The 51,646-nt window shown below is 69.4% G+C and carries 17 protein-coding genes, 1 tRNA gene and 1 pseudogene (1 of these 19 only partly in view); 13 read left to right on the top strand and 6 right to left on the bottom strand.

The genetic code is table 11. The annotated features are described in order from the left end of the window. Positions 1–54 precede the first annotated feature (54 nt). A complete protein-coding gene (locus NS4_RS14160) occupies positions 55–870 on the top strand; it encodes an isoprenyl transferase (RefSeq protein ID WP_063059999.1) in 816 nt (271 codons plus the stop codon). Continuing rightward, positions 867–1,292, top strand: coding sequence for a CesT family type III secretion system chaperone (locus tag NS4_RS14155; protein WP_157106036.1), 426 nt, complete (start codon positions 867–869; stop codon positions 1,290–1,292). The genes NS4_RS14160 and NS4_RS14155 overlap by 4 nt, the downstream gene beginning before the upstream one ends. Before the next feature lie 5 nt (positions 1,293–1,297). Here NS4_RS14155 and NS4_RS14150 read toward each other — a convergent pair whose 3' ends face one another. After that, complete coding sequence (locus NS4_RS14150) at positions 1,298–1,951, bottom strand: TetR/AcrR family transcriptional regulator (protein WP_063059957.1); 654 nt, start codon at positions 1,949–1,951, stop codon at positions 1,298–1,300. A gap of 104 nt (positions 1,952–2,055) precedes the next feature. Here NS4_RS14150 and NS4_RS14145 point away from each other — a divergent pair, with 104 nt between their 5' ends. Beyond that, the gene (locus tag NS4_RS14145; RefSeq protein WP_063059956.1) at positions 2,056–3,036 is read left to right on the top strand and encodes a hypothetical protein; all 981 of its coding nucleotides are present in this window, start codon (positions 2,056–2,058) and stop codon (positions 3,034–3,036) included. A gap of 80 nt (positions 3,037–3,116) precedes the next feature. Here the strand turns inward: NS4_RS14145 and NS4_RS14140 are convergent, their stop codons facing one another. Then, a complete protein-coding gene (locus tag NS4_RS14140) occupies positions 3,117–3,560 on the bottom strand; it encodes a Fur family transcriptional regulator (RefSeq protein ID WP_174552093.1) in 444 nt (147 codons plus the stop codon). A gap of 3 nt (positions 3,561–3,563) precedes the next feature. Then, a complete protein-coding gene (locus NS4_RS14135; protein WP_030523140.1) occupies positions 3,564–3,917 on the bottom strand; it encodes an ArsR/SmtB family transcription factor in 354 nt (117 codons plus the stop codon). 257 nt (positions 3,918–4,174) lie between these two features. Here NS4_RS14135 and NS4_RS14130 point away from each other — a divergent pair, with 257 nt between their 5' ends. Beyond that, positions 4,175–5,575, top strand: a complete 1,401-nt coding sequence (locus NS4_RS14130; RefSeq protein ID WP_174552092.1) for a glycine--tRNA ligase — start codon at positions 4,175–4,177, stop codon at positions 5,573–5,575. Between the two features lie 98 nt (positions 5,576–5,673). On the opposite strand, the gene NS4_RS14125 is transcribed toward NS4_RS14130, so the two are convergent. After that, complete coding sequence (locus NS4_RS14125; RefSeq protein ID WP_084487237.1) at positions 5,674–5,940, bottom strand: WGxxGxxG family protein; 267 nt, start codon at positions 5,938–5,940, stop codon at positions 5,674–5,676. A gap of 310 nt (positions 5,941–6,250) precedes the next feature. Between NS4_RS14125 and NS4_RS14120 the strand changes: the two genes are divergently transcribed. After that, positions 6,251–6,925, top strand: a complete 675-nt coding sequence (locus tag NS4_RS14120) for an MBL fold metallo-hydrolase (protein WP_439955788.1) — start codon at positions 6,251–6,253, stop codon at positions 6,923–6,925. 543 nt (positions 6,926–7,468) lie between these two features. Here NS4_RS14120 and NS4_RS14115 read toward each other — a convergent pair. Beyond that, complete coding sequence (locus NS4_RS14115) at positions 7,469–8,371, bottom strand: cutinase family protein (protein ID WP_084487233.1); 903 nt, start codon at positions 8,369–8,371, stop codon at positions 7,469–7,471. Positions 8,372–9,323: 952 nt separating this feature from the next. Here NS4_RS14115 and NS4_RS14110 point away from each other — a divergent pair. From NS4_RS14110 to dnaG, 3 genes are all read left to right on the top strand, one after another. After that, positions 9,324–9,896, top strand: a complete 573-nt coding sequence (locus NS4_RS14110; protein WP_245665392.1) for a YdcF family protein — start codon at positions 9,324–9,326, stop codon at positions 9,894–9,896. Between the two features lie 69 nt (positions 9,897–9,965). After that, positions 9,966–11,210 (top strand): deoxyguanosinetriphosphate triphosphohydrolase, encoded by a 1,245-nt coding sequence (locus NS4_RS14105; protein WP_439955787.1) that lies wholly within the window; start codon positions 9,966–9,968, stop codon positions 11,208–11,210. A gap of 145 nt (positions 11,211–11,355) precedes the next feature. Next, positions 11,356–13,281, top strand: coding sequence for a DNA primase (dnaG, locus tag NS4_RS14100; protein ID WP_063059953.1), 1,926 nt, complete (start codon positions 11,356–11,358; stop codon positions 13,279–13,281). 12 nt (positions 13,282–13,293) lie between these two features. Here dnaG and NS4_RS14095 read toward each other — a convergent pair whose 3' ends face one another. After that, on the bottom strand, positions 13,294–13,542 hold the full coding sequence (locus NS4_RS14095; RefSeq protein ID WP_030523130.1) for a hypothetical protein: 249 nt from the start codon (positions 13,540–13,542) through the stop codon (positions 13,294–13,296). Between the two features lie 199 nt (positions 13,543–13,741). Here NS4_RS14095 and NS4_RS14090 point away from each other — a divergent pair. The 5 genes and pseudogenes from NS4_RS14090 to NS4_RS14070 all read left to right on the top strand — a co-directional run. After that, a tRNA-Asn gene (locus tag NS4_RS14090) sits at positions 13,742–13,814 on the top strand. Between the two features lie 357 nt (positions 13,815–14,171). Next, positions 14,172–15,461 (top strand): Fic family protein, encoded by a 1,290-nt coding sequence (locus NS4_RS14085; RefSeq protein ID WP_245665380.1) that lies wholly within the window; start codon positions 14,172–14,174, stop codon positions 15,459–15,461. 969 nt (positions 15,462–16,430) lie between these two features. Next, complete coding sequence (locus NS4_RS14080) at positions 16,431–33,104, top strand: type I polyketide synthase (RefSeq protein ID WP_063059952.1); 16,674 nt, start codon at positions 16,431–16,433, stop codon at positions 33,102–33,104. A gap of 114 nt (positions 33,105–33,218) precedes the next feature. Further along, entirely contained in the window at positions 33,219–49,760 is a 16,542-nt protein-coding gene (locus NS4_RS32955; protein WP_063059951.1) for a type I polyketide synthase, read from the top strand. Between the two features lie 36 nt (positions 49,761–49,796). After that, positions 49,797–51,646: pseudogene (locus NS4_RS14070) on the top strand (type I polyketide synthase); its annotated part runs 9,061 nt beyond the window's last position; the annotation flags it as partial.

Below are 51,646 nucleotides of genomic sequence, written 5' to 3'. Positions count from 1 at the left end.
ACAGCCTCAACCCCGCGCGCGTCGGCGCGCCATGAACACAGCTAGTCTTTGGACGTGATCCTGCGTCGTGACACCACCGGTTCGGACGTGCCCGCGTCCGATACCGCCCGTACCATCCGACCACCGTCACCGCACCCTTCCGGGGCCCGCCCGCCGGAGATTCCCGCGGAACTGGTCCCCAGGCATGTCGCGCTGGTGATGGACGGCAACGGGCGCTGGGCGCAGGAGCGCGGGCTGCCGCGCACCGCGGGCCACGAAAAGGGCGAAGCCGTGCTCATGGACACCGTCGAGGGTTGTATCGAGATCGGTGTGAAGTGGTTGTCGGCATACGCGTTCTCCACCGAGAACTGGCGGCGCAGCCCGGACGAGGTGCGGTTCCTCATGGGATTCAACCGGGATGTGATCCGGCGGCGGCGCGACGAGATGCACGAGATGGGGGTGCGGGTGCGCTGGGCGGGACGGCGGCCGCGACTGTGGCGCAGTGTGATCCGGGAGTTGGAGACCGCGCAGGAGTTGACCAAGGACAACTCCGTGATGACCTTGACCATGTGTGTCAACTACGGCGGCCGTGCCGAGATCGCCGATGCGGCACGGGAGATCGCGCGCCGGGTGGCGGCGGGGGAGATCGATCCGGAGAAGGTCGGTGAGGATACGATCGCCCGGTTCCTGGACGAGCCCGATATGCCGGATGTGGATCTGTTCCTGCGGCCCTCGGGGGAGTTCCGTAGCTCGAATTTCCTGATCTGGCAGTCGGCGTACGCCGAGTTCGTCTATCAGTCGACATTGTTCCCGGATTTCGATCGGCGCAATCTGTGGGAAGCCTGTCTCGAGTACGCGCGGCGGGATCGCCGGTTCGGGGGTACCAAATGAGTGGCGAGGCCGAATCGGGTGCGCTGGCACCGGATCTGGAGTTGCAGGCCCGGGCCGGCGCCGGGCTGGGGCTCTACGATATCGACGTCCGGGTCGACAACGACGGTTCGCTGCGTTTCGATTTTCAGGGCGCGCTGTGTTCGTTGAGCGCGTTCACATTGACTCCTGGGCTGGATGTGCTGTCGCTGACGTGCGTGCTGGCCTGGGATCGGCCGCTCAAACCGCAGTTGCACAAGCGGGTGGCCGAACGGAATGCGTCGCTGCAGTTCGGTTCGATCGCGGTGATCGCGCATGACAAACTCGCCGATGTGATCATGCGCTATACCTTCCCGGCGGCCGGCCTGGACGATATGGCGTTGACCACGATGCTGTTGCTGGTGCTCGGTGGCGCCGGTGAGGCGCGCAAGGGTCTGGTGCCCTGACCTGATCAGGCCGGGTCGGTGGCTGCTGTGGAACCGGTCGCCGACCGGGTGCGGCGGCTTTCCGGGTCGCCGTACGGGAACAGGATGTCCACACCGCGCAGGTACTGATCGCGGACCGGATCGCCGAGCAACAGATGCTGGAGCACATATCCGGGGAGCAGCCCGAAGAGCGCGGCGGCGACCGCGTCCACGTCGGCATCGGGCGGTAGCCATCCGGCCGCGTGCATCCGTTCGGCGTATTCGTGCCACATTCCCCGGATGCCCGCCAGCGTGCGGCGTACGGGTTCGGCCGCCTCTTCGTCGACGAGGGCCAGTGACCATGCCTGCGGCGCCAGCCGTATCCGGCCCTCGGGGCCGCTCTGGGCGTCGATCCATTTCGTCATCCGCCCTAGCAATTCGGCCGGGGTGGGGAGCGGGTCGCTGTGGATGGCGGCCGTCATCTGCGCTCGGATATCCCCGGCGGCGGTCGAGGCGAGCGCGATGACCAGTTCGTCCTTGCTCTTGAAATAGCGGTAGACAGCGCCCGCGGACAGGCCCGATTCGGTGAAGACGTCCTGCATGGAGGTCTGGTGGAAGCCCTTGCGGACGAAGCAGATACGGGCGGCGTCCAGGATCTGTCGCCGACGGCGTTCCAGGTGTTCGTCACTGACTCGGGGCATGTCTCCAAACTAAAACGAATGTTCGTTCTTGACAAGGTTCGGGGGTGGTGGGACGGTGAGTACACCTAAAAAGAACGAGCCTTCGATTTTCTGGGGAGAACGTCATGAACGTCATCCAGCGCGCCGTGGCACTCGGGGTGGGCGCGGCCCTGCTGCAAGCGTTGATGCTGATCGCTTTCGCGTGGCCGGCGACGAATATCGCGCCCCGGGATCTACCGCTCGCCGTCGCCGGTCCGCAGGCCGCGATGGTCGAGGCCCGGCTGACCGGCCAGAATCCCGGCGCCTTCGACCTGACGGTCGTGCCCGACGAAGCGGCGGCGCGCGCGGCCATCGGCGACCGTGAGGTCTACGGTGCGATCGTGACCGGGGGTGGCGCGCCCCGGGTGCTGGTCGCCTCCGGCGCGGCCCCCGCGGTCGCCCAGCAACTCACCCAGATCGGCCAGCAGATGTCCGGCGCGCCGACCGCGCCGGTGGAGGATGTCGTCCCCGCCGACCCAGACGATCCGCGCGGAGCGGGCTTCGGTGCCATGGCGCTTCCGCTGGTCATGGCCGGTATCGCGGGCGGTGTGCTGCTGACCCTGCTGGTTCCCTCCGCCGGTGGTCGGGCGCTCGGGGCGTTCGTGTTCGGTATGGCCGGTGGTCTGCTGAGCATGCTCGTCGCCCAGACATGGCTGTCCATCGTCCCCGGTAGCTACCTCGCACTGTCGGTGGTGGCCGGACTGGTCTCCTTCGCGGTCGCCGGCACGGTCGCCGGTCTGGCCACTGTGATCGGCCGGGCCGGTATCGGCATCGCCGCGCTGACCATGCTGCTCATCGGCAATCCGTTCTCCGCCGCCACCGCCGCTCCCGAACTGCTGCCGCAGCCGTGGGGCACGATCGGGCAGTTGCTGCCCCCGGGTGCCGCGGCGTCGCTGCTGCGCTCGGTGGCGTTCTTCGACGGCGCGGGCGCGCAGCGTCCGGTGCTGGTCCTGCTGGCGTGGGCGGGATTCGCACTCGTCCTGTTCGGCATAGGGGCGATCCGCGATCGTGCCCGTGCCGAGTCGGTGCCGCCCGCCGAGCCGGCTCCGGTACCGGTCACCGCGTGAGACGCGGACGGAATACGGCGAAGGCCGCTACCACCGGGTGGTAGCGGCCTTCGCCGTGGTTCGGTGGTTGCTCCGGGTTGCTAGCCCCGGCCGACCGCGGAGCAGGAGTGGCAGGTTCCGAAGATCTCCAGCGTATGGCTGACCTCGGTGAACCCGTGGCTGGAGGCGGTGCTGGCCGCCCACGCCTCCACGGTCGGCCCGGCGACCTCGACCGTGCGGCCGCAATGGCGGCACACCAGGTGGTGATGATGGCCGGTCGAGCACTGCCGGTAGACCGATTCGCCGTTGTCGGTGCGCAGGACATCGACCATCCCGGCGTCGGCCAGTGATTGAAGTGTGCGGTAGACGGTGGTGAGTCCGATCCCCTCGCCGCGCCGGCGTAGCTCGTCGTGTAACTCCTGAGCCGACCGGAACCTGTCGATATCCTCCAGTAGCGCGGCGATCGCATTGCGTTGCCGCGTGGTGCGAATACCGACTGCTCTCTGTGTGGCGGTCCCTTTGCCGGTGACCAGGTTCTCGGACACGAATTACCCTTCTTCTTCGGCGTGCGCTACTGCGTCGACCACGATATGCGCCAGATGGTCGTCGACGAGTTCGTAGAGGACCTCCCGGCCCGATCGCTCACCGTGTACCACCCCGGCCGATTTGAGAATCCGCAGATGCTGGCTGACCAGCGGTTGTGTAACGCCGAGGGCATCCACCAGCTCGTGCACACAGCGCGGCGACTCCCGCAGTTGTAGCACGATGGCGATGCGAACGGGTGCCGCGAGTGCGCGCAGCAGTTCACCGGCGTTCTCCAGTACGGTCCGGGTGGGTATGGGGACCGGTGCCGGGGAGCGGTAGGGATTGTGCTGCCCGGCGGCGGCGGTGTCGGTTGTCATGGTCCACTCCTTATTGGAAACCGGTCCCATTTTGATATGCATGGGTATGCATGTCAAATATCCATGCCGGTGCCGGCGAATCGCGCTCGCGTGGATACGCCGGCGGTGCTCCGGGCACGCGGGGCTGCGGATGGGCCCGGCCCGCGGCCACCTACTAGGCTGTACCCGATCAGCCGCGCACGGCAGAGCAGCTACCGTGGGCAACTGCGATCACGTCGCCCGGTCCGGGCAGCGTAACTACTGGCGATTCGTAGTGGATGGAGAAATCTCGCGTGGCACCCAAGTCGAAGGTGGACACCGTTGCCAACCTCGCCAAGCGCCGGGGCCTGGTGTACCCGTGTGGTGAGATCTACGGCGGTACCAAATCGGCGTGGGACTACGGTCCGCTGGGCGTCGAACTCAAGGAGAACATCAAGAAGCAGTGGTGGCGCTCCATGGTCACCAGTCGCGAGGATGTGGTCGGCCTCGACTCGTCGGTGATCCTGCCGCGCCAGGTCTGGGTGGCCTCCGGCCATGTCGAGACCTTCTCCGATCCGCTCGTCGAATCCCTGCACACCCACAAGCGTTACCGGGCCGACCATCTGCTCGAGGCCTACGAAGCCAAACACGGCCACCCTCCGGCCAACGGACTCGCCGATATCAACGACCCGGAAACCGGCCAGCCCGGCAGCTGGACCGAGCCGAAGAACTTCTCCGGCCTGCTGAAGACGTTCCTGGGCCCGGTGGACGACGAAGAGGGCCTGCACTACCTGCGGCCGGAGACCGCCCAGGGTATCTTCGTGAACTTCGCGAATGTGATGACCACCGCGCGCAAGAAGCCGCCGTTCGGTATCGCCCAGATCGGCAAGAGCTTTCGCAACGAGATCACCCCCGGCAACTTCATCTTCCGCACCCGCGAGTTCGAGCAGATGGAGATGGAGTTCTTCGTCAAGCCCGGCGGAGACGCCGAATGGCACAAGTACTGGATCGACACCCGTTTCTCCTGGTACACCGATCTGGGTATCGACCCGGAGAACCTGCGCCTGTACGAGCACCCGAAAGAGAAGCTCTCGCACTACTCGGCCGGTACCACCGATATCGAGTACCGCTTCGGTTTCCAGGGCGGTGAATGGGGCGAGCTGGAAGGCATCGCCAACCGCACCGATTACGACCTGTCCACTCACGCGAAGCATTCCGGCGCGGAACTGAGCTACTACGACCAGACCACCGAGGAACGCTACGTCCCGTACGTGATCGAGCCGGCCGCCGGTCTCACCCGGTCGCTGATGGCCTTCCTGGTCGACGCCTACGCCGAGGATCAGGCCCCGAACGCGAAGGGCGGCGTGGACACCCGTACGGTGCTTCGCCTGGATCGTCGCCTCTCGCCGGTCAAGGCCGCGGTGCTGCCGCTGTCGCGCAACGCCGAGCTCACCCCCAAGGCCAAAGACCTCGCCGCCCGGCTGCGCAAGAACTGGAACGTCGAGTTCGACGACGCCGGCGCCATCGGCCGCCGCTACCGCCGCCAGGACGAGATCGGTACCCCGTTCTGCATCACCGTCGATTTCGACACCCTCGACGACCAGGCGGTCACGGTGCGCGAACGCGACACCATGACCCAGGAGCGGATCGCCCTGGACCAGGTCGAGGGATATCTGGCGCAGCGGCTGATCGGCTGTTGATTCCGGGGTCCGGCGCTGAGAGCACGAGAACGCCGGCGCGAGACGCGGACCGTGTTACGGTCGCTCCCGCGCCGGCATCCGTGCTCGAGCAGGGCGGATCAGGTCGGGCGCCGTGGGGTTGTGGTGCTGTCGTAGCGCGTCGTGTCCTTGTTACGCTTCGCCAGCCCCCCGAGCCCGAGTAGACCGAGCAGGCCCAGCAGGCCCCACAGGCCGGTCTTGTCGCTTTCCTTCTCGTGATCGACGTCCACGTCGTTCTGCGCGATCACCGTCGGCTGCGGCTGTTCCAGTGGCTCGGCGGCGGCAACGCCGACTCCGCCGAAAGTCAAAACGAGGGACGACAGAGCAACTGCAATGGTCTTGCGCATGTACGTCTCCTTTTCCTCGTTGGGCGAGTCGGCAGTACCCGGGCCCGATCGCACCAAACCGCACGCGGAACAATGAGCTGCCGACCTGGCCTCACGCCGGTAGGACGGCCGGGCATTCTGGTTCGGGGTGCGAGCCTGCCGCATTTCGAGCACTGCCGTGGTCCCGGCGCGGCCCACCGGAGCCGTCGACGATTTTCGCCTCCGTCCCACCGGCCCGGTTGGCCGCACCCGGCTGCCGGATCGGGCAGGCCCCGCCGGCCGGGCCGGTTCCCCGACGGCTGCCGCGCACATCGCTAGCATCGGGGGCGTGATCACCATCGAAACCTCCTACACCGGCCATGTCTCAGCGGGTTCGGCGCCGCAGCGCCGCGAGGTCCCGGGCGCCCGGGTGACCAAGATGTCGGTCGGCCCGATGGACAACAACACCTACCTCGTCCAGTGCGCCGCCACCGGAGCCGCCCTGCTCATCGACGCCGCCAACGACGCCGACCGGATCATCGAGCTGATCGAGCAGGAGACCACCGACGGGGTCGGCCTGATCGTTACCACCCACCAGCACGGCGACCACTGGCAGGCCCTGGAAGCCGTAGCCGCCGCCACCGGCGCCCCGACGGCGGCCCACGCACTCGACGCCGACCCGCTTCCGGTGACCCCGCGGCGCATCCTGGCCGAAGGGGACACGGTCACCGTGGGCGACCTTTCCCTCGAAGTGATCCACCTGGTCGGGCACACCCCGGGGTCGGTCGCCCTGGCCCTCACCGACGGCTCCGGCCGAACCCACCTCTTCACCGGCGATTGCCTGTTTCCGGGGGGCGTGGGGAAAACGTGGCGCTCCGAGGATTTCACCACGCTGCTCGACGGCGTGACGACCAAGCTTTTCGGTCGCTACGGTGACGATACGGTCGTATATCCGGGACATGGCGACGACACCACTCTCGGTGCCGAGCGGCCGCGGCTGGCGGAATGGAAGAGCCGGGGCTGGTGATCCCGGCGTGAGGCCGCCCCGGCGCCGGGGGCGCGGAGTGTCGGCCGCGAAACTGTCCAGAAGGGGCCGGTCGGCGCCGGTATGTCAGGGGCCGAGGCCGAACTCCGCCGGTGGATCGATCGCGGGATTGCCGACGGTGAAGGACTTTCCTGAGGGCACTGCCAACGAGCTGTGCCGGCGGTCGCAGGGTGAGGTGATCGAGCTGCTCGGCCGAAGGCTCTGCGGCCCTTTACCGCACCGTGGACGTGGTTTCGAATCGCGCCGATCAAGCGGCGCATACGTTTCGAGTCGCCGAAGAACGCGGCACGCCGCGATTACCGGCGGGGCCGCGTGATTCGGATCGGTCACTGCCGATTCCCGGGGAAGGCCCGCAACACGCCCTGCGCCCGCACCACCTCCGCTGGAAAAGGAAACTTCCTCGCCGGAGTGATAGAAGCGCCATCAGCCGCTGGGGAACGCCCCCGTAGGGTCGTGTTCGGGCATTCGACGTACGCCTGCTCCAGGCGGCCGTTACCGGAGCAACGGCGCCGCGTGCGGTGCGTTTCAGGACAGTTCGACGAGTTTCTGTCGGAGCCAGCTCAGGGCGGTGGCGCCGCCGGCTACCCGGTAGCTCGGGTAGCTCTGGTGGATACCGGACTGCACGAAATCGTCGACCTGCTTCTTACGTTCCTCGTAGGCGTTGTTGTTGAGCTGGTCGTGCAGCAGACCGAGCCCGCCCGCCGCCAAGGCGTCGTTGAGCAGCTGCATCCCGAGGGTCTGGTAGTTGCCGAACTGGGTGGGGTCGGCATTGGAGACCTGGGCGAAGAATCCGGCGATCCGGGCGGCGAAATCACCGTCGGGGGTCGAGCAGTACAGGTCGCCGACAGCGCAGAACGTGTAGGTGCGGTTGCTCAACCAGCCGAAACCGGTCAACCGGGGGCCGCCGGCGCCGGCGCCCTGTACCGGTGGGCCGACGAGGTTGTCGAGGGGGGAGCGGCGGGGGTCGGCGATCAGACCGACCAGGCCCACCCGATCCGGGGGGATCACGCCGAGGCCGGTGCCGATCTCGGAGGCGAGGTCCCCGGCGGCGTCGGCGCCCTGGCTGTAGCCGAGGAGCGCGAATCGGGTGTTGCCGCAGCGTCGTGCCACATCGGAGATCAGTCCGCGCGCACCGGAGACCGCCTCGTTCTTGGAACGGCCGTAGACCTCGCCCTCCCACGGGAAGGCGGTGGCGGTGTAGGCGACGTAATCGGTGTGGGCGCTGCCCGGCAGATCGTCGGCGGCCAGGGCGAGCATTCCCTTGCCGGGCTCGGACTTCGACGTCTCCCAGGTGCCCGGGATCGCGACCACATACAGGTCGGGGCAGTTCGCGGGCGCCGCATGTGCGGTCGTGGCCACGGCGGGCGCGAGGACCGACGCGAGGGTTACCGCCATACCGGCGGTGGCGCTCTTCCATCGAGAAAACATCGTGTGCTCCATGTGCTCACCGAGACGGCCACCGGCCGTTCGCCTGTTCCCAGAATTCCCAAAACAGTCGACGGGCATGCCACGCCTTTGTGGTGTGACGTGTGGTGCGAGGTCGTGGTACCCGATGGATGGATCGGAGGCACTTCAGATCTCGCCGGGGGATAGCCAAGCACATCGGCGCCCGTTCCGAAAGTCGAATCTACCGGTGTTCGGCCCTGATCAACGGGATATTCACCGTCCGGCGCGCTGTGCCGTGAAAAGCGCCCGCTCACTGCGGTTTCGGTAACCGATCGGTGTGCCGCGCGCACTCCGTACCCGGGGCGTGCTCGAGGGAGCGGGTGGGGTCCGGCGTTCACGCACCAGCGGCTCGGTCCTCACCCGATCGGGGGGCGGCGGTGGCGACCCGTTCGCGGCCGTGTCGGGTGAGGTGCGCGGCGAAGCTGCGGTCGGGGTGCGGAACGCCGGCGAGTCGCGCGGCCGGCTCACCGAGTGGACCGGGACGCCGGTGACGCGGCCGGGGCGCGTGAAGCGAGATGCTCGACTACGGTTTCCCGGCCGTGGCGGGGTCGCTGCGCGGTGGGAGCAGCCGGCGAGCGGGGTTTCTTCCCTCCGCGGGAGGGTCGCTGATAACGATTCGGGACCCAAGAAGCGCCCCCGTCTGGCCGGGGGACCGGTGCCCGGGCCGCTCGGTCCACGTCCCGCCCGACGCCGCCGGCCGTTCCGTCTCCACATGACCAGCGCAAATATCGAATCCTCGCGTTACGGCGGTGTGCGGCACCTGTGCTCGCGCGGTGTCAGCGGCCCGGAACCTGCCTGGCAGACTTGTGGCGTGACTTGGACACCAGTGCCTACACGACCGGATTCGCGTGCCGATTCCGGGTCTGCGCGCGGGATCGGTGCCGAGATCCTGCGCTGGGCCGGGCGGCTGCTGGGTGGCGCCCTGGTGGTGGGGATGATCCTGGTCGGCGGTACCGCCGTGCGGGTGTGGCAGGTGGCGCGGATCGAGGACTACACACCTGCCGACGCCATCGTGGTGCTGGGCGCCGCGCAGTACTCCGGAACACCGTCGTCGGTGTTCGAGGCGCGCCTGTATCAGGCAGCGAGCCTGTACGAGCAGGGAGTGTCCGACCTGGTCATCACGGTCGGTGGCAAACAGGAGGGCGATCTGTACACCGAGGCCGCCTCGGGAAAGATGTACCTGATGGACGCGGGCGTCCCGGAGGACGCCATCCTCGCCGTCGAGACCGGCTCCGACACGCTGCGCAGTGTGGAGGCCGTGGCCGCCGCGATGCAGGAGCGCGGACTCGGTTCCGCGGTGCTGGTCAGCGATCCGTGGCATTCGCTGCGGACCCGCACCATGGTCCGCGACGCCGGACTCGACGCCTGGACCGCGCCCACCCGCACCGGTCCCGCGGTGTACACCCGGGAATCGCAGGCGCACGGTATCGCCCGGGAGACCGCCGCTCTGCTCTGGTATCAGCTCACCCACTTCTCGGCGGATTTCAACTACACCGCCGGGCAGTGAAACCTGCACCCGCCGGTGCCGGCGGGACCTCCCGGCCGGTCACTGCCCGATGGCAGACTGGGTGCGGTGATCTACACCGAGCACGACCGCGAACGCCTGGTCGGTGAGGCGCCCAAAACGGCCGGCCTCGCCGGTGCCGGAGCCCACGGAAACGGGCACCGCACCGAATTCGCGCGCGACCGTGCGCGCGTACTGCATTCGGCCGCGCTGCGCCGCCTCGCCGACAAGACCCAGGTGATGGGTCCGCGCGACGGGGACACGCCGCGTACCCGGCTCACGCATTCGCTGGAGGTCGCCCAGATCGGCCGCGGTATCGCCGACGGCCTCGGCTGCGACCCCGATCTGGCCGAACTCGCGGGTCTGGCGCACGATATCGGGCACCCGCCCTACGGTCACAACGGCGAGAAAGCGCTGGATATCTTCGCCACCGATTTCGGCGGGTTCGAGGGCAACGCGCAGAACCTGCGGATCCTCACCCGGCTCGAACCGAAGGTCCTCGATTCCTACGGTGGCAGCGTCGGGCTCAACCTCACCCGCGCCGCGCTCGACGCCGCGATCAAATATCCGTGGCATCGCACCGAGGCGGGCGGCAAATTCGGCGCCTACGAGGCAGACGCCGACCGGTTGTCCTGGGTCCGCAAGGGGGCCCCGGATCGGCGGCCGGCGCTGGAATGCCAGGTGATGGACTGGTCCGATGATGTGGCCTACTCGGTGCACGACGTGGAGGACGGCATCATCGCCGGCCGGATCGATCTGCGCGCCCTGGCCGATCCGGTGGAGCGGGTCGCGCTGGCCGAGCTGGGGCATGTGCAGCATCGCGGCCTCTCGGTCGACGATCTGGTGGCCGCCGCGCAGCGACTCTCCGAACTGCCCGTCGTCGGGGAGGTGTTCGTCTACGACGGCACCCTCACCAGTTCGGTCGCCTTGAAACGGCTCACCAGCGAACTCGTCGGCCGGTTCGCCAACGCGGCGGTCGTGGCGACGCGTGCGGCCCATTCCGGTCCGCTCGCCCGCTACTCCGCCGACCTGGTGGTGCCGCCGGTGGCCGCCGCCGAGGTCGCCGTCCTGAAGACCGTCGCGCTGCGCTACGTCATGTCCGATCCCGACCACAAGCTGCGCCAGGCCGAGCAGCGCGCCCGCCTCACCGCCGTCGCCGAACACCTGCTCGCCACCGGCCCCGCCGAGCTCGATCCGCTGCTGCTGCCCTGGTGGGAGACCGCCGCCGACGACAGCGCCCGGGTCCGGGTGATCGTCGACCAGATCGCTTCCTACACCGAGAGCCGCCTGGAGCGGATCGCCGCCACCCTGGATTGAGACGGTGCTCACCGCTGTCGGGCCCCGGGCCTTCGCCGGCCGGTGGCTACGGCTCCTCCTCCTCCCGGCCGCTCCGAAGCCGGGGCGTACGCGCGGTCGGGGTGCTCGGGTTCCGGCGTGTACCCGCTCGCTTAGACTCGACTCCGTGACCGGACGAATACCTGCTCGCGATATCACCGCCATTCGGGAGCGCGTCCGGATCGAGGATGTGGTGGGCGAGTACGTGGCGCTCAAACGGGGCGGCGCGGACTCGATGAAGGGGCTGTGCCCGTTCCACGACGAGAAGTCCCCGTCCTTCCACGTGCGGCCCAACCACGGCCTCTTCCACTGTTTCGGATGCAACGAGGGCGGCGATGTGTACGCCTTCCTGCAGAAGATCGAGCACATCGGTTTCGTGGAGGCCGTCGAGCAGATGGCCGACCGGATCGGCTACCGGATCAACTACGAGGGCGGCGGGACATCGGTCCAGCGCGACCGCGGCACCCGGTCCCGGCTGGTGGCCGCCAACGCCGCCGCCCACGAGTTCTATATGGAACGGTTGCGCGGCCCCGATGCCACGGTCGCCCGTAAGTACCTCACCGACCGCAACTTCGACGAGGCCGCCTGGACCCAGTTCGGCTGCGGCTACGCCCCCGACGGCTGGGACACCCTCACCAAGCACCTGCTGAACCGGGGTTTCGATTTCAAGGAACTCGAGGCGGCCGGTCTGTCCCGGCAGGGCCGGCGCGGCCCGATCGACAGGTTCCATCGGCGGCTGCTGTGGCCGATCCGCAATCTCGGCGGCGATGTGATCGGTTTCGGCGCCCGAAAACTCTTCGAAGACGACACCATGCCGGGCAAATACGTCAACACCCCGGACACCCTGCTGTACAAGAAATCCCAGGTACTGTTCGGCCTCGAACACGCCAAACGCGAGATCGCCAAGGGGCACCAGGCCGTGGTCGTCGAGGGCTACACCGATGTGATGGCCATGCATCTGGCCGGGGTGAAAACCGCCGTCGCCGCCTGCGGTACCGCCTTCGGTGACGACCACCTGGCGATCCTGCGCCGGCTGCTCATGGACGACAACTTCTGGCGCGGTGAGATCATCTTCACCTTCGACGGCGACGCCGCCGGTCAGGCCGCCGCGCTCAAGGCCTTCCTCGGTGATCAGAAGGTCGCCGGGCAGACCTATGTCGTGGTCTCGCCCGACGGCCAGGACCCCTGCGAGATGCGCCAGCAGTCCGGTGACGCCGCGCTGCGCGATATGGTCGCCCGCCGCGAACCGCTGTTCGATTTCGCGTTGCGCCAGGAGATCGCCAAACGCGAGGACAGTCGCACCCGGGCTCTCACCTACGACAGCCAGGTCGAGGTGATGCGCTGGGCGGTTCCCATCGTCGCCCAGATCAAGGACCACGGCCTGCGCAAACGCTACGCGACCCAGCTCGCCGAATGGACCGGTTGGCAGGATCCGCAGCTGGTGTACCGCCGGGTCGACGAGGAGGCCCGCAAGTTGCGCGGCGCGGCGGCCGCCCCACCCACTCGTACCCCCCGCAGCGAGCAGTCCGGTCCCACGCCGCCCGCCGCCCGTCCCGACCCCCGGGACCCGGTACTGCGTTCCCAGCGTCAGGCCCTCGCCGCCGGTCTGCAGTACCCGGAGATCGCCGGTCCGGCGTTCGACGCCCTCGAGGTCGACGCCTTCACCCACCCCGCCTATATCGCCGTCCGCACGCTCATGGCCGACGCCGGGGGAGTGGCGGCGGGCCTGTCGGGTGCGGACTGGGTAAGCGCGATCAGCGACCGCACCGACGACCTCACGCTGCGTGCCCTGGTCTCCGAGCTCGCCAGTGAACCGCTGCCGGTGAAGACCACCGGCGATATTCCCCGGTTCATCACCGGAGTCCTCGCCAACGCCCAGGCCGCGCTGGTCGGCCGGCAGATCGCCGAACTCAAGTCACGGCTGCACCGTGTCTCCTCCGTGGACGAACCGGAGACCTATATGGCGCTGTTCGCCGACCTCGTCGCTCTCGAGCAGTATCGCAAGAGCCTGCTGGAACAGGCCATGGGCACCAGCGAATTCGGCGCGGCCTGAGCCCGCGGTGGGCTATCGCCGCCGCAGTTGATCGTGCGGGACCATCACGGTGGTGCGCTCGTCGAGCGGCTCCATCGGCTCCAGCTTCGGCTGGGTACTCAACTTGTCCGACAGCTTCTGTCTGCTCACCTGCACCAGCTTGCGCGTCACCGGGCTCCCCGCGACCGCTCGGGCACTCGCGCTGATCTGCTCATAGCGTGCCCGCCCGGCCTTACTGCCCAGCACATAACCGGCAGCGATACCGATGATCAACCGCAACATTGTGGGTGGAGCTCCTCCCAGTAGTCCGTGCCGACCCATCCTGCCCGACGGCACCGACACCTGTCGATCCGGTCCCCACGGCCGGTCGGACCCCGTTTCGGCCTCCCACCTCGGCTCGACCCGGCGATTTGGGCGCGCACCGACCCATACGCTAGAGTTTCCTCTCGGTCGGCCCGGTACGGGCGCGGCCACCGAGCAATCCCCTATAGCTCAATTGGCAGAGCAGCCGACTGTTAATCGGCAGGTTACTGGTTCGAGTCCAGTTGGGGGAGCATAAACAGCAGGCAGGCCCGATAGTAAGGCTTGACCTGCTGTTCTTTTTGGCCGATCACCAAAAGCACCAAAGGTTCCACGCCGAACTTCCATTCAGTCGAACGATATGGCGATCGTCGCGGCCCGATGAGGGGGCAGTTTCACGGTCGAGGTCGCCATGAAACGGGTCCACCCCGGAAACCGGCCGAGTACGACGACGCCGTGTCGCTGCGCACCGATGTGCGGGAGCATTGACCGAGTGGAGACGCTGTGCACGGCCGGTTCTCCACAGCTGGAGATTCCGCGATCTCATTAAATTAACTTTAGGTACTCTAGAGTTAGGTTTCCGACGCGATGCTTAACCTCTAGGAGTCTCCGTGGCGAGGTGCGAGGAACGGGTGTGGCAGCCGTCGGACGAGGGCATGCTCGCCCGCCGTGACCGGCAGACCGGAATCTATCGGGCCTACATCCCCGATCCGCTGGGGGTGGACCTGCCGCGGATCGGCCCTCGGGCCCAGCAGGCAGCTGAGGACGCGCTGGCGGTGCTGGCCAGGGCTGATGAACGTATCGGGTCCCGGGGTAGCTACCTCAATCACTTGCTGATCCGGTCCGAGTCGATCTCCTCGTCCTGGATCGAAGGTAACCGGATCACCCCCAAGGAACTTGCCATCGCCGAAACCCTGGAATCGGGTACTCGCACCGCGCTGGACGTGGTTGCCACTGTGCACGCCACCGAACAGGCCATCGATTCGCTGGCCGACCGATCCAGGTCGATCACGACACAAGACATCGTGGGCCTGCAGCACACCATCGAACCCCGCTTACCGGCCGGTCTGCGTACCGAACAGAACTGGGTGGGCGGACCCGGGTGGAGCCCATTGCGGGCCGATTTCGTACCCCCGCCCGAGTCCGAGGTTCCCGAGTTGGTCGCGGATTTGGCTTCGTTCCTGACCGCCACTCACGGCAACCCGGTCGTGCGGGCAGCGATCGCCCACGCGCAGTTCGAGACGATCCACCCGTTCATCGACGGCAACGGGCGTACCGGCCGCGCACTGATCCACACCGTGCTGCGGCGCTGTGATGCCCTGCGGCACACGCTGGTCCCGATCAGCACCGTGTTCGCCGCGCGCACCGACGTCTACCTGGCAGGCCTGACCTCCTACCGCGATCCGGAACCGCACACCGACGAGTGGGTCATCGGGTTCGCCCAGGCCGCCGAGCAGGCAGCGCAGACCGGAGTGCGGCTGGCCCGAGACGCTGCCGCACTTGATGATCAGCTCCTGCAACGTCTGGTCGAGCACCGTCGCCGACGGGGTACCAGGCCCGCCCTACCCCGTCGTGATGCGGTCGTCATGAAGATCCTCGCGGACCTGTCCACCCACCCCGTACTCACCACAGAATCGGCCGCCACTCGGTATGGCGTCTCGGCTGTCGCCGCCCACCGTGCCCTCAACGAGTTGGCCGACGCCGGAATACTCGGCCGCTCGAAGAATCACAAGGGCAAAATTGTGTGCTACACAGCCGATGCCCACTTGGGCCTTACTGCCCTGGCTGAGCGCGCCAACCGGGTCGGGGCCGGCGATACCGACCATCGGCGACCCGATCAGGGACCACCGGCGCCGGTGGTGGCCCGTTTCGGCCGACTGCATACCGATTCACCGAAATAACTCCGGGCTCGGTCAGCGACTACATCTGCCAGCGGCCCGGTCATGGACCACTCGGGTGCTCGATCAACGCACCTTTTGGGCTCGGTACCGCTGTTGACCGGCAACTGCTCGGCACTGGCGAAAGGGATAAGCCGGTGTTCGTCAGCGTCACGGTGACGACGAGGGAGTAGGCCGCCGCGGGGTGATCCTGGACGATGGAGAACTTCCATTATGAATGCGATACCTGTCGGCTATCGGTATCCAGAGTTGGGGTGGCAGGCACGGGGCCGGTCTTGCCGCGGGCAGATAGTTGTGATCCGGGCGGTCGGAGCGACCTCGCGCCGGATCCTCCGGCCTTCCGGGAGAGCTCAGGGGTCGAGGATTTCATCCGAGTTCATCTGTGCGGCAGTTGACTCTGTTGTTCCTCCGTGCGGGCAGGCTCGGGAGTGTAGGTTTTCCCCGGGGCGACCACCGGCCGTCGAAGGGCGAGACCGTCGGGATTTCGAGTGCGGCGGAGGTTCCCGCTCTGCGCAGCGCTTCGATCTCCAGGGCGCGTCGGCGGTGACTCCGATTGAAAAATACCGGTCGGTTGCATGAATGTGATTGAGCTGGCAAGCTGCTGGAAAGCAGGCGAGTCAGATCAGCTACCGCCGGCGTAGGTGAGGGATTGTGAATGAGCGTCGATCAGCCCCCGGTTTCGAATCCGGTGATACCTGTGCCCGAGCTTGATCGGTTGTCAGAGCGAAGAACTCGTTGAATCGAGTCGTTGATCGCTACTGATTCGGCTGCCTGACGCCGTCGAAACAGTCGGACGGCCCGATTTCCCACAGCTGAAAAACCTGCTGATCAGTGGGATAACGTTCCGCCAATCCGGCCCTCGGAACCATCGGTCAGTCGCCGATCCCTCTCGTAACCGACTTACTTACCGAACCCGGCGTGATTACGTCCCCCGGGTTTCTTTGCCGACCCTGAAAAACCGGGATGTGACACGTGGACAACAACAGCAGCGCTTCGTCGGACCGCACACTGGAGTACCTCAAGAAGGTCACGGTCGAATTGCTCACCACCCGAGACGATCTGTCTCGGCTGCGGGAAAAACTCGACGAACCGATCGCGATCGTCGGCATGGCGTGCCGCTACCCGGGTGGTGTGGAGTCGCCCGAAAAGCTGTGGGACCTTGTCCGCTCCGGGGGCGATACCGTCACCGAGTTTCCCCGTGACCGTGGCTGGGACGCGGACCAGCTGTACGACCCGGATCCGGATCGGTTCGGCAAGACCTACACCCGGTCCGGCAGTTTCCTGGACGGCGTCGCCGATTTCGACGCCGGCTTCTTCGAGATCGGCCCGCGTGAGGCGGCCGCCATGGATCCGCAGCAGCGGTTGCTGCTGGAAGCGGCGTGGGAGGCGTTGGAGGACGCCGGGATCGACCCGGTCTCCCTGCGGGGCTCCGACACGGGTGTCTACACCGGTGTCATGTATCAGGACTATGACCACACCGCGCGAGCCGCCGGTCCGGCCGCCGAAGGCTACGGCGGTGTAGGTACTTCCGGCAGTGTGGTGTCCGGTCGGGTCGCCTACACACTCGGTCTGGAAGGACCGGCCATCACGGTGGATACCGCGTGTTCGTCCTCGCTGGTGGCGATCCACCTGGCGTGCCAGGCACTGCGCCGGGGCGAGACATCGATGGTGCTGGCCGGCGGCGTGACGGTCATGTCGACACCCCAGCTGTTCATCGAGTTCGCCCGGCAGCGGGGATTGGCACCGGACGGCCGGTGCAAGGCGTTCTCGGCGGCCGCGGACGGGGCCGGTTGGTCCGAGGGCGTCGGGCTGCTGGTGCTGGAGCGGCTTTCGGATGCCCGGCGGCTGGGTCACGACGTACTGGCGGTGGTCCGCGGTTCGGCGGTGAACCAGGACGGTGCGTCGAACGGGTTGACCGCGCCCAACGGGCCTTCTCAGGAGCGGGTGATCGCCGCGGCGCTGACGGCGGCCGGACTGGGACCGACTGATGTGGACGCGGTGGAAGCGCACGGGACCGGCACGGCGCTGGGCGATCCGATCGAGGCGCAGGCGCTTATCGCGACCTACGGGCAGGACCGCCCGGAGCCCCTGCGGATCGGGACGCTGAAGTCGAATATCGGGCACAGTCAGGCGGCCGCCGGGGTGGGCGGGATGATCAAGATGGTGCAGGCGTTGCGGCACGAGGAACTGCCCGCGACGCTGCACGTCGACGAATTGTCGCCCCATGTGGACTGGTCGGCGGGTACGGTTCGCGTGCTGACGCAGGCGGAGCCGTGGCCGGCCGGCGCGCGGGTGCGACGCGCGGGGGTGTCTTCGTTCGGGATCAGCGGCACCAACGCCCATGTGATCGTGGAGGAGGCGCCTGCTCGCGCCGAACCGGTCGCGGACGAGACCACAGCCACCGGTGATTCGCCGGCCGTCGTGTCCGCCGAGGTGACTCCGCTGATGGTGTCGGCCAAATCCGATGCCGCCCTGCGGGCTCAGGCCGAGCGGCTGCGGCACTGGTTGTCCGACCATCCGGACGCCGACGTCTGGAGTGTGGCGTCGACTCTGCTGGAACATCGGACCCGGTTCGCGCGACGGGCCACCGTGGTGGGCCGGGACCGGGCCGAATTACTGGCGGGGCTGGCGGATCTGGCATCGGGCTCGGCGTCACCGGCGGTGGTGACCGGCTCGGCGGGTTCCGGTGACACGGCCTTCCTGTTCACCGGTCAGGGGGCGCAACGGGTCGGGATGGGTGCCGGTTTGTACGCGGCGTTCCCGGTTTTCGCACAGGCACTGGACGAAGTGTGCGGACAATTCGATGCGCTGCTGGGCGGATCGCTGCGGGAGGTGATGTTCGCCGACCCGCAGGGTGTACTGGAGCGGACGGAGTGGACGCAGCCGGCCCTGTTCGCGTTCGAGGTGGCCATGTACCGCCTGGTCGAGTCGTTCGGTCTCGCGCCCGACGTGGTGGCGGGGCATTCGATCGGGGAACTGGTCGCGGCGTACGTGGCGGGCGTCTGGTCTTTGGCGGACGCGTGTGCGCTGGTGGCGGCTCGGGGCCGATTGATGGGTGCGTTGCCCGAGGGCGGGGCGATGCTGGCCGCCGCCGTTACCGAGGATCGCGCGCTGGAGATCGTGGCGGCTTTCGGGGATCGGCTCGCGCTTGCCGCTGTCAACGGCCCCGCCTCGGTGGTGCTCTCCGGTGACGTCGACGCCGTCGAGGAAGCGGAGCGCCGGCTTTCCGGGGAAGGGGTACGTACCTCGCGGCTGCGGGTCAGTCATGCGTTCCATTCGGCGCGAATGGACCCGATGCTGGCCGAGTTCCGCGCTGTCGCCGAGCGGTTGACCTACCGGCAGCCGGCGTTGGCACTGGTGTCGAATGTGTCCGCCGGTGTCGCCGCGACAGCGTTGACCGACCCCGGCTACTGGGTCGAACAGGTCCGCGGTTGCGTCCGGTTCGCACCCGGGGTGGACGCGTTGGTGGCTGCCGGGGTACGACGATTCGTCGAGGTGGGCCCGGACGCGGTGCTCTCGGCGATGTCGCGCGAATGCCTGGCCGAGCATCCGGGGGTGGACGCCGAGTCGATGGTGGTGGCCGCGTCCCGGCGGTCGGCCGATGAGGTGGGCCAGTTCGTCGCCATGCTGGCGCAGGCCGCCGCCGTCGGCCTGGAGGTGGACTGGCGCCCCTTGTTCGCCGGCCGGGAGATCAACCGGGTAACGCTGCCCACCTATGCATTCCAGCGGCAGCGGTACTGGCTGGAGCCGCTCGGCCGGGGGGCGGTGCCGGGATCTTCCGATCACCCGATCCTCACCGGTGTGGTTCCGCTGGCGGGCAAGGACGAATGGCTGTTCACCGGCCGGATCTCCACGGCCGATCAGCCCTGGCTGGCCGACCACAGTGTATTCGGTTCGGTCATGGTGCCGGGGACCGCGTTCGTGGAGCTGGCGCTCACCGCGGGGGCGCGGCTGGACGCCGGTTCCGTCGAAGAGCTGCTGCTGGAGAGTCCGCTGGTGTTGATCGGCGATGCGCCGATGGATATCCAGGTGGGTGTGGAACCCGCCGACGAAGCGGGCCGGCGCCGGTTCTCCGTGCACTCCCGCATGGCCGGGGACAGTGAGGTCACCGGTGGTGTGTGGGTCACGCACGCCAGTGGGGTGCTGGTCCCCGATTCCGAGGCCGTACCGGCTTGGGTCGTCTCCGAGACTTCGGCGGACCGGCCGGCCGCGGGGGCGGAACCGGACGCCGCTGCCGCGCTCTACGACCGGCTCGCCGATCTGGGGTTCGGCTACGGGCCGGCATTTCAGGGATCACGGTCGATCTGGCGGGATGCCGGGGATCTGCTCGCCGAGGTGGCACTGGCCGACGACACCGGTGCGGCGGCCTCGTACGCCATCCATCCCGCGTTGTTCGATGCCGCATTCCATGCGGCCATCGCCGAACTCGCACAGGATCTACCGGCGGGCCGGCTACCCCTGCCGTTCTCATTCGGTGGGGTGCGGTTGTATCGCACCGGAGTGGCGGCTGTCCGGGTGCGCGTCATACCGACAGGCTCCGACCGGATCCGGCTCGTCGCCGTCGACGACGCCGGTGCTCCGGTGCTCAGTCTCGACTCGCTGGCTTCCCGCCCCGTGGACGCCGAAGCGCTGCGCGGCGCGGCCGGCGCACGTCCGTCGCTGGCGGAGGTCGAATGGGTGCCGGTGTCGGCCGGGTCCGGTCATTCGACGGTACCGGTGGCGGTGCTGGGATCCGGCGCGGTTCCCGGGGCCGGAAGCCGGTTCGCCGATCTGGCCGAGCTGCTGGCCGCCGAGACGATTCCCGAGATCGTGGTATGGGCGCCCGTCGGCGGCGATTCCGCTGCCGACGATGTCGTCGCTCGCGCGCATACCGGGGTCACCACGACGCTGGAGCTGTTGCGTCAGTGGCAGAACGATCACCGATTGTCGGCTGCTCGGCTGGTCGTCGTGACCCGGGGCGCCGCTGCGATATCCGGCGAATCACCGGATCCGGCCGCAGCGGCTGTCGCCGGTTTGCTGCGCAGCGCGCAGTTCGAATACCCGGGCCGGTTCGTGCTGTTCGACGCGGCACCGGGCGCGGACCCGGACGCGGAGACGGTCGCCGCGGCGGCGGATTCGGAAGAACCGGAGCTGGCGGTCCGTGACGGTGTGCGGTACGTGCCCCGGCTGCGCCGCCGGGCGGACCGGGCCGCGGCACCGGATTTCGGCACGGGCTCGGTGCTGATCAGCGGCGGCACCGGTGGACTCGGTGCCGAGGTGGCCAGGCATATCGTGGCCGCGCACGGAGTGCGTCGCCTGGTCCTGGTGTCGCGTCGCGGCGACCGTGCCCCCGGCGTGTCCGAGCTGGCCGGTGAACTGGCCGCGGCCGGTGCGCAGGTGCGGGTCGCCGCCTGCGATGTCGGTGATCGCGCCGCACTGGCTGCGCTGCTGGCGGATCTCACCGGGGAATTCTCCCCGACCGCGGTGATCCATTCGGCCGGAATTCTCGACGACGGCACGGTCGAAACCCTGACAGCCGAACAGGTGGATCGGGTACTGGCGGCGAAAGCGGACGCCGCGTGGAATCTGCACGACGCCACGCGTGACCGGGAGCTGGCCGCCTTCGTGTTGTTCTCCTCGCTCGCGGGTGTCGCGGGATCACCGGGGCAGGGCAATTACGCCGCGGCGAACGCATTCCTGGACGCGCTGGCAGCGCGGCGGCACGCGGCGGGTCTGCCCGCGGTGTCGATCGCGTGGGGGTCGTGGAACCAGGGCAGCGGTATGACCGAGACGCTGGACGACACGGCGATGGCGCGAATGGCGCGGATGGGGGTACGGCCGCTCGCTACCGCCGACGGTCTGGCTCTGTTCGATCGGGCGACCGATGCCGCGGTGCCGGTGGTCGTCGCCACCGATTTCGACACCGAGGCACTCGTGGCGCGGGCACGTGAGGGCTCGCTGCCCCGGGTACTGCACGCGATGGTGCCGGTACCGGTGCGGCGGGCGGCGGATACCACCGGTTCACTGGCTCGCCGGCTGGCGGCGGCCGCGCCGGCCGAGCACGAGGCCATTGTTCTCGCGGTCGTCTGCGCGGAGGCGGCCGGCGTACTCGGGCACATCTCCGCCGACGCGATCGATCCCACCGCGCCCTTCAGCGAACTGGGTTTCGATTCGCTGGCCGGTGTCGAGTTCCGCAATCGGCTGGGCAGGGCGACCGGCGTGCAACTGCCGTCGACGCTGGTTTTCGACCATCCGACCGCCACGGCGGTGGCCGCGTTCGTGCTGTCGCGGGTCGGTGAGCTCGCCTCTTCCGGTGCCCGGCCGGTGAACCGGGTGGTACGCCGGGCCCGGACCGATGAACCGATCGCGATCGTCGGTATGGGCTGCCGCTATCCAGGGGGTGTCGAATCGCCCGCCCAGCTGTGGGATCTGGTGACCGCCGGAACCGACGCGATCACCGACTTCCCCACAGACCGGGGCTGGGACCTGGACCGGTTGTTCCATCCGGACCCCGACAACCCGGGCACCTCGTATCTGCGTTACGGCGGGTTCCTCACCGATGCGGGCCATTTCGATGCGGGATTCTTCGGTATCGGTCCTCGGGAGGCGGCCGCGATGGATCCGCAGCAGCGGTTGCTGCTGGAGGCGTCGTGGGAGGCGCTCGAGCACGCGGGAATCGACCCGGCATCGTTGCGGGGCAGCGATATGGGTGTGTTCACCGGCGTCTCGTACCTGGACTACGAGGAGATCGCCAAAGCCTCGGGTGCGGGTGTCGAGGGCTACATCGGCACCGGTTCGGCGAGCAGTGTCGTCTCCGGGCGGGTGGCGTACACCTTGGGCTTGGAGGGCCCGGCGATCACCGTGGACACCGCGTGTTCGTCCTCGCTGGTGGCGATTCATCTGGCCGCCCAGGCATTGCGTCAGGGCGAATGCTCGATGGCGCTGGCCAGCGGTGCCGCGGTGATGTCGACACCGTTCCTGTTCACCGAGTTCTCGCGCCAGCGCGGCCTTTCGCGGGATGGCCGGTGTAAGGCGTTCTCGGCGGCCGCGGACGGGGTGGGATGGTCCGAGGGTGTGGGTGTGCTGGTGTTGGAGCGGTTGTCGGATGCGCGGCGGCTGGGCCATGAGGTGTTGGCAGTGGTGCGGGGTTCGGCGGTGAATCAGGATGGTGCGTCCAATGGCATGACGGCGCCGAACGGTCCGTCGCAGGAGCGGGTCATCGCGGCGGCGCTGGCGGCGGCGGGGTTGGCGCCGTCGGATGTGGACGCGGTGGAGGCGCACGGTACGGGTACGCCGTTGGGTGATCCGATCGAGGCGCAGGCGTTGATCGCGGCGTATGGACAGGATCGGGCCGAACCGTTGTGGATCGGTTCGTTGAAATCGAATATCGGGCACAGCCAGGCGGCCGCCGGGGTGGGTGGCGTGATCAAGATGGTGCAGGCCCTGCGGCACGGGATGCTGCCGAGGACGCTGCATGTGGACGCCCTGTCACCGCATGTGGATTGGTCGGCCGGTGCGGTGCGGTTGCTCACCGAGGATCGGGGGTGGCCGGGTTCGGGGGACCGGGTGCGCCGGGCCGGGATCTCCTCGTTCGGCATCAGTGGTACCAACGCGCACGTCATCATTGAGGAAGCGCCGGTCGGGCCGGGGGGCCCGGCAGCGCCCGTAGCCGATGGCCGCGGTCCGGTAGCGGGAGCCGTACCGCTGTTGCTTTCGGCGAAGTCGGTGCCGGGGCTGCGTGCGCAGGCGGCCCGGTTGCGCGACTGGCTGCTCGCGCGCCCGGAAGCGGAACTGCCCGATATCGCCTACTCGCTGCTGACAACTCGCTCTCGGCTGAATCGGCGCGGGGTAGTGGTCGCCGGGGACCGGGAGTCGGCACTGGCGCGGTTGACGGATCTGGCCACCGGTTCGACCGGCGCGGGCGTCGTCGAAGGCACCTCTGTCGACGGCAAGATCGCGTTCCTGTTCACCGGGCAGGGCGCCCAGCGGCCGGGCATGGGTACCGGGCTGTACGCGGCCTTCCCGGTCTTCGCGGCTGCCTTCGACGAGATCTGCGCCGAGTTCGATCAACTGCTGCGACCGTGGCCGGACGGTGCCGGCCTGAAGGACATCGTCTTCGGTTCGGCCGAGCCGGAGTCGATCCATCGGACCGAGTACACCCAGCCGGCGTTGTTCGCCTACGAGGTGGCGCTGTTCCGGCTGGTGGAGTCGTTCGGCCTCGGCCCGGATCTGCTGATCGGACATTCGATCGGTGAACTGGTCGCGGCGTATGTGGCCGGGATGTGGTCGACAGCGGACGCGTGTGCGCTGGTGGCGGCGCGCGGCCGGCTGATGGGTGCGCTACCGGAGGACGGGGCGATGCTGGCGGCGGCGATCTCGCAGCCGCGCGCGGAGGAGATCATCGCCCCCTTCGGTGGGCGGCTGTCGGTCGCCGCTGTCAACAGTCCGGCGGCGGTTGTGTTCTCCGGTGCCGAGGAAGCCGTCGCGCAGGTGGAGGCGCTGCTGTCCGCCGAGGGAGTGCGGGTTTCCCGGCTGCGGGTGAGCCACGCCTTCCACTCCGCGTCGGTGGAGCCCATGCTCCCCGAGTTCGAGAGTGTGGCGGCCGGGGTGACCTACCGCCGTCCGCTGCTTCCGGTGGTGTCCACTGTGTTCGGGGTCGTCGGCGGTGAGGCCTTCTCCGATCCGATGTACTGGGTGGGTCATGTCCGGGACACGGTGCGGTTTGCCTCCGGCGTCGACCATCTGGTGGACAGCGGGGTGACGCGGTTCCTGGAAATCGGCCCGGATGCCGTACTCAGTGCGATGGTCCGGCAGTGCCTGCCCACGGACGTGGAATCGAAGGCTCTGGTGGCGGCCGCCGGCCGGCGCGGCGCCGACGAGGTGACGCAATTCCTGGCGTTCCTCGGCCAGGCGCACAGCGCGGGTATCGAGGTCGATTGGACGCCGTTGTTCGCCGACCACCTACCGGCGCGGGTCGAACTGCCGACCTACGCCTTCCAGCGGCAGCGGTACTGGCTGCACGCCGGCCGTCCGGCCGCCCTGGGTGGGTTGGGCCACCCGATCCTGACCGAGGCCGTGCCGGTGGCCGGTAGGGACGAGTGGTTGTTCACCGGAAAGTTGTCCGATCCGGGTCAACCCTGGATCGCCGAGCACCTGGTGTTCGGCACGCCGGTGGTGCCGGCGACCACCTATCTGGAAATGGCATCGGCGGTCGGGGTGCGGCTCGGCGCCGGGATGATCGAGGAGCTGCTGCTCGATATTCCCTTGGTGCTCACCGACAACCCGGTCGATATCCAGGTCGCGGTGGGCGAGGCCGGGCCCGACGGCCGCCGCCGCTTCACCGTCTACTCCCGGTCGGAGCGCGCCGAGGACGCCGAGGCCTGGGTCGCCCACGCCGGTGGCGTGCTCGCCGAAGCCGACGCCACACCCGATGCCGCCACCGAGTGGGACGAGGTCTGGCCGCCGGAGCACGCCGAGCCGCTCGATGTGACCGACCTGTATCACCGGATCTCCGGACTGGGTATGGAGTACGGGCCGGTGTTCCGTGGGGTCCGCGCGGCCTGGCGGCGTGGGCGGGAGATGTTCGCCGAGATTTCGCTCGACGACCCGGTGGTTCCACAGCCCGGTTTCGGGATCCACCCGGCGTTGTTCGACGCCTGCCTGCACCCGGCGCTCGACTTCGTCATGGACGATGTCCCCGCCGACCGGGTTCCGCTGCCGGTGCGGTGTACGGGTGTGCGATTGGCCAGGACCGGTTCCGGACCCCTGCGGCTGCGGATCGATTGGCACGGTGGCTACGGGATCCGGATGGAGGCCGTCGGCGAGGCCGGCGACCCGGTGCTGAGCATCGACTCGGTCGTGGTGCATCCGGTCGAGCGGCGTACGGTGGCGCGGGTCCGCGCGGCGGGCGCAGTGCCGCTGTACGGTCTGGAGTGGTTGCCGGTTCCGGCTGCGACCGAGGTGCCCGAGGTGTCGGTGGCGGTGCTCGGCGGGGCCGATACCGCCGGAGCCGCAGCACGATTCGCCGATATCGCCGCGGCTGCCGAAGCAGCGCGGGGGCCGGCGGCACCCGAGGCGATGGTGTGGTTCGCCGAGACGGTGCCCACGGCCGCCGAGATCATGCCCGGCGTGGCCCGGCGCGGCGTCGGGGAGACGCTCGCCGTGGTGCGATCCTGGCTGGCGGAGACCGGACCGGCCCGGACCCGGCTGGTGGTGGTGACCCACCGGGCGATGGGACCGGCCGGGGAATCGCCCGACCCGGCGGCGGCGGCGATCGCCGGACTGGTGCGCAGTGCGCAGGCCGAACACCCGGGCCGGATCGTCCTGCTCGACCGGGACGGCGAGCTCGACCGGCGGACCGTATCTGCGGCCCTCGCCGCGGACGAGCCGCTGCTGGCCGTACGCGACGGCGTTCTCTCGGTGCCGCGCGTGCACCGCCTTCCCGCCGCGGCCGATTCCGCGCCGATGTCCTTCGGCACCGGCACGGTGCTGGTCACCGGCGGCACCACCGGTCTGGGCGCACTGGTGGCGCGGCATCTGGTCACGGCACACGGGGTACGCCGGCTGCTGCTGGTTTCCCGCCGGGGTCGCGACGCCGAAGGGGTGGCGGACCTGGTCGCCGAGGTGTCCGCGCTGGGGGCCGAGGTGGAGGTGGCCGCCTGTGACGTGGCGGACCGAGCAGCCCTGGCACAGGTGCTGGCACAGCTGCCGGCCGAGTTCCCGTTGTCGGGAATCGTGCACGCGGCCGGGGTGGTGGACGACGCCACTGTCGAGAACCTGACCGCCGACCAGATCGATCGGGTGTTCCGGCCCAAGGTCGACGGGTTGTGGTCGCTGCACGAGGTGGCCGGCTCTGCCGGGGTCTCGGCGTTTATCGTCTTCTCGTCCGTGGCCGGGGTGGCGGGCGCGCCGGGCCAGGGGAACTACGCCGCCGCGAACGCCTTCACGGATGCGCTGGTGGCATTGCGGACCGCGGCGGGGCTTCCGGCCGTATCGATCGCCTGGGGCCCGTGGAACGCGGGCACCGGTATGACCGCCGAACTCGGTGCGGCCGGTTTGGCGCGACTGCGCCAGCTGGGTTTACGGCCGCTCGAGAACACGGCCGGATTGGCGCTGTTCGACGCGGCTGTCGCCGGGCCGGTCGCTCTGGCGGTGGCCGCCGATTTCGACATCGCCGGACTGACCGAGCTGGCCCGGGCAGGTTCGCTGCCGAATGTGCTGAGCACGCTGGTGGCCGCGCCCCGGTCCCTGCCGAATGCGGCACCGGTCGGACGATTGGCCACTGTCGCGGCCGCCGAACGGGACGAGGTTGCGCTGTCGGTGGTGCGGGAGAACGCGGCCGCGGCGCTGGGGCACACCTCGGCCGAGACGATCGAGCCGGATCTGCCGTTCACCGATCTGGGGTTCGACTCGCTGGCCGGGGTCGAATTCCGTAATCGGCTCGCCAAGGCCACCGGATTGCCACTGCCGGCCACCCTGGTCTTCGACCATCCGACCGCGCGGGCGGTGGCGGTGTTCCTGGTCTCGCTCATCGATGAGGCGCCCGATGCGCGGAAGCCGGCGCCCAAGGCATTGCGCCGCGGCCGCACCGACGAGCCCATCGCCATCGTGGGAATCGGTTGCCGCTACCCCGGTGGCGTTGCCTCCGCCGCGCAGCTGTGGGACCTGGTGGCCGCCGGTGCCGATGTGATCACCGGTTTCCCCGCCGACCGGGGCTGGGACCTGGACCGGCTGTACAACCCGGACCCGGATGTTCCCGGCACGACCTACGTGCGTGAAGGTGGTTTCCTCACCGACCCCGGTGATTTCGACCCCGGCTTCTTCGGAATCAGCCCGCGCGAGGCCACGGCGATGGACCCGCAGCAGCGGCTGATGCTCGAAGCCGCCTGGGAGTCGCTGGAAGACGCGGGTATCGATCCGATATCGCTGCGGGGGAGTGACACCGGCGTATACGTCGGCGCCACTCCTTCCGGCTACGGCGAGCGGGTCGTAGGCGAGAACGAAGGGTTCCGGATGACCGGCAACTCCGAGAGCGTGATCTCCGGCCGCGTCGCCTATGTTCTCGGGCTGCAGGGTCCGGCCATGACCGTGGACACCGCCTGCTCGTCGTCGCTGGTCGCATTGCACCTGGCGTGTCAGGCGCTACGCAACGGTGAGACGTCGCTGGTGCTGTCGGCCGGAGTCAGCATCTCCGGTAGCCCCGAGTTCTTCGTGGACTTCGCCCGGCAGCGGGGCCTGGCATCGGATGGCCGGTGTAAGGCGTTCTCGGCGGCCGCGGACGGGGTGGGCTGGTCCGAGGGTGTGGGTGTGCTGGTGCTGGAACGGTTGTCGGACGCGCGGCGGCTGGGACACGACGTCCTGGCGGTGGTCCGGGGTTCGGCGGTGAACCAGGACGGCGCCTCGAACGGTTTGACGGCACCGAACGGTCCCTCGCAGGAACGGGTCATCGCCGCGGCATTGGCAGCGGCGGGGTTGGCGCCGGCGGAGGTTGACGCGGTGGAAGCGCACGGTACGGGTACGCCGTTGGGCGATCCGATCGAAGCGCAGGCCCTGATCGCCGCTTATGGACAGGACCGGACCGAACCGCTGCGGATCGGGTCGCTGAAGTCGAACATCGGGCACTCGGTGGCGGCATCCGGCGTGGGCGGCGTGATCAAGATGGTGCAGGCCTTGCGCCACGGCATGCTGCCGAAGACCCTGCACGTGGACGAGCTCTCGCCGAAGGTGGACTGGTCGGCGGGTGCGGTGCGGGTGCTGACCGAGCCCGAGCCGTGGCCCGCCGACGCCGGGCGTGCGCGCCGGGCCGGGGTCTCGTCGTTCGGTATCAGCGGCACGAACGCGCATGTGATTCTCGAGGAAGCTCCCGCCGAGGCTCGGACGGCCTCCGGGCGGACCGTGCCGGACGAAGCGAACGCGGCCGTGCGGGTGGAGGCGGTACCGCTGCTGATATCGGCGAAATCCGAGGCGGGTCTGCGCGCGCAGGCCGATCGCTTGCGGCAGTGGCTGACCGAGGCCCCGGAGGCCGATGATCTGTGGCGGGTGGCCTCCTCGCTGGTCGGTAGCCGAGCGCAGCTGGATTGGCGCGGTGCGGTGGTCGGTCGCGACCGTGACGAGGTGTGCCACGGCCTGGCGGAGCTGGCTTCGGGCGCGTCGGTCGGGCGGGTGGCGTACGGGAAGGCGCGAACGGGTCGCACCGCGTTCCTCTTCACCGGCCAGGGCGCGCAGCGGGCCGGAATGGGGGCGGGGCTGTATCGCGACTTCCCGGTGTTCGCCACCGCGCTGGACGAGGTGTGCGCCCAGTTCGATCCGCTGCTCGGGCGGTCGCTCCGGGATCTGATGTTCGCCGCGGACCAGGGGGATCTGCTCGGCCGCACCGAGTTCACCCAACCCGCACTGTTCGCCTACGAGGTCGCGATGTTCCGCCTGGTGGAGTCGTTCGGGATCGTCCCCGACGTGCTGGCCGGGCATTCCATCGGCGAGCTCGCGGCCGCGCATGTGGCCGGCGTGTGGTCGCTGGCCGACGCGTGCGCACTGGTGGCCGCACGCGGCCGGCTGATGGGTGCGCTACCGGAGGGCGGGGCGATGCTCGCGGCCGCGACCACCGAGGAGCGTGCCGAGCAGTTGCTGGACGGCTACCGGGACGATTTGTCGATCGCCGCGGTGAACGGCCCGTTCTCGGTGGTGTTCTCCGGGACCGACGCCGCGGTCGAGGCAGTGACGAAGCTGTTGGACGATGCCGGGATCAGGACCTCGCGGCTGCGGGTGAGTCACGCGTTCCACTCGGGGCTGATGGACCCGATGCTGGCGGACTTCCGCGCTGTCGCGCGATCTCTGACATATCACGCGCCCGCGGTCCCGATCGTTTCCAACCTCTCGGGAACTGCTGCCGGCGACGAGGTCACCGACCCGGAGTACTGGGTGAACCAGGTGCGCGGATGTGTCCGCTTCGCCGCCGGTGTGGATACGCTGGCCGCTTCCGGCGTGCGGCGTTTCCTGGAACTCGGGCCCGACGCGGTGCTCACCGCGATGACCCGCGAATGCCTGGCCGGTGCCGAGAGCGAAGCCGAGTCGCTGGTGGCGGCCACCTCCCGGCGCACGGCCGATGAGGGCACTCAGTTCGTGACGTTCCTCGCGCAGGCCCGGGTTTCGGGGCTGCCGGTGCTGCTGGATCCGCTGTTCGCGGGCCGGGACACCCGTCGAGTCGCGCTGCCGACCTATGCTTTCCAGAATCAGCGGTACTGGCTCGAGCCGGGACCGCAGATCACCCGGCCGGTATCGGGTCATCTGCTGACCGAGGTCGTGCCGGTGGTCGGGCGAGACGAATGGCTGTTCACCGGCCGCTTCTCCACCCGCACCCATCCGTGGCTGGCCGACCATGTGGTATTCGGGTCGGCCCTGATCCCGGGCACGGGTTTCGTGGAGATGGCGCTGCACGCCGGGAGCCATCTGGGCATGGACACGATCCAGGAACTGGTGCTCGAGTCACCGATGCTGTTCGACGACGACGTCACGCTCGACGCGCAGGTCGTCGTCGAGCCGGCCGACACGACCGGCCGCCGGCGGTTCGTGATCCATTCCCGCCCTGTCCGGGCCGAGTTCTCCGGCGAAGCCGACTGGATCACCCATGCGATCGGCACGCTGGCTCCCGCCGGCTCGGTGGCGATCGACGCGCAGTGGGACGGACAGGTGCCGGCGGACGGGGTGCGGCCGCTGGACCCCGGGCAGTTGTACGAACAACTGGCATCGATCGGCTTCGGTTACGGTCCGGCCTTCCGTGGCGTGCGCGCGGCATGGAGTGCCGGCGATGTGATGTATGCCGAGGTGGCGCTTCCCGACAGCACCGCGGCGCGGGAGTACCGGATCCATCCGGCGTTGCTGGACGCGAGTATCCACCCGTCGCTGGACCGGCTCGACGATCCGGGCCGGGTTCCCCTGCCTTTCTCCTACACCGGGATCCGGCTCTACCGGGCGGGCGCGGATATCGTGCGCGTTCGGATCGGCGTCACCGACCAGACCAATACCGCCCGGCTCGACCTCACCGACACCGAGGGCGCACCCGTCCTGACGATCGCCGCCGCGCTGGCCCGTCCGGTCGATATCGAGACGCTGAACCGTTCCCGGGCCACCGCCGGCCCGCTCTACACCCGCAGCTGGAAGACCGTGCCGCTCCCGGCCGCCGGGTCGGGGACCGCGGTGGTAGTGCTCGGCTCGGCCCCCGTGCCGGGATCGGTGATCATCCACCAGGATCCGACCGGGCCGGCCACCGTCCCGGAGGAATCCGGGTTGGTGGTCTGGGATTCCGGAGTGGAGACGGTCGCGGGCGACCAGGCGCAGGCCGCGCGGCTGCGGGTCAGCGCGGCGCTGACGCTGGTACGCGACTGGTTGGCCGACGAACGCACTGAGCGCGCAACCCTGGTGGTCGTCACCCGCTGCGCCGCCGACCTGCCCGGTGAGCCGGGCGACCCGGCGAGTGCGGCGGTCGCCGGCCTGATCGACTCCGCCCAGGCGGAATACCCGGGCCGGATCCTCCAGCTCGACCTCGACGACCGGACCGCCCCGAGCGCGGACCTGATTCGCGCGGTCGCCGCGCTCGGTGAGCCCCGGGTCGCCGTACGCGATTCCTCGGCCATGGTGCCCCGGATGGTCAAGGCCGGGGCGGGCACCGAACCGGTATCGTTCGGCACCGGGACGGTCCTGATCACCGGTGGCACCGGTGGCCTGGGCGCATTGCTGGCCCGGCACCTGGTGGCCGAGCACGGGGTGCGCAGGCTGCTGCTGGTGTCCCGGCGCGGGCCGGCCGCCGAGGGTGCCGACGAATTGGCCGCCGAACTCACCGAGGCCGGTGCCCAGGTGCGGGTTGCCGCCTGCGATGCGGCCGATCGCGCGGCCTTGGGTGACCTCCTGCGCACGGTGCCGGCCGAGTATCCATTGACCGCTGTCGTGCACACCGCGGGCGTTATCGATGACGGCACCATCGCGACCTTGACCGCCGATCAGGTGCATCGGGTCATGCGTCCGAAAACGGACGCGGCGGTGAACCTGCACGAACTCACCCGGGACGCGGATCTGTCGGCCTTCGTCCTGTTCTCCTCGGCCGCGCCACTGCTCGGCGGTCAGGGCCAGGGCAATTACGCGGCGGCGAATGCCTTCCTGGACGCGCTGGCCCATCAGCGTCGCGAATCCGGGCTGCCCGCCCACTCGCTGGCCTGGGGACTGTGGACCGTCGGCATGGGCAGCGCGCTCGCCGGTGCAGGCGCCGAGCAGATGGTTCGCCAGATTCGCACCCGGCTCGGGTTGATACCGATCACCGCCGAACCAGGTATGGAGCTGTTCGACAGGGCACTCGGCACCGGCCACGCCTCGGTGCTGACCGCACTGCTGGACATGTCCGCGCTCAGCGACCTCGCGGGCAGCGGAGCATTGCCCAGCCTGCTCCGGGATATCGTTCGCGCTCCGGTGGCGGCGCTGTCGGCCGAGGACACGGGATCGCTGGCCCGGCGGCTGGCGGCCGTTGCCGAGTCGCAACGTTACGACCTGGTGCTGCACGAGGTCCGGACGCTGGTGGCCACCGTGCTGGGCCACCCCTCGGCCGAAGCGGTGGACCCGGACGCGTTGTTCACCGAACTCGGGTTCGACTCACTGGGCGGCGTGGAATTCCGTAACAGGCTCGCCACGATCACCGGACTCACCCTGGCGTCCACGCTGGTATTCGAATATCCGTCCCCGGCCGCCGTGGCCGAGACGCTGACCGAGCAGCTCAGTGGCCTCGTCGGGGTCGAGGGCGGGGCTGCGCCGGCGACAGGCCCGAGTGCGCCCGGGATTCTCACCGAATTGGTCACCGAGGCGCTGCGGCGCGGTGATGCGAAGGTCGCCCTGCCGGTGCTGATGCAGACCGGCCGGCTCATCGTCGATCTGGACGAGTCGGCCGATCGGCTGGTCGCGCCGAAACCGATGTTGCTGGCGCGCGGCGGGGCCGGGCCGAAGCTGATCTGTATCCCGTCGTTCGTGGTCGGTAACGGTCCGCACCAGTTCGGCCGGTTGGCCCGGGAGCTGGGTTCGGAGTTCGGGATGACCGCGCTCTGGCTGCCCGGTACGCGGCCGGGCGAGTCGCTGCCGCCAGACTGGGATGCCCTGTTGGACTGCCTTGCCGACGCCACCCTCGACACGGTGGGGGCGGATCCGTTCGTGCTGGTCGGCTATTCGATCGGTGGCGCGATCGCGCACGGGCTCGCCGGTCGGCTCGCCGAACGCGGACGGGCGCCGAGAGGTGTCGCCATGATCGACACCTATTCGCCCGACAGCGAAGAGGACAACCTGGAGGTGTTCGGCAGCGCACTCGAAGTGGCCTTCGGCCACGAACTGGTGACCGTCGACGATCGGGGCCTGGTGGTGATGGCGCACTACGGCCAGGTCTACGGCGGCCGCGCGGCGGAGCCGATCTCCGAACCCACGCTGCTGCTGCGGGCCACCACCCCGATGCCGGGACTGGCGGATATGCCGGTGCCGGTGCCGGATTGGCAGCACGCCGGCCCGACGGTGCGGATCACCGCGGACCACTTGTCGGTGCTGGACGGGGCCGCAGCCGATGTGGCCACACATATCCGGCGGTGGCTCAGCGCTGTGACCGGCGCCGATCCGCAGCGGGCGGCGGTGGAGCCCGGGTCGTGACGACGATCGGAGAGGACCGGCGCGGCCGGCCGCGGTCGGTGGTGTGGCGGTGGCGGCGTGGCTGCTGACGAACACGAAAAAACTCAGTATTCACCTGGTTGGACGGGAATTTCCATGATCGAGTCGGCGAACGATATCGCTGTTGTCGGGATGTCGTGCCGTATGCCCGGAGCCCCCGATCTCCAGGCATTCTGGCGACTGCTGCGGGAAGGAGAGGACGCGATCGGCACCGCCGGGCCGGACCGTCCGGGAATCGACGAAATCGCGGGGTTCCTGGATACCGCGACCCGATACGACGCGGACTTCTTCGGCGTGCCCCCGAACGAGGCCCGCGATATCGATCCCCAGCAGCTGCTCGGTCTGGAACTGAGCTGGGAGGCGCTGGAGGACGCGGGTTTCGGCGCCCCGGCCGAGGTTGCCACCGGTGTGTTCCTCGGGAGTACCGGTACCGATTTCGCCGAAATCGTGGCCGCGCGGGGACGAGCCGCTATCAGCCGGCATTCGCTGTGGGCGGTGGGCCGGGGTGTGGCGGCCAACCGGATCTCGAATTACTACGGGTTCACCGGGCCGAGTCTTGTGGTCGACAGTGGGCAGTCCTCGTCGCTGGTGGCGGTGCATCTGGCCGCCGAAGCGATCCGCCGTGGTGACTGCGAGGTCGCGCTCGCCGGTGGCGTCAACCTGATCCTGTCGCCGCTCAGCGGGGAGCGCTACGAACAGTTCGGCGCCCATTCGCCGTCGGGGAAGTGCCGCACCTTCGATGCCGACGCCGACGGGACCGTCCGTGGTGAAGGCGGGGGCATCGTCGTGCTCGAGCCACTGCACCGGGCGGTGGCCGCCGGCCGCCGGGTCTACGCGGTGATCCGTGGAAGTTCGGTCAACAACGGCAACGATCGTCAGGTGCTGAGCGCACCCAGTCCGGCCACTCAGGCGGCGGTCATCCGGGACGCGCTCGCGGCCGCCGCGGTCGAACCGGAGTCGGTGGACTATGTGGAGCTACACGGAACCGGCACCCCCGCGGGCGATCCGGTGGAGGCGGCCGCGCTGGGCGATACCTATGGCGCCGGACGACCGGCCGGGCGGCCGCTGGCCGTCGGCTCGGTCAAGACCAATATCGGGCACCTGGAAGGTGCGGCCGGAATCGCCGGGTTCATCAAAACCGCACTGTGTGTGCGGTACGGCCGGCTGGTACCCAGCCTGAATTTCCACACGCCCAATTCCCGGATACCGCTCGATGAGCTGGGCCTGACCGTGGTGACCGACAACCGGCCCTGGCCGGCCGCCCCGGTGCGCCGCGCCGCTGTCTCGTCGTTCGGTATGGGCGGTACCAACGCGCACGTGATCCTGGAAGGAGCTCCCGCCGGGGCGACGGTCGCGGCAGGGACGGACCCCGGCGATCCGGATACCGCGCCCCGGCAGCCGCTGACCTGGGTACTGTCCGCGCGCAGTCCCGAGGCGCTGGGCGCGCAGGCCGCTCGGCTTCGGGACTGGCTCGGCGATCATCCCGACCTCGCAGCCGCGGCGGTGGCCTCCTCGCTGGCCCGGTCCCGCGCGCACCTGGAGTGGCGCGCGGCCGTGGTCGGCGGGGATATCGCCACCCTGGCCGACGGGCTGTCCGGGCTCATCGACCCGGCACCCGAAACCGGTCCGGGGGTGGTCGCACCGGAGCGTGCCGCGGCCCGTCGGGTGGTTTTCGTCTTTCCGGGTCAGGGTGGCCAATGGGCGGGAATGGGTGCCCGGTTACTGACCGCCGACCCCGTGTTCGCCGCGTCCGTGGCCGAATGCGAAGCGGCGCTGGCACCGTTCGTGGACTGGTCGTTGACCGAGGTGCTGCGGGCCGAACCGGGTGCCCCCGGACTGGACCGGGTGGACGTGGTGCAACCGGCCCTGTTCGCGGTCATGGTGTCACTGGCGCGATCGTGGCAGGCGCGGGGTGTCCGGCCGGCCGCGGTGCTCGGACATTCGCAGGGTGAGATCGCGGCCGCGGTGGTGGCCGGCGGCCTGTCGATGGCCGATGGTGCCCGGGTGGTGGCGTTGCGCTCCCAGGCGGTGGCCCAGGAGCTCGCCGGATCCGGCGGCATGGCCGCGGTGGGCCTGTCCGCGGATACTGTCGCCGATCGGCTGCGTGCGTTCGGCGGTCGAGTATCGGTGGCCGCCGAGAACGGTCCGGGGCAGACGGTCGTATCCGGCGATGCCGAGGCGATCGGGGAGTTCCTCGACCAGTGCGCGGCCGAGGGAGTCTGGGCGAAGCGGGTTCCGGTGGACTACGCCTCGCATTCGGCCGCGGTGGAACGGATCCGGGACCGATTACTGGCCGAACTGGAGCCGATCCGGCCCGCTTCGGGATCGATACCGTTCTTTTCGACCGTGACGGGCGATTACCTGGATACGGCCGGCCTGGATGCCGGGTACTGGTACCGCGGTCTGCGCCGGCAGGTCCGGTTCGCCGAATCGGTGCGCAGGTTGATCGATACCGGAATGAACGCGTTCGTCGAGGTCAGCCCGCATCCGGTGCTGAATGTGGCGATCGAACTGACCGCCGGGTCGCTGGGACTGTCCGAGCGGGTGGCCGTGCTCGGCACGCTCGAACGCGAACGTGGCGGTGCGGAGCAGTTCGGCGCCGCGCTGGCTCGGGCGCACTGCGTGGGCATCGATGTTCCGGCCGAGCTGCTCGCGCCACGTACCGTCCCCGTGGATCTGCCGACCTATGCCTTCCAACGGCGGCAGTGCTGGACCCCGGATGCGGCTGTCGGAGCAGGCGATGTACGCGCGTACGGGCTGGTCCATCCCGATCATCCGGTGCTCGGCGCCGCGATGCCCGTCGCGGATACCGGCGGTTGGCTGTTCGCCGGCCGGCTGACCACCCGTACCCATCCGTGGCTCGCCGACCATGTGCTCGCCGGTACGGCGGTGGTACCCGGCTCGGTCTGGGTCGATATCGCCCTGGCCGCCGGCGCCCGGGTCGGCGCCGAAACGGTGTCGGAATTGCGGATCCACCCACCGCTGCCCGCTGCCGAAGTCCTGGATTTGCAGGTCGGTGTGGCAGTAGCGGACGACCACGGGCAGCGGGCGTTCACCGTGCACGTGCGACCCGGCACCGAGGCCGCCGGTGACGAGGGCGGCGCGCCGATGTGGGTGCGGTGTGCGTCCGGCGTGCTCGCCTCCGCCGTGGACACGGCGGACTCCACCGGGGCGGCGATCGGTGACCGGCCCCCCGCGGCCGACCGGGTGTCCGCCGGGCAACTCTACGACCGGCTGTTCGCCCGCGGCATCGACTACGGCGTGGCGTTCCAGGGCGTCACCGCCGCCTGGGAACAGGACGGCGAGCACTTCGCCGAGGTTTCGCTCGACGAGAGCCTGACCGATGAGGCCGGCCGTTTCATGGTTCATCCGGCGCTCTTCGATGCCATGTTGCATCCCGCGCTGGACTCCTCCACCGCCGGATCCGACAGTCCGGCGATACCGATCGCGGTGTCGCTGCGCGGTATCCGCCTGTACGACCGTGGTGAGCCGGCCGCGCGCGTCCGGATCGGATGTGGCGAAGCGGGTGCCACGCGCCTCGCCGCGACCACCGAGAACGGCCGGCCCTTGCTCACCATCGAATCGGTGCTGATCGAGCCGGCGGGACCCGTACCCGAGACCGCCGCCGCGGTGGCCGACCGAACCAGCCCGGTACGTGAACGGCGGACCGTGGTGGCCGGGTCCTTCGCCGAGCGGCTCGGCGCCGTGGCCGGGCCGCAGCGGCAGGCGATGGTGCTCGCGGTGGTCACCGAGCAGGCGGCGGCAGTACTCGGTCACGATTCGGGCGACGCGATCGATCCCGACCTGCCGTTCACCGCCTCCGGCTTCAATTCCCTGAGCGGGATCGAATTGCGGCATCGGTTGGCTCGCGCCACCGGAGTCGACCTGCCGATGACACTGATCTTCGACCACCCGACACCGACCGCGGTCACCCGGCTGGTTCGTTCCCGGTTGGAAGGCCACGAGCGCGACGCACCGCGGGCGGCGCGACGCGACCGCACCGAGGAACCGATCGCCATTGTCGGAATCGGTTGCCGATTCCCGGGCGGCGTGCGGTCGGCCGATGACCTGTGGGACCTGGTCGCCGGTGGCGTCGACGCGGTCACCCCCTTTCCGGCGGATCGCGGCTGGGACCTGGACCGCCTCTTCGACGCCGATCCGGACAAGCCCGGCACTGTGTACACCCGGGAGGGCGGCTTCATCGAGGACGTGGCGGCTTTCGATGCGGCGTTCTTCGGCATCGCACCGCGTGAGGCGGCGGCGATGGATCCACAGCAGCGGTTGATTCTGGAAGTGTGCTGGGAGGCTCTCGAGAACGCGGGGATCGATCCGGCCACATTGCGCAACACCGACGCCGGTGTCTACATAGGCGCCGGTTCCTCCGGATACGCACCCGGCGTAACCGGTGAATACGAGGGATTCCGGCTGACCGGCAACTCGCACAGTGTGGTCTCCGGCCGGGTCGCCTACGTCCTGGGCCTGGAAGGTCCGGCCGTCACCGTCGACACCGCGTGTTCCTCGTCGCTGGTCGCGTTGCATCTGGCCTGTCAGGCATTGCGGCAGGGGGAGGTGTCGCTGGCCCTGACCGGTGGTGTCACCGTCGCGGCGAGCCCGGATCTGTTCGTCGACTTCTCCCGCCAGCGCGGACTGGCCGCCGACGGGCGGTGCAAGCCGTTTTCCGCTGCCGCCGATGGTGTCACCTGGGCCGAGGGCGCCGGGTTGCTGGTGGTCGAGCGATTGTCCGATGCGCGGCGGCTCGGTCATCCGGTGCTGGCGGTCGTGCGTGGCAGCGCGATCAACCAGGACGGCGCGAGCAATGGACTGAGCGCGCCGAACGGCCCTTCGCAGGAACGGGTGATCGCCGCGGCCTTGGCGAATGCCGGGCTGGACCCGGCCCAGGTGGACGCGGTCGAGGCGCACGGCACCGGTACGGCGCTGGGTGATCCGATCGAGGCCCAGGCTCTGATCGCCGCCTACGGATCCGGTCGTGCGCACCCGCTTCGGATCGGATCGCTGAAATCCAATATCGGGCACGCGGTGGCCGCGGCCGGTATCGGCGGCGTGATCAAGATGGTGGCGGCCCTGCGCCACGAGACCTTGCCCAAGTCCCTGTACGCCGATCCGCCGACACCACACGTGGATTGGTCGGCCGGTTCGGTTCGGTTGCTGGCCGAGTCCGAGCCGTGGCCGGCCGGTGTGGGTGTCCGGCGCGCGGGTGTGTCCTCGTTCGGGATCAGTGGCACCAATGCTCACGTGATCCTGGAGGAAGCACCCGCGTTGGCGGCGGATGCGCCCGCGAGCGCTGCGGTTGCAGACGGTGGCGCCGCGGGGGGCGTGCTGCCGTTGTTGTTGTCGGGTAGGTCGGAACCGGGTCTGCGCGGCCAGGCGGAGCGGTTGCGGCAGTGGCTGATCGAACATCCCGAACTGGATGTGGACAGTATCGGGTATTCGCTGATCGAGACCCGGGGGTGGCTCGAGCGCCGGGCGGTGGTGGTCGGCGCCGACCGGGACGAGTTGATCGCGGGGCTGGCGGCGCTGGCGTCCGGGACGGTGTCGCCGGCTGTCGTCGAGGGCGGTGCGCGGGCGGGGAGTACCGCGTTCCTCTTCACCGGTGGCGGGGCCCAGCGAGTGGGCATGGGGGCGGGTCTGTACCAGGCATTCCCGGTGTTCGCGTCGGCGCTGGACGAGGTGTGCGGGGAGTTGGACCGGCAGCTGGGCGGGTCGTTGCGGGCGGTGATGTTCACCGATCCCGACGGGTTGCTCGACCAGATGGAATGGATGCAGCCGGCGTTGTTCGCGTTCGAGGTGGCGCTGTTCCGGTTGCTGGAATCGTTCGGTGTGGTGCCGGATGTGGTGGCCGGGCATTCGCTGGGTGAGCTCGCCGCGGCGTACGTGGCCGGGGTGTGGTCGTTGCCGGACGCGTGTGCGCTGGTGGCCGCGCGCGGCCGATTGATGGGCGCGGCGCCGTCGGGTGGTGCCATGCTGGCGGCGGCGGTGTCGGAGGCCGAGGCCGCGCAGTTGCTGGACGGTTACGGCGAGCGGGTGTCGGTCGGTACGATCAACGGCCCGAATTCGGTGGTGTTCTCCGGATACGCCGACGCTGTCGCCGAGATCCAGGCGCGGTTGACCGAGGCGGGGCGCAAGAATTCGTTGCTGCGGATCTCGCACGCGTCGCATTCGGTGCTGATGGAGCCGATCCTGGACGAGTACCGGGCGGTGGCGCGGGGTTTGACGTATCGATCGCCGTCGATCCCGATCGTGTCGAATGTCTCCGGTGCGCTGATCGGTGAGCGGCTGTGCGATCCGGAGTACTGGGTTTCGCATGTACGCAGCTGTGTGCGGTTCGCACCCGGGGTGGATTCGTTGATCGACTCCGGGGTGCGCCGGTTCGTCGAGGTCGGACCGGATGCCGCGCTGACCGCGATGATCCGTGAGTGCTTGGCCGAGCGCCCGGAGCTGGAGACCAGGTCGGTGGTGGTGGCGTCGTCGCGGCGCTCGGTCGATGAGGCGGCGGCGTTCGTGGCGGCGCTGGGGGCGGTGCGGGTCGCGGGGGCGGAGGTGGATTGGGGTCCGCTGTTCGCCGGTCGTGCGGTGGGCCGGGTGCCATTGCCGACGTATGCGTTCGATCGTCAGCGGTACTGGCTGGAACCGGGGCCGTCGGTGGATGTGTGGCAGTCGGGTCTGGATGATCCGGGCCACCCGTTGCTGGGCGCGATGGTGCAGGTTCCCGATTCCGGCGAGGTGGTTTTCACCGGGCGGTTGTCCCGGTCGGGGCAGTCGTGGGTGGTCGATCACGCGGTGGCTGGTGTGGCCCTGTTGCCAGGGGCGGCGTTCGCCGAGCTGGTGCTGCACATCGGCGCGGTGATCGGATGCCCGCGGGTGGCCGAACTGGTGATCGAGGCGCCGTTGCCGTTACCGGCCGCCGATACCGTCGAGTTCCGGGCGGTGGTGGTGGGGAAACCGGACGAGTCCGGAGCCCGGCGTGTCTCGGTCCATTCACGTACGCGGCCGGCCGACGACTCGGGTCGTACAGGTTCCGGCGGTTACGAACACACGCCGGTCTGGGTGCGTCACGTGGTGGCCACACTCGTGCGCCAATCCGCCGGCCGGGCAACGGACCCGGCTCTGGGGGTGTGGCCGCCGGTCGGCGCTTCGCTGCTGGACATCGGCGATGCCTACCGGGATCTGGCCGCGCGGGGCTACGAGTACGGGCCGGTCTTCCGTGGTCTGCGGGCCGCGTGGCGGCGCGGCGACGAGGTGTTCGCGGAGGTGGAGCTACCGGCCGGTGCCGGCGGCGACGAATTCGACCTGCACCCGGCCCTGTTGGACGCCGCGCTGCACGTGATCCTGGTGACCGGGCTGTTGCCCGATACCTGGTCCGGACAGGTCGCTGTTCCGTTCGCCTGGGAGGATGTCGAGCTGTACGCGACCGGTGCGACCGAGGTGCGGGTCCGGGTCGTGGCCACCGATCCGGGTTCGGGCCGGTTCGCGGTGACCCTCACCGATGCAACCGGTGCGACCGTTGCCGAAGTGGGCGCCCTGACGATGCGGCCCATATCCACGGATGCGCTGTCGGCCACCCGGCGACGAACCGATGTGGGTTATCGGGTCGATTGGGTCGCGCTCCCCGAGGACGACGGCGCGTCCGGCGACTCCGGTACCTGGAGTCCGGCCGAGATCGGTGAAACCGTGACCATCGCCGGCCGGACCGTTTCGGTGCTGCGGCTCGACGACGAGACCGGTGGCGACGTTCCCCGGGATGTGCGCCACACCGTCACCGCGCTGACCGAGCGGATCCAGCGGCTGCTGAGCCACGACGATCCGGTAGTGGTGGTGACCTGCCGGGCGGTGGCGGTGCACCCGGGCGAGCCGGTCGATATCACGCAGGCCCCGGTGTGGGGCACGGTGCGGGTCGCGCAGTCCGAGCGCCCGGACCGGATCGTCGTCCTCGATATCGACGATCGGTCGCTATACCGCCGCGCGGTGGCACTGGCGGTGGCCAGGAGCACCGAACCGCAGCTGGCACTACGCCGCGGGACCTGGTACGCGCCCCGGCTGAGTGCCGGCGTCGGCGATATCGTGGGTGCCGCGGATCTCGTCCGGACCCAGGGTTGGGCGATGACGCACCTGCAAAAGGGCACCTTGGCCGGCGACAATATCGTGCTCGCCGAGGCACCGGCGCAGCCGGCCCTGGCGCCCGGTCAGGTGCGGGTGGCGCTGCGCGCCGTCGGGGTGAATTTCCGGGATGCGCTGATCGCGCTGGGCATGGTGGCGAATCCGGTTGCCGGATCACGACCGATCAGCGCGACCTTCTGTGTGGAAGGCGCGGGCGTCGTGCTCGAGACGGCCCCCGATGTGACCGAATTCGCGCCCGGCGACAGGGTTTTCGGGTTCACCTCCGGTGCCGGTTCGGTATCGGTGACCGACCGTCGGCTGCTCGCCCCCATCCCGGAGGGCTGGTCCTTCGTGCAGGCCGCCGCTGTTCCGGTTGTCTATGCGACGGCCTACTACGGTTTGGTCGATCTCGCGGGCGCCGAGCAGGGCGAAACACTGCTCCTGCATGCCGCCACCGGTGGTGTCGGTCTGGCCGCCGTCCAGCTGGCCCGGCACCTCGGATTGCGGCTGCTGGTGACCGCCGGTGAGTCGAAGTGGGGCGTGCTGCGCGACCTCGGCTTCGCCGACCACGAGATCGCGGATTCGCGGACGCTGGATTTCGAGCGGAAGTTCCTCGAAGTCACCGACGGGCGCGGTGCGGACATCGTTCTGGACTCGCTGGCCGGTGAGTTCGTGGACGCGTCCCTGCGATTGCTGCCCCGCGGTGGCCGGTTCATCGAGATGGGGCTCCTCGATGAACGCGACCCGGTTCAGGTCGCGGCGCAATACCCGGGAGTGGAATACCGCTCGTTCGTGCTCCTGGATGTGCACCCGGATCGGTTGCGGGAGATCCTGACCGCTGTCGTCGGCCTCTTCGAGTCGGGTGCCTTGACACCGTCGCAGATCACGGCCTGGGACATCCGGCGGGCGCCCGAGACTTTCCGGTACATGAGCCAGGCCAGGCATATCGGCAAGAATGTGCTCACCGTGCCCACTCCGTTGCGGCCGGACGGGACGGTGCTGATCACCGGCGGAACCGGTGGACTGGGTGCGGGCCTGGCGCGGCATCTGATCACCGAGTACGGCGTCCGCAGCCTTGTGCTGACCAGCCGGCGTGGGCCCGAGGCCCCCGGTGCCGGGGAATTGCGGGCCGAGCTGGCCGCCCTCGGCGCCCGGGTGGATATCGTCGCCTGCGACGCGGCGGACCGAGCGGCGCTGGACGCGGTGCTGGCCGCGATACCGGCCCGGCACCCGCTGACCGCGGTCGTGCACGCCGCCGGTGTGCTGGCCGACGGACTGCTCGACACCATGACCCCCGAGCGGATCGCCGAGGTGTTGCGGCCGAAGGTCGACGCGGCGTGGAACCTGCACGAGGCGACCGAGTCCATGGACCTGGCGGCCTTCGTGCTCTACTCCTCGATCGCCGGTGTGATCGGTAACCCGGGCCAGGCGAACTACGCGGCGGCCAACGTCTTCCTCGACGCGTTGGCCCAGCACCGGCAGACCATGGGCCTTGTGGCTACCTCGGTGGCGTGGGGACTGTGGGGGGACGGCACCGGTATGACCACCGGTCTGGGGTCGGCCGATATCGCCCGGCTGCGGCGCGACGGTTTTCCGCCCCTGGGTACCGAGGAGGGTCTGGCGCTTTTCGACGCGGCCCTGGCCGGTGGCCGGGCGGCCTTCGTCGGAGCCCGGATCGATCGGGCGGCGCTCGCCGAGTCCGGCTCGGCCGGCACCCGTTCGATCATGCGTGGGCTGTTGCGGCCGTCGCGCCGGCGGGCGGCGGCGGGCCCGGGTGAGTCGTCGACGCTGGCCGACCGGCTGGCCGTCCGGCCGGCCGGCGAGCGGGAACATCTCGTTCTGGAAGTGGTACGGACCCAGGCGGCGGCGGTGCTCGGACACGAGACCGCCGAATCCATCGACCCCGGTGTGCCGTTCAAGGATCTGGGGTTCGATTCGCTCAGTGTGATGGAGTTCCGCAATCAGCTGGTCAAGGCGACCGGTCTGGCGCTGCCCTCGACTCTGGTGTTCGACTATCCGACCGCTACGGCGATAACGGAGCTGCTGCTGTCCCGGATCGCGCCCGATACCTCGGGGGATGCCGGCGAGCCGGCCGCGCGGTCGAGCGCGAAGGCGGACCCGCGGCGCGTCGACGAACCGATCGCGATCGTCGGGATGAGCTGCCGGTTCCCGGGTGGCGTCTCGTCACCGGACGATCTCTGGGAGCTGGTCGCGGCCGGAATCGACGCGACGGGGGAGTTCCCCGCGGACCGTGGCTGGGATCTGGCACGGCTTTTCGATCCCGATCCGGACAGCCCGGGCACGACCTACACCCGGCGTGGGGGCTTCCTCACGGATGTGAGCGGGTTCGATGCGGAGTTCTTCGGGATCAGCCCCCGGGAGGCGTCGGCCATGGATCCGCAACAGCGATTGCTGCTCGAAGCGTCCTGGGCGGCGATCGAGAGTGCGGGTATCGACCCGACCACCCTGCGCGGCAGTGACACCGGAGTGTTCATGGGCGTGTGTGATTCCGGGTACGCCGAGCGGATACCCGAAGAACTGGAGGGCTACCGGCTCACCGGCACCGCGCACAGTGTGGTCTCCGGACGGGTGTCCTATGTCCTGGGCCTGGAAGGGCCCGCGGTCAGTGTGGACACCGCGTGTTCGTCGTCGCTGGTCGCGCTGCATCAGGCCTGCCGCGCGCTGCGCGATGGGGACACCTCGCTGGCTCTGGCCGGTGGGGTGACCGTCGCCGCGACCCCCTGGCTGTACATCAATTTCGCGCGGCAGCGCGGGCTGTCCCCGGACGGGCGGTGCAAAGCGTTCTCCGCCGACGCCGACGGTGTCGCTTTCGGCGAAGGCGTCGGTGTGCTGGTACTGGAACGATTGTCCGACGCGCTCCGGCTCGGTCACGACGTGCTGGCGGTGGTACGCGGAACCGCGGTGAACCAGGACGGTGCGAGCAACGGGCTGACCGCTCCGAACGGTCCGTCCCAGGAACGCGTGATCGCGGCCGCGCTGGCCGACGCCGGACTCGAACCCGCCGATGTGGACGCGGTCGAGGCGCACGGAACCGGTACCACGCTGGGAGATCCGATCGAGGCGAACGCGCTGATCTCGGCCTATGGCCAGGATCGCGAGCATCCGGTGCGCATCGGCACGGTCAAGTCGAATATCGGGCATACGGTGGCCGCCGCCGGCGTCGTCGGGGTCGTCAAGATGGTGCAGGCGCTGCGGCACGAAATGTTGCCCAGGACCCTGCACGCCGAAGAGCCGAGTCCGCACGTGGAATGGTCGGACGGCAATGTGGCGCTGCTGACCGAGGCCGTGCCCTGGCCGGCCGATGGCCGGATCCGGCGCGCCGGAGTGTCCTCGTTCGGTATCAGCGGTACCAACGCGCACGCCATCCTGGAGGAGGCGCCGCGAGTCCGGACCCGTGCGGCCGAGCCGGCCGACCCACCGCGCACGGCAGTGCCGTTCCTGGTGTCGGCGAACTCGGAGCCGGGTTTGCGGGCTCAGGCGCAGCGATTGCGGCAATGGCTCATCGAACACCCCGACCTCGATCTCCGGGACGCGGCCCGGGCCCTGGAGACCACCCGGGCCCGACTCGATCGGCGCGGCGCGGTGGTCGCCGCCGATCGCGACGAACTGCTGGCCGGTCTGACCGAGATGGCGGCCGGAGCGCCCGGCACGATCACGGCGACGGCCGGCACCGGCGCGACAGCGCTGCTGTTCACCGGACAGGGTGCTCAGCGCACCGGCATGGGCGCGGGACTGTACGCGGCCTTCGATGTATTCGCGGCCGCCTTCGACGAGGTCTGCTCGCATATCGATCCGTTGCTGGGCCGCTCACTCGAAGACATCGTGTTCGATCCCGGCAATGCCGATCTGCTCGACCGGACCGAGTTCACCCAGCCGGCGCTGTTCGCCTTCGAGGTGGCGGCCTTCCGGCTGCTGGAATCGTTCGGCGTGGTGCCCGATGTGCTGATCGGGCATTCGATCGGCGAGCTCGCGGCGGCGTACGTGGCCGGTGTCTGGTCGCTGCCGGACGCCTGCGCGCTGGTGGTGGCCCGGGGCAGATCGATGGGCGCGCTGCCCGCCGGCGGCGCGATGCTGGCGGCGGCTGTCACCGAGGACGTCGCCGTGAAGGCTGTCGCCGACTTCGCCGACCGGGTGTCGGTGGCGGCCGTCAACGGCCCGTCGTCGGTGGTGCTGTCGGGCGATCTCGACGCCATCGTCGAGATCGAGGCCGAGCTGACCCGGGCGGGTGTGAAGACCAACCGGTTGCGGGTGAGTCACGCGTTCCACTCCCCACGAATGGATCCCGTGCTGGACGAGTTCCGGCGGGTGGCCCAAGGGGTGACCTATCACCGGCCCACCCTGCCCATCGTGTCCAATGTCTCCGGCTCGGTAGCGGGCGCCGAGCTGACCGATCCGGACTATTGGGTCGATCAGCTGCGTGGCTGTGTGCGGTTCGCGCCGGGAGTGGAAACGGCGACCGCGCTCGGCGTGCGGCGATTCGTCGAGAACGGGCCGGACGCGGTACTGAGCGTGATGGCACGGCAGTGCCTGGCCGCAACACCCGATATCGAGGATCGCTCGATATTCGTGGCGGCGGCGCGGCGTTCGGCGGACGAGCCGACACAGTTGCTGTCGGCGCTGGCGTGGGCTCATGTCGCCGGTGTCGCGGTGGATTGGCGGCCGCTGTTCGCGGGCCGCCCGGGGAGCCCGGTGTCCTTGCCGGCCTATGTGTTCCAGCACCAGCGCTATTGGCCGGCGCCGATCACCGTCTCCGATGTCCGGCAGCCGGATATGGACCGGGCCGGCCATCCGCTGTTGAGTGCGATGGTGCGGCTGCCGGATTCCGATGGGGCCGTGTTCACCGGGCGGTTGACCGCGGACGGTCATCCGTGGCCGGCCGACCACGCGGTCGCCGGGACGACGCTGCTTCCGGGCGCGGCGTTCGTCGACCTGGTCCTGCACATCGGGACGACGATGGACTGCCCACGGCTGGCGGAATTGGTGGTCGAGTCGCCGTTGCCGCTGGCCGGTGAGACGGCGGTCGAGTTGCGGGCGGTCACGAGCGGCCCGGACGAGTCCGGGGCGCGGGCGGTGTCGGTGTACTCGCGCCCCGGCGGCGGCGGTCCCGGCTCCGGCGCGGACGGTGATGACCGGTCCGGCCGATGGATTCGGCATGTGTCGGCGACGGTCGTGCCGGAGCCGCAGGTCGCGGACACCGCTGACGATGACACCGAGCCGATGAGCTGGCCGCCGCGGGGGGCGGCGGCCGTCGATACGAATGACGTGTACGCGGACCTCGCCGCACGCGGCTACGAATACGGTCCCGCGTTCCGTGGCCTGCGGGCGTTGTGGCGTGGCGCGGGTGAGGTGTTCGCCGAAGTGAGCCTGCCGGAAGCCGCCGGCCCGGCCGATGAGTTCGGCATACATCCGGCGCTGCTGGATGCCGCGTTGCACGCGGTGGTCGTGGGTGGGCTGGTCCCCGCCGCGGACGCGGACACAGTGGCCGTGCCGTTCTCCTGGGAGGACGTCGTCCTCGACGCGGCGGGTGCCTCGTCGGTGCGGGTGCGTGCGGTGGCGAAAACTTCCTCCGGCCAGGTGACGGTATGGCTGGCGGACACCTCGGGTGTTCCGGTGGCCCGGATCGGGACGTTGACACTGCGTCCTATCTCCGTCGGCGCGCTCGAGCCGGCCGGCCGGCACCTGCCGGGGGCGGGCTACGAAGTGGACTGGATACGCCTGCCCGAGTCCGGCGCCGAGCATGCCGAGGAGCCCGCCGCCGCCGACACCGTGTCCGACGCCGGTGATATCGGTGAGATCGTCACCGGCGCCGGCCGGACCGCGGCGGTGATCCGGGTGGATCAGCGGATGATCTCCGGTGATCTACCGGAAGCGGTCCACGATGTGGTGATCGGCGTCTCCGCCGAGATCATGCGCCTGCTGGACCGGGATATCCCGATCGTGGTGGTGACCTGCCGAGCGGTCGCGGTGCATCCGGGCGAGCCGGTGGATCTCTCGTCGTCGGCGGTATGGGGCCTGGTGCGCTCGGTGCAGAGCGAGTATCCGGATCGGCTGCTGCTGCTCGATATCGACGACTGGACCGATTACCGGAACAGTATCGCGCGGGTGTTGTCAGTGCGCCAGGAGCCGCAGCTGGCGATCCGCCGGGGTGCGGTCCACGCGCCACGGCTGCGCCGGGCCGGCGACGAGCCGGCCGTGGACATGGCCGGCGCGCAATCCTCGTGGTCGCTGAGACTGCGCGGGAGGGGCACTTTGACCGGGGACAACTTCGCGTTCGCCGAGAACTCCGACGCGCTGGAGCCATTGGCTGCGGGCCGGGTTCGGGTGAGTATGCGCCTGGTCGGTCTCAACTTCCGCGATGTGCTGATCGCACTCGGCACCTATCCGGACCCGGACGCCGCTATCGGCGGTGAAGGCGCCGGCGTGGTACTCGAGGTCGCCGCGGACGTCACCGAATTCGCGCCCGGTGACCGCGTGTTCGGATTCTTCACCGGCGTGGGGTCGGTCACCGTGACCGATCGGCGCCTACTCGCCCGGATACCGCGTGGCTGGTCGTTCGCCCGAGCGGCCTCGGTACCGATCGCGTACACCACCGCGTACTACGCGCTGGTGGATCTGGCCGCGGCCGTGCCGGGCGAGACATTGCTGCTGCACGCGGCGACCGGTGGGGTCGGGATGGCGGCGATCCAGGTCGCCCGGCATCTCGGTCTGCGGTCGCTGGTCACGGCCAGTAGGCCGAAGTGGGGTGTGCTGCGGGACCTCGGATTCCCCGAGGACCTGATCGGGGATTCGCGGACCCTGGACTTCGAACAGAAGTTCCTGCAGGTCACCGACGGCCGTGGTGTGGACATCGTGCTGGATTCGCTGGCCGGCGAGTTCGTGGACGCGTCGTTGCGGCTGCTGCCGCGAGGCGGCCGGTTCATCGAGATGGGCATGATCGACCGCCGTGATCCGGCGGAGGTGGCGGCCGGTCATCCGGGCGTCCGGTACCGGGACTTCATGCTGCTGGATGCCGACCCCGGCCGGTTACAGGAGATCCTGGCGACCTTGGTGGCGCTCTTCGAGGCCGGAACGCTGCGGCCGTCTCCGATCACCGCCTGGGATGTGCGCCACGGCCCCGAGGCCTTCCGGTACCTGAGCCAGGCCCAGCACATCGGTAAGAACGTGCTCACCGTGCCTACTCGGATGCGTCCCGACGGGACCGTCCTCATCACCGGCGGCACCGGTGCACTGGGGGCGGTGCTGGCCCGGCACCTGGTCCGGACCTACGGTGTGCGGCGGTTGGTGCTGGCCGGTCGCCGCGGGCCGGCTGCGCCCGGTGCGGTCGAACTCCGGGACGAACTGATCGCCGCCGGCGCGGAAGTCGAGGTGGTGGCCTGTGATGCCGCCGATCGAGCGGCGGTGGACGCGGTGCTGGCGAGTATCCCCCCGGATCGTCCACTCACCGCTGTCGTGCACGCCGCGGGTGTGCTGGCCGATGGGGTATTCGAGCGGCTGACCGAGGAACAGATCCGCACGGTGCTGGCGGCCAAGGTGGATGCCGCGTGGAATCTGCACGAGGCCACCGCGGATCTCGATCTCGCGGTATTCGTGATGTTCTCGTCGATCGCCGGTGTCATCGGCAGTCCGGGACAGGCCAACTACGCCGCCGCGAATGTCTTCCTGGACAGCCTGGCACACCACCGCCGGATCAGCGGCCTACCCGCCACCTCGCTGGCGTGGGGTCCGTGGCGGCAGGGCGGTGGTATGACCAGTGCGCTGTCGGAGACCGATCTGGCACGCCTGCGCCGAGAGGGGCTGCTACCACTGGAGGATCCGGAGGGTATGGCGTTGTTCGACGCCGCGCTCGCGGCCGGACGGACCGTTTCCGTGGCGGCGCGACTGGATCGAGCAGCGTTGGCCGAGCTGCCGCAGGGCGAACTACGGGCGGTGATGCGTGGTCTGACCCGTCCGGCCCGGCGGCGGGCGGCGGGGCCGGTGGACGAGTCGCCGACCGGACTGTCCGGGCAGCTGGCCGGCCGTTCGCCGGCCGAGCAGGAACAGCTGCTGCTGGAGGTGATCCGGGCGCAGGCAGCAGCCGTACTGGGCTATCACAGCGCGGCGGAGATCGGTGTGGACAAACAGTTCAGCGATATCGGTTTCGACTCGCTGGGAATCATGGAGTTCCGCAACCGGCTCAAGGCGGCCGCCGGTGTGCAGCTCGTCGCGACCGCCATGTTCGACTACCCCACCCCGGTGGCCTTGGCGGGGTTCCTCCGCCGGGAAATCGCACCCGGCGACGACCCGATGCCGGTGATCACGATGGAGTTCGATTCCTTGGCGCGCCACTGCGCCGAGGCGGAACTCTCACCGGCGCAACGATCGGAGATCGCGAGCCGGCTGGCTGTGTTGCAACGGCAACTGGAAGGCAATGACCGGGGCGCGGCCGATCTGGCCGAAAACGCCGAAAAGCTCGACGATGCGGATGACCGCGAGCTTTTCGATTTCATCGACAACCTCAGCTGAACTGGCACGATCAGGAGCCCACCGATGGCCGACAACGACGAGCTTCGCCGGTATCTCAAGAAGACCGCCAAAGAGCTCTACGACACAAAACAGCAACTGCGCGAGGTCACCGACCGATCGCGTGAACCGATCGCGATCATCGGGATGGCCTGCCGGTACCCGGGTGGTGTCGCCTCGCCCGACGATCTGTGGCGGGTTGTGGTGGAGGGTGCGGACGCGGTCGGGGACTATCCGAGGGACCGGGGCTGGGATCTCGACCGGTTGTTCGATCCCGACCCGGGTGTGCCGGGCACGATCTACACACGCCAGGGTGGCTTCGTCGACGATATCGCCGGTTTCGACGCGGAGTTCTTCGGCATCGGCCCGCGTGAGGCCGCCGCGATGGACCCGCAGCAGCGGTTGTTGCTGGAGGCATCGTGGGAGGCGCTGGAGGACGCCGGAATAGATCCGATTTCGCTGCGCGACAGCGATACCAGTGTGTTCGCCGGGGTCGCGCACCAGGACTACGGGCCCCGGGTCGGCTCGGCGAATATCACGGCCGAGACCGAGGGCCACGTCTATCTGGGTGTGTCCAACAGTGTGCTCTCGGGCCGGGTCGCCTACACCCTCGGCTTCAAGGGACCGGCGATCTCGGTGGACACGGCGTGCTCGTCCTCGCTGGTCGCCCTGCATCTGGCCTGCCAGGCGCTACGGCAGGGTGAGACCTCGCTGGCGCTGGCCGGTGGGGTCACGGTGATGTCGGATCCATCGCTGCTGATCGCCTTCGCGCGTCAGCGCGCGCTGTCGCCCGACGGCCGGTGTAGGGCGTTCGCCGCGGCGGCCGAGGGGACCGGTTTCGCCGAGGGGCTGGGTGTACTGGTACTCGCGCGGTTGTCGGACGCGCGGCGGTCGGGCCACCCGGTTCTCGCGGTGGTGCGTGGTAGCGCGATCAATCAGGACGGCGCGAGCAATGGGCTGACCGCGCCGAACGGGCTGTCGCAGGAGGAGGTCATCCGGCGGGCGTTGGCCAACGCCGGTGTGCATCCCACGGATATCGACGCGGTCGAAGCACATGGGACGGGTACGAAACTCGGTGACCCGATCGAGGCGCGGGCGCTGATCGGTGTGTACGGCGCGCGGCCGGTGGAGACCCCGTTGCGGCTGGGTTCGCTCAAATCCAATATCGGCCACACCTCGGCCGCCGCCGGGGTCGGCGGTGTGATCAAGATGGTGCAGGCCATGCGGCACGGCACGCTGCCGAAGACGCTGCATGTGGACGAACCCACCCCGTTGGTGGATTGGTCGGCCGGGACGGTGCGACTGCTCGAGGACAATGAGCCGTGGCCGCGCACGGGGGAGCGGCCCCGCCGGGCGGGTGTGTCCTCGTTCGGAGCCAGTGGCACCAATGCGCACGTCGTGCTGGAGGAGGCGCCGGAGCCCGGTGAGACGACGGTCGCCGGGTCTGCCGAGGGAGCTCCGCCGGCGGCCGGAATCGCGGCGGAGATCGGGGACCGGGTCGACAGCGCGTACGTTCCGTTGCTGGTGTCGGCCGGTTCCGAGGCGGCTTTGCGGGCCCAGGCCGACCGGTTGCGTGCGCTGCTGAGTCCGGGCACGGCCGGAGCGGTCGATACCGCGGATGTCTGGGATACCGCGTATTCGCTGTGTACGACCCGGGCACAGCTGGAGTGGCGGGCGGCTGTCGTGGGCCGGGATCACGCCGAACTGGCGGCGGGGCTGGCCGCCCTGGCCGAAGGTGCGCCGGGGACGGGCGTGGTGTCCGGGCGAGTGGGGTCGGGCGGAACCGCCTTCTTGTTCGCCGGGCAGGGCGCCCAGCGGGCGGGCATGGGTGCCGGGTTGTACGCCGCCTTCCCGGTGTTCGCGGCGGCGCTGGACGAGGTGTGCGCTGT

The sequence above is a fragment of the Nocardia sienata NBRC 100364 genome, assembly GCF_001613205.1.
In the GTDB taxonomy this organism is placed as follows: Bacteria; Actinomycetota; Actinomycetes; order Mycobacteriales; family Mycobacteriaceae; genus Nocardia; species Nocardia sienata.
This window is presented reverse-complemented; position numbering and strand designations above follow the sequence as displayed.

Coding starts and splice junctions, on each gene's coding strand:
- NS4_RS14135 (WP_030523140.1), bottom strand. CDS start 3,917: ATGACAACCGACACCGCCGCCGCCGGGCAGCACAATCCCTACCGCTCC.
- NS4_RS14155 (WP_157106036.1), top strand. CDS start 867: ATGAGTGGCGAGGCCGAATCGGGTGCGCTGGCACCGGATCTGGAGTTG.
- NS4_RS14095 (WP_030523130.1), bottom strand. CDS start 13,542: ATGTTGCGGTTGATCATCGGTATCGCTGCCGGTTATGTGCTGGGCAGT.
- NS4_RS14110 (WP_245665392.1), top strand. CDS start 9,324: ATGATCCTGGTCGGCGGTACCGCCGTGCGGGTGTGGCAGGTGGCGCGG.
- NS4_RS14130 (WP_174552092.1), top strand. CDS start 4,175: ATGGAGAAATCTCGCGTGGCACCCAAGTCGAAGGTGGACACCGTTGCC.
- NS4_RS14150 (WP_063059957.1), bottom strand. CDS start 1,951: ATGCCCCGAGTCAGTGACGAACACCTGGAACGCCGTCGGCGACAGATC.
- NS4_RS14125 (WP_084487237.1), bottom strand. CDS start 5,940: ATGCGCAAGACCATTGCAGTTGCTCTGTCGTCCCTCGTTTTGACTTTC.
- NS4_RS32955 (WP_063059951.1), top strand. CDS start 33,219: ATGATCGAGTCGGCGAACGATATCGCTGTTGTCGGGATGTCGTGCCGT.
- NS4_RS14145 (WP_063059956.1), top strand. CDS start 2,056: ATGAACGTCATCCAGCGCGCCGTGGCACTCGGGGTGGGCGCGGCCCTG.
- NS4_RS14115 (WP_084487233.1), bottom strand. CDS start 8,371: ATGTTTTCTCGATGGAAGAGCGCCACCGCCGGTATGGCGGTAACCCTC.